The sequence below is a fragment of the Chromohalobacter nigrandesensis genome, assembly GCF_023061285.1.
GTDB classification, from domain to species: domain Bacteria; phylum Pseudomonadota; class Gammaproteobacteria; order Pseudomonadales; family Halomonadaceae; genus Chromohalobacter; species Chromohalobacter nigrandesensis.
The window spans coordinates 1-56,035 of sequence record NZ_JAKGAM010000009.1 but is presented as its reverse complement, the minus strand read 5'-3'; the positions used below and the strand labels follow the sequence as shown (position 1 = coordinate 56,035).

Sequence of the window (56,035 nt, the reverse complement as noted above, 5' to 3'; positions counted from 1 at the left end):
AGGCGAGGATATGGGTCGCGATACGGTCGAGGAACCAGCGGTCGTGCGAGATCACTAGCGCGCAGCCGGGGAAGGCGAGCAGCGCTTCTTCCAGGGCACGTAGCGTCTCGATATCGAGATCGTTGGAGGGTTCGTCGAGCAGCAGGACGTTGGCGCCTTGCTTGAGGGTCTGAGCCAGTTGCAAGCGACCGCGCTCGCCCCCGGAGAGCTCCGATAGACGTTTTTGCTGATCGTTGCCCTTGAAGTTGAAGCGTCCCACGTAGGCGCGCGACGACATCTCGTAGCCATTGATGCTGATCATGTCCTGGCCGTCGGACACCGCTTCCCAGACGGTCTGCTTGTCGTCGAGGTGATCGCGCAACTGCTCCACGTAGGCGATGTCCACGGTCTCGCCGGTAACGACTTCGCCGCTGTCGGGCTCTTCCATGCCGGCGATCAGCTTGAACAGCGTGGACTTGCCTGCGCCGTTGCCGCCGACGATGCCCACGATGGCACCCTTGGGTAGCTGGAACGAGAGGTTCTCGAACAGCAGCTTGTCGTCGAAGCGCTTGGCCACGTCGTGGAACTCGATGACCTTGTCGCCGAGACGCGGACCGGGCGGAATGTAGATCTCGTTGGTCTCGTTGCGCTTCTGGAAATCGCCGGATTGCATTTCCTCGAAGCGGTTCAGGCGCGCCTTGCTCTTGGTCTGACGACCCTTGGCGTTGCTGCGCACCCACTCGAGCTCCTGCTTGATCGCCTTGTTCTTGGAAGCCTCCTGCTTGGCTTCCTGCTCGAGGCGTTTCTCCTTCGATTCCAGCCACTGCGAGTAGTTGCCCTCGAAGGGAATACCTTGCCCGCGATCCAGCTCGAGAATCCAGCCGGCGACGTTGTCGAGGAAATAGCGGTCGTGGGTGATCGCCACCACGGTGCCGCTGTAGTCGTGCAGGTAGCGTTCCAGCCAGGCCACCGATTCGGCGTCGAGGTGGTTGGTCGGCTCGTCGAGCAATAGCATGTCCGGGCTCGAGAGCAACAAGCGGCACAATGCCACGCGGCGGCGCTCACCCCCGGAGAGGTTGCCGACCTTGGCATCCCAGGGCGGTAGACGCAGGGCCTCGGCGGCGACTTCCAGCTTGCGCTCGATGTTGTGCGCGTCGGCAGCCTCGATGAGGTCCTCGAGACGTGCTTGCTTGGCGGCCAAGGCATCGAAATCGGCATCCGGCTCGGCGTAAGCAACATATACCGCTTCGAGCTGTGCCTGTGCCTCGGTGATCTCGCTCAAGGCTTCTTCGACCGTCTCGCGGACGTTCTTGGCGTCGTCGAGCTCGGGCTCCTGCGGCAGATAGCCGATGTTGATGCCCGGCATGGGACGCGCTTCGCCGTTATATTCCTTGTCCACACCGGCCATGATCCGTAGCAGAGTGGACTTGCCCGCGCCGTTGAGGCCGAGCACGCCGATCTTTGCGCCAGGGAAGAAGGAAAGCGAAATATCTTTGAGGATTTCATGCTTGGGGGGGACGATCTTGCCCACCCGATTCATGGTATAGACGTATTGCGCCATGGAATTCCGGTTTGGTTGGGAAATGGATCACAAGTAACGATGATAGAGGGGGCGTCGCGTAAAGGCTAGCGCGATACGCGTCTGCTTCACGCAAGCCCCGTTGCTTGAAACGCCTCCTCAGGCCTGCCCGCGTTCGGCGCGTAGACGCTCGAGTTCCTGCATCGCTTCGACATGCGCGGTGACATCCTTCTGCACGCCGACGAAGTAGGTCAGCTGGTCTTCATCGTCGTAGACAGGCGTGATCGAGAGTTCGTTCCAGAACATCGAGCCGTCCTTGCGATAGTTTCGCAAGACCACCTGGCAGGGTTGTCCTGCGCGGATCGCCTGGCGAATGTTATCCAGTTGAGGCTGGTCGTGGTCGCCGTTCTGCAGGAAACGGCAGTCGCGATAGAGGATCTCGTCGGTACTGTAGCCGGTGAGCCGTTCGAAGCCTTGGTTGGCATAGATCAGGATGGTTTCGTCACCTTCCTGTTCGGCCACCACGATGCCATCATCTGACGCATTGACAATACGTTCAAGTAGCGCCGGGCTGATCATCGGAGGTCGTTTCATCGTCTCTGCGTTCCTTGGGACTGTCATGCACTCATCATGGCCATGCCGGGGGTGGATTTCAACGCGACGTATTACATCTCGACCTCTGGCAGACGCTGGCTGGAGGCGGCTGCACCCAAGGCGCACAGCGCCAGGACCAGCAACAGTCCAGCGCTGCCGGTGACGTGTGCGATGGCGCCCAGTAGCCCGCCTACCAGCAACATGAGAATGCCGGTGAAGGTATTGGAGAGTGCGACATACAGGGCACGCTTGTCGCTTCCCGCCATGTCGACCACGTAGGTCTTGCGGCCCAGGCGCACGCCGGCATGAGCGATGACGAGCAGCGCGTAGACCAGCGCGTACGGCCATACATTCTCGCTCCATGCGCCGGGAAGCCAGGCGATCAATGCCGCCGCCGCGCAACACAATGCGGCAATCACGGCGCTGTCGCGCATCACCTTGCGGCTGGAACGGTCTGCAAGCTTGCCCCAGATCGGGCTGGCGAGCATGCCCGCCAGGCCCGAGACCAGGATCATGATGCCCAGGCCGCCGAGGTTGGAGCCACTTTGTCGTTGCCCCAGCAGGGCGATATAGGGCAGTGCCAGCGCGCTGGAAAGCAGCAGTGCTCGCGCCATGTTGAAATGCAGGAAGTGGCGATCGGTACGCAGCAGATGCAGGCCTTCGCCGAGGCTGCTCCAGACATTCTGGCCGCCCTCGGTGGCGCCGGGTTCTTCCTGGATGCGTGATGCGCAGAGCGCATTGAGCGCCCAGCCGAGCGTGGCGATGAGCAACAGGATCGCCAGCGCCACCTGCCCCGGGCGGTCGCCGAACAGCATCAGTACAGCGCCCACGGCCAATGTGATGGCACCTGCGGCACTACCGCTCCAGCCCATGAGCGTGCCACGACGTTGCTTGGAAATCGTCTTGCCCAGCACGTCCTTGGTGGCAATCGACGAGAGTCCGCGGCCGAGTGACAGCACTACCAAGGCTGCGAGAACGATGGCGCCGCCCCAGGCGCCCTGGCCGAACAGCGCCATGATGGCCATGACCAGCGCCGCGAGCGCTTGCACGATGCCGCCGGTCACCCATACGCCCTTGCGAATCGCCTTGAGGCGAATGTAGCTGGCGACGAATACTTGCGGTAGCAGGGCACCGGCCTCGCGGATCGGCACCAGGAAGCCGATCATCCACACCGGCGCACCGAGGGCGCCCAGCAGCCACGGCAATACCAGGCGGGCACTGGAGAGCTCATCGGCGAGCTTGTTGCCCAGTGAAGCCAGTAAGTGGCGCAGGAAGTTGCCGGGCTGCTCATGGCAGGCGGCCTCGGGAATGTCCTTGCATAGCCGGCTGTCTTCGTCGCCGGTCAAGCGCTCGTAGAGTCGCGTCAAGGAGGAGGCACGATCACCCATGCGTTTTGTCCTTACGTTGTGTCTTCACGTTATGTCCTGGCTGACTGGCTGAGCACGATTGAAAGACTTGTTCGAGGGGAGCGGCCACCGCATCATGACCGCCCTATCCACCGACGGAGGCGCGCTCGCCATGTCCCGCATTCGCATCCATTATTGCACGCAATGTCACTGGTTGTTACGCGCCGGGTGGTATGCCCAGGAACTGCTGCAGACCTTCGGCGAAGACCTCGAGCAAGTGGCGTTGGCACCCAGCCACGGCGGCCATTTCGAGGTCGTTTACGATGACGACGATGTGATCTGGGAGCGCAAGCGCGACGGCGGCTTCCCGGATATCAAATGGCTCAAGCAGCAGGTGCGCGACCGGCTCGATCCGGCGCGCGACCTGGGGCATACCGATCGATAAAGCCTCACCACCAATGCTTACGCTTGAGTAGCCACATCACACCCAGCCCCATCACCAGGGTGATGGTGATGAAGACGGCAAAACCGTAGGGGCTGTCGGCGCCGGGGATGCCGCCTACGTTGATGCCCAATAGTCCAGTCAAGAAGCTCAAGGGCAGGAAAACGGTCGTGATGATGGCCAGCATGTACATGCGCTGGTTGAGCTGCTCGTTGTGCTCGCTCCAGATCTGCTCCTGGAGGATCAACGCGCGCTCCTGCATGGCGCTGAAATCCTCGACGTAGCGTGAGAGCTGATTGGCGTTCTCGCGCAATGCAACCTGGGTCGTCTCATCGAGCCACTGAGGGCTCTGGGCAAGCTGTGAAAGACAGTCGCGCTGCGGCCCCATGAAGCGCCGCAGGGTGATGAAGGGGCGGCGTAGCCGAGTGAGGTCATCGGCGTCGACAGCGCTCTTGGCGAGTTGCAATTCCTCGAGTTCGCCGAGGGCGTTATCGAGTTGGTGTGAATAGTCGCCGACCTGGTCCACCAGCGCCTCGACCAGCCAGGCGAGGAGGTCGGGCACCGACAACGCGCCTTCGCCGGCATCCAGGCGTTCACGCACATCGCTGGCGGCCTTCAGCGGCCGGCGACGCAGCGTAATCATGCGTTTGGGTGTCATCCACACCCGCAGCGAGATCATGTCGTCCATGGCAGCGCCGGGGTTGTGGTTGACGCCGCGCAGCGTGGTGACGATGCCGCGCCCGAACTTGGCAACGCGCGGACGCGTGTCTTCCTCGAGCAACGCCTCGACCACTGTCTCGTCGAGCTCGGCCAAGTCGTTGAGATAGGTCGCGATATCGTCGTGGCGAAAGTCGAGATGCATCCACATGGGCGCCTCATCACCGCCCCAGGCGGCCTGCAGGTCGCGTACGCTCAATAATTCGCCACCGCCTTGGCCGTTCAATCGGTAGGCGGCCACCAGCGCGGTGTCCATGTCACTCATCGGGATCTCCTCGTCGACGATTCACTCTGCACGGTAAATATGCGTTAAATAGTCATCGCTGATATGAGCAAAATCAACCGAGGAATGGGTGTTGCAACAATCGTTACAACAGTAGGAGAAGGCGGGGTCGCAGATGATGGAGCATTAGCTCAGCAGTTGATACTCGAACAACAACTGCTTGAAATCCTGCCGCTGGTGGGCGAAGAGGTAGATGGAGACTTGGTTTTCGTCGGGCCAGAAGCGATAGATGATCCGGTAGTCGTCGATCAATAGTTCACGATAATGGCTGACGCCCATCTCCAGGGCGAGGCGACAAATACGATAGGTACCGGGTCTTTGTGATAGCCGCTCGGATGTCATCGAGAGCAGTCGCAAGGAAAGCGCCTGGGCTTGGTCGATTGGCATCTCCAGCTTGTCGATCAGGAAATGCTCACAGGCTTCCAGCGTTGCATCAGCCGTCTGCTCGAAGCTGATCTCGATGGGGGCGTTCACATCGATTCGCCTCGTTCGGTTGCATGGCGTGCCTGCAGTTTCGCCATGAATTCCTCGGCGTTCATGGTTTTGCCTTCCTCGCGGCTCTTTTCGCCCAGGCCCAGCAACTTGAGCAGTGCGATGGCCTGCTCTCGGCGTTCATGGGCAGCGTAGGATTCAACCACGTAGGTCGGCTTGCCCTTCTGGGTAATCACCAGCGGTTCTTCCACATCCAGGGTAGCGGCATTTTGCTTCAAGTAGCTGATGGTTTCGGTGCGCATGGCGACCTTCCTCCAGGATCCAATGGTTCTATTTTGGTCCAATTATGGTCCGCAAACAACGTGATGATTACGGCTTATCGGCATCGTCGGATAGCAGGGCTTTCAGCTTGGGCCACACATTGTCGAGAATGATCGGCTGTGCCTCGGCGGTGGGATGAATGCCGTCGTCCTGCATCATGGCGTCTTGCAGGGCGATGCCGTCGAGAATGAAGGGCACCAAGGGAATGTCGTATTCTTCACTGAGCTGTCGGAAGACGCCGCGAAAGGCATCGGTGTAAGAAGCGCCGTAATTGGGTGGTATTTCGATACCCAGCAGCAGTACGCGTGCGTCGGCGGCCTGGCTTTTTTCGATCATGTCACGCAAATTGAGCTTCATCTGCTGCGGTGACAGCCCGCGCAGGCCGTCGTTACCGCCCAGTTCGAGCAGCACGATATCCGGAGCGTGACGCTCGAGCAGTTCCGGCAGGCGTGCTGCGCCGCTCGAGGTGGTGTCACCGCCGATGCTGGCGTTGATTACTTGGTGTTGACTGCCCAGGCGCTGTCGAAGCAAGTTGATCCAGCCGGCGTCGCGCTCGATACCGTGGGCCGCGCTCAGGCTATCACCGACTACCAGCAGGGTATTGGCGCGGGCATTCACGGCATGTCCTGCAGCGAAGCACAACATGGCGACCATCAGGACGCGCATGCCTCCGCGTATCCAGGAAAAGGAACTCTCACGCATGTCCGACGACTCCTTGAGTGAAGCGAAAGCACCCATTTTACACGCAAGTCACGTTACACAGCGCGTGCGCAGCGGTGAGCGTGTACTGACGATTCTCGACGACTTGGCGTTGGACGTCCATGGCGGCGAGAGCGTGGCCATTCTGGGGAGTTCCGGATCGGGCAAGTCGACCCTGCTGGGCTTACTGGCAGGGCTGGATACGCCCAGTGAAGGTGATATCCAGTTATTCGGTGAATCGCTGAGCACCCTGGACGAGGACGGCCGGGCGCGGCTACGTGCTGGGCAAGTGGGGTTCGTGTTTCAGAACTTCCAGCTCCTGCCTACGCTGACGGCGCTGGAAAATGTTCTGCTGCCCCAGGAGCTTTCGCCTTCGGGCGATGATGAGCAGCGAGCGCGCACCTGGTTGACGAGAGTCGGGCTCGGCGAACGGCTCGGCCATCTACCCAAGCAACTCTCCGGCGGTGAGCAGCAACGCGTGGCGGTGGCGCGTGCCTTCGTCAGCCATCCAAAGCTGGTCTTCGCTGATGAGCCCACCGGTAACCTCGATCGCACCACGGGGGCGCATATCATCGACTTGCTGTTCGAGCTCAATCGGGAAATGGGCACGACCCTGATATTGGTCACACACGATCATGCCCTGGCGCGCCGCTGCGGGCGTTGCCTGCGCCTTGAAGAAGGACGCCTGCAGGCCATGAGCCATGAAGAGGTGGCCTTGTGAAGGCTCTCTCGCTATCGCTCAAGGGGTTGTGGCGCGATCTTCGTGCCGCCGATGTGCGGGCGCTGTTCGTGGCGCTGGCGTTGGCGGTGGCGGCCTCGACGATGATCGGTTTCTTCCTGGATCGACTCGACCGGGGGCTGACTCGGCAGGCCGGACAACTGATGGGCGGCGATCTGGTGCTCGAGCAGAGCGATCCCTTCTCCGAAGAGCTTCGCCAGACGCTGCGCGATGCTGGGCTGGCGCTCTCGCAGCAGGTCGACCTGATCTCGATGGTCAGTCGCGACGATGCCTTTCAACCGGCCAACCTCAAGGTCGTTGACGCCGCTTACCCGCTGTATGGGCAAGTGCGCGTCGAGCGTGGTGAGGGCCTCGAGACACTGGCTCATGGTCCCGCACCCGGCAGCGTGTGGGTAGCGCCGCGTCTGGCGCGGCTGATGGAACTCGGCATCGGTGACTCGCTCGCGATAGGCGACAGCACGCTCACCGTGAGCGGCCTGATCGAGCGCGAGCCGGATCAGGGCGCGGGATTCTCGGCCTTTAATCCGCGCGTGATGATGCACCGCGACGATTTGGCGGCGACTGACCTGGTGCAGCCCGGCTCGCGGCTCGAATACGAGCTGTTGGCCAAGGGGCCGCCCGAGGCCGTGGCGCGCGTGCAGTCGCGCCTGGAGAGGCTGCGCGGCAACGGCGTCGAGGTGCGCGACGTGCGCGAAGACCGGCCCCGGCTGGGCGGTGCGCTGGATCGCGCCCAGCGTTACCTGAGTCTGTCGGGGCTGGCGGCGGTATTGCTGGCGGGAGTGGCAGTGGCCATGGCGACGCGCCGCTATGTCGATCGCCATTTGGATACGGCGGCGTTGCTGCGCTGTTTCGGCGCCTCGCAGCGACAGCTGGTGACATTGTTTGCCCTGCAGCTCGCCTGGCTGGCATTGGCGGCGGCGGTGGTAGGCGCGCTATTGGGCCTGCTGGGACAGGCGGGCTTGCTGGTGATTCTGACGAATTTTCTGCCGCTCGAGCTGCCGCCGCCGGGGCCATTGCCGTTATTGATGGGGGTACTCACGGCGTTGGCGGTGCTCATTGGCTTCGCCGGTCCCACCTTGTTGCGTCTCAAGCGGGTGAGCGCGCTCAAGGTACTGCGACGCGAGCTCGATCCCGTGCCCATGGCCGGCTGGGCCGTGGTGGTCATCGCCAGTGGGGTGTTCGGCGCCTTGCTGTGGTTGTATTCGGGCGATTTCACGCTCTCGCTGGGGCTTCTGATCGGCGGCGAACTGGCGCTGGCGGCGCTGTGGTTATTGGGTCACGGACTACTCTCGGGTCTGCTGCGACTGGTGCGAGGCGTCGCCGGGGAGCGCCGCCACGGCGCGCGGCATGCCTGGCGTCTTGGTGCGCGTCAACTGGCACGTCGCCGACATGCCAGCCTGGGGCAGTTGCTGGCCTTCTCGGTCACCTTTGCGGCCATGGCGATCATCGCCCTGGTGCGCGGCGATCTGGTGACCGCTTGGGAATCGCAGTTGCCCGAGGATACGCCCAACTACTTTGCCATCAATATCCAGCCGGCCGAGCGCGAAGGCTTCCGCGAGATCGTCAAGGGTGCCAGCGATACGCGTAGTGCCCTGTATCCCATCGTGCGTGGGCGGCTGGTCGCCATCGATGGTGACGCCGCCGAGGACTCAGTGCCGGCCGATCAACGTGACGCTAACGTGCTGCGCCGTGAGCTCAATCTGACGTGGCGCGAGACACTGCCTGAGGGCAATCGCATCGTCGCTGGCGAATGGTTCGATGCGGATGCGTCTGTCGAAGACGACCGCCCGGTACCCATCTCCATGGAGCAGGATCTGGCCGAGCGCCTGGGCGTGACATTGGGCGAGGTGCTGCGGTTCGATATCGGTGGTGAAGCGATCGAGGGACGCGTCACCAGCCTGCGCAGTCTCGACTGGGAAAGCTTTCGCCCCAACTTCTTCGTGATCTTTCCTCCGGGGACGCTCGAGCGCTTCAGCCACAGCTATATCACGGCGTTCCACCTGGAGGACGAGCGCCAGACGACCATCGGCAAGCTGGTCTCGCGCTATCCTGGCGTCTCGCTACTCAATGTCGACGCGATTCTCGAGCAAGTGCGCGAATTGCTGGTGCAAGTGACGCGTGCCATCGAACTGGTGCTGGTGTTCGTGTTGCTGGCGGGGATCAGCGTGCTCTACGCCGCGCTTACCGCGAGCCGCCCGATGCGTGCTCATGAAAGTGCCTTGCTGCGTGTGTTCGGTGCCGGCGACCGCATGATCGCACGGATTCAAGGGGCTGAATTCGCCCTGCTGGGTATTGCCAGCGGCCTGCTGGGCGCATTGCTGGCGGAAGCGGCGGCGCTGGGCGTCTACTTGATGTGGTTCGACCTGCCGCTGCGCCTGCATTGGCCACTATGGGTCGTGATGCCCATAGGCGGTGGGCTGCTCATTGGAGGCATCGGCCATCTATTGACGCGTCAGGTACGTCGTCAGGCACCCATGGAAAGCCTGCGGCTGTTGGGGGAGACCTGAAGTTTCGAGCCGAGAGCTAATATTATTTTGAGTATTAGTGGGGGCAGTCTTCAAAGCCAATTTTCGACGCTCAACCCCTCGACACGTCTAAATTCGCCGAGATTAGCGGTGACCAGAATACGCTGTTCCGATAGTGCTTGGGCGGCGATAAGCAGGTCGTTAGGACCTATCGGCGTCCCGGCGCGCTCCAATTGCCAGCGTATCTGCGCATAATAGCGATCGGCAGGCGACTCGAAAGGTAGAATTGTCAGCGCATCAAGCAGGATTTCCACCTGATGCGTCAGGCGTTTGGAGCCGCGTTTATGGGCGCCAAAGCGAAGTTCGGCAGCGACGATCGAACTGGTGGCGATGGCGCGCTCTCCCACATCGGCGATTCGTCGTGCCACTTGGCCCTGTGGGTCACGCACGAGTGCCGAGACGATATTGGTGTCCAACAGATAGCCGGTCGTTTTCATAGCTTGATATCGTCGAGTGGTAGTAACCCTTCGTCGCTTTCATCTAGCGTTTCATCCAAGGAACTGAGATGTCGCAACGTCTCCAGAAGACCGGGTTTTCTGATGGGTTCGATGATGAGTGTATCGCCCTCGCGGCGAATGAGGGCGTCGTCACCGCTTAGCTCGAACTCTCGAGGAATGCGTATAGCCTGATTGCGGCCGTTGCGAAAAAGGCGTACATGGCGTTCGGTATTCATGGGCTGGCTCCTGTGTCAGGCAGCATATGTCAAAGCCTATGCCTGCGGAGTGCCGGTGTCCAGAGCTAGGGAGGAGCGAATTTATTCGCGATAGTGAGGGGGTGTTAGACGCAAGAAGCCCCGCCGACGATTGATCGTTCGGCGGGGAGGGCCAAAGGTGCAGGGCATTGTCGGTAGGTGGGCATCCGTGCCCGGGCATTCCCTCGGCTCGTCGACCCTCGCCGACAAGCCAAGCCAGCGTAGCGTCGTATTGACTGGCCTAGAAGATGAATTTCCTCATCACTGGGCAGGCTTTTGATCATTGCCGGACGCGTTACGATCATCGCGCGTGCTTGAGTGCCTCTAAAGCGACCATGAGAAATCCTGTAGCGACCCATGCTCCCCTTTCATATGAAAGGCGCTGCGGGCTGCGCTATCATGGCGCTCTGGTAGCCCGACGAACTATCCGTCGACCCCATGCGGCTTGCCGCCGCGCAGACCTTCCGTGATTCGAGGACTCTCGCCGATGTTCACCCGTGACATGCAGATTGCCGGTTTCGATGATGCCCTGTGGGACGCCATGCAGCAGGAGGTGGGCCGTCAGGAAGCGCACATCGAGCTGATCGCTTCCGAAAACTATGCCAGCCCGCGCGTCATGCAGGCGCAGGGTACGCAACTGACCAACAAGTACGCGGAAGGCTATCCCGGCAAGCGCTATTATGGCGGCTGTGAGCACGTCGATGTCGTCGAGCAGATGGCCATCGATTACGCCAAGGAGCTGTTCGATGCGACCTATGCCAACGTTCAGCCGCACTCCGGCTCCCAGGCCAATGGCGCGGTGTTTCAGGCGCTGGTCAAGCCCGGTGACACCGTGCTGGGCATGAGCCTGGACGCGGGTGGCCACCTGACCCATGGTGCCAAGCCGAACTTCTCCGGCAAGCACTACAATGCCGTACAGTATGGCCTCGACGACAACGGCTTGATCGATTACGACCAGGTTGCCCGTCTGGCGCGCGAGCACCAGCCGAAGATGATCATCGCCGGTTTCTCCGCTTACTCGCAGATCATCGACTGGGCCAGGTTCCGTGAAATCGCCGACGAGGTGGGTGCTTACTTGCTGGTCGACATGGCCCACATCGCCGGATTGGTGGCGGCGGGCGTTTATCCCAGCCCCTTGCCCCATGCGCACGTGGTCACCACCACCACGCACAAGACCCTGCGCGGCCCGCGCGGTGGATTGATTCTCTCCGCCGAAAACGACGCCGAGATCGAGAAGAAATTCCAGTCCGCCGTCTTCCCCGGCGGGCAGGGCGGTCCATTGATGCATGTCATCGCCGCCAAAGCGATCTGCTTCAAGGAAGCCATGGAGTCTGACTTCAAGGCCTACCAGCAGCAGGTGGTCGTCAATGCCAAGGCCATGGCTAGCGTGTTCATCGAACGCGGCTATGACGTTGTGTCCGGCGGCACCGAGGATCATCTCTTCCTGCTCTCTCTGGTCAAGCAGGGCCTGACCGGCAAGGATGCCGATGCTGCATTGAGCCGTGCCCACATCACCGTCAACAAGAACGCCGTACCCGATGATCCGCAGAGCCCGTTCGTCACCTCCGGGCTGCGCATCGGCACGCCGGCAGTGACCACACGCGGCTTCGGTGAGCGTGAATGTGTCGATCTTGCTGGTTGGATCTGCGACATCCTCGACGCCATGCAGCAGGGCGACGCCAGCCAGGCCGAAGCCGACGTCAAGGCCAAGGTCGAGGCCATCTGCGCGCGGTTGCCGGTGTATCGTTAAAGCGTGATGGCCTTCTGATGGAGGGCAAGCCCTAATGAGATCCCCCGCTTTTCGTGTTGCTGCGAAGCGGGGGATTTTCTTTTCTCGCCACTAGTAAGTGGTATTCTCTTGCTAGGAAAACAAGCTGGTTTTCTTGCCATACAGGGCGCTGCCTCTAGGGGTGCATGTCGTTATTCCCCATTAGCACGAAGGTCTAAGAGCAATATGGCCGAAAATGCTGGAGTCTATGTCGGACATAAAGGTAAATTTGTCCAACAAGGCAGGCGGAGCCATTTATGCGCCCTTCTTCACTTTCCGGTACCACGGCCCGGCCCGATATCGCCGAGTCGTTGGCCGAGGCTATTTTCAGTGGCCGTTATGCCCCCGGTGACTTGATCCCCCGCGAGCTGGATCTTTGCGAGACGTATGGCGTCAGCCGTAGCACGGTACGTAGCGTCTTGCAGAATCTGGTCTCGGCGGGGCTCTTGGTGCGTATTTCCGGTCAGGGAACCCGGGTGCGCGAGCTGACCCAGTGGCATATGCTCGACCCGCGAGTGACCGAGTGGATGGCGCGCTACGCCGAGCCCAATCCGCGCTTCCAACGTGAAATCTATGCATTCCGCGTGGCCGTCGAACCGTTCGTGGCGTATCTGGCGGCAACCGCTGCCACGGCGACCGATTTGCTGGCGATCGAGCGGGCCTATGAAGGCATGGCGCGTAGTCTCGAGACCCCCGACCACTGTTGGGAAGGGCGCTCCCACGACGATTACGATGTGGCCTTTCACGAGGCGATTTTCGCCGCGACCCACAACGTGGTGTGGACGCAGCTCAGCCATGTGTTACGGCCTACGATTACGGTACTGGTCCAGCGTTCCAACCAGAGCGCCGATGAGCTCGCTGACAGCATGGAGCGCCACCGCAAGGTGATGGAGGCGATTCGCCTGCGTCAGCCGGAGCGGGCGCAAGCCTGTGCCTTGGCGGTTCTCGAGCGCACCGGACAAGACCTGGGCATCGCCGAAACCCCGGCGGATCTACCTTCGTTGCCTCCGCTCGGTGGCGACGTGTCCGAGAGACGTTGAGCGAGTCCCCACTTTTTCATCGACAAGGAGACCTTTCGTGAAGATTACCCAGCTCAAGACCTGGCAAGTACCGCCGCGCTGGCTGTTCCTCAAGATCGAGACCGACGAGGGATGCTATGGCTGGGGCGAGCCGGTCGTGGAAGGGCGCGCGGCCACCGTCGAGGCGGCGGTGCATGAACTCGCCGACTATCTGGTTGGCGAGGATCCGCACCGTATCGAATACTTGTGGGACACGATGTATCGCGCGGGTTTCTATCGCGGCGGCCCGATCCTGATGAGCGCCATCGCGGGGATCGACCAGGCGCTGTGGGACCTCAAGGGTCGCGATCTCGGCGTGCCCGTCTATCAACTGCTGGGTGGCAAGGTGCGCGACAAGATGCGCATGTACGCCTGGACCGGTGGCGATCGTCCCAGCGACGTGGGTACCGGCGCCAAGGCGCTGGTCGACAAGGGATTCACGGCGTTCAAGATGAACGGCACGCCGGAAATGCAGATCGTCGATTCGCACCGCAAGATCGACGAGGCGGTAGCACGCGTCGCCGAGGCGCGCGAGGTGGTCGGTCCGGACGTTGGCATCGCTATCGACTTTCACGGTCGCGTGCATCGTCCCATGGCCAAGGTGCTGATGCGCGAGCTGGAGCCTTATCACCCGATGTTCGTCGAGGAGCCGGTGCTGCCCGAGCATCTTCCCAGTCTCAAGCACATTGCGGGCGGGCTCGGCTATCCCATCGCCACCGGCGAGCGCTTGCATACCCGCTATCAGTTCCGCGATCTGCTCGCCGAGGGCATGGTCGACGTGATCCAGCCCGATCTCTCGCACTGTGGTGGCATCAGCGAGGGCATGAAGATCGCTTCGCTGGCATCCTGCTACGATGTCGCGCTGGCACCGCATTGCCCGCTGGGGCCGTTGACGCTGGCTGCTTCGCTGCATGTGGATGCGGTGAACCACAACGCATTCATCCAGGAGCAGAGCATGGGCATCCACTACAATCGTGATAACGATGTACTGGATTACCTGGTCGACAAGTCCGCGCTGGCCATTACCGATGGCTTCTGCGCGATTCCCGAAGGGCCTGGCTTGGGCGTCGAGATCGACGAGAAATTCGTCGAGGAGCGTGCCAAGGTGGGGCATCGCTGGCGTAACCCGGTGTGGACGCACGAGGATGGCTCGATAGCGGAGTGGTAAAGAGCCCAGAGGTAAAGGAGGTTCTATGAACGAGACTCAGCAGGCCGCACTCGACGCGGCACTCAAGGAATTGCCGCTGGTGGCGATTCTGCGCGGTATTCGTCCCGAGGAGATCGATAAGGTCTTCGACGTGCTGGTCGAGGCGGGGTTTCGTCTGATCGAGATTCCCCTCAACTCTCCCTTGCCGTGGAAGAGCATCGAGCGTGTCGCGTCACGTTGTCCTGAGCATGTGCTGGTGGGTGCCGGTACGGTGCTGGATGCCGCTGATACGGCTGAGCTGGCGCGTCTCGAGGCGCCGTTGATGGTCACTCCCAACAGCGACCCCGAGGTGATTCGCGCCGGTGTCGAGCAGGGCCTGGCGCCGCTGGTCGGCTGCATGACGCCGAGTGAGGCGTTAAGCGCGGCGCGTGCCGGGGCGACGGCGCTCAAGCTGTTCCCGGCCGGGCGTCTGGGCACCGGCTACTTCAAGGATATCAGCGCGATTCTGCCGCCCGAGCTGCCGGTGTTCGCGGTCGGTGGCATCGACAAGAGCAACATGTCCGAATGGCACGGGGTGGGCATTCGTGGCTTCGGCTTTGGCAGCAACCTTTATCGCCCCGGGCGCAGTGCCGCCGAGGTGGGCGAGGTCGCGCGCGAACTTGTCGCCGAGTGGAAGCGACTCGAGGAGCTCTACACCATGAGCGAGTTGTTCGAGCATGAGGGCGATCAATGAGCGCCGAGCAGCGGCTGATCGTCATCGACTGGGGCACCAGCAATTTCCGGGCGTTTCTCGTCGATCGGCAAAGTGGCACCTGTCTCGAGACGCGGCGTAGCGAGGCGGGGCTCAAGGCGCTGCAAACCGCCGAGTTCCCGCATTACTGCGAGGCCCAGGTTGGCGACTGGCGGGAAGGCGGGCAGGTTCCGGTCTATCTGGCGGGGATGGTCGGCTCCAAGCGCGGCTGGAGCGAGGCGCCGCAGCTCGATCTGCCCGTCTCGGGGCGCGATCTCGCCGCGCATGTCGTGGCCGCGCCAGGGCTGGAAAACGCCTGGATCGTGCCGGGCGTGAAGCACGTCGATGAGGCGCATTGCGATGTCATGCGCGGCGAGGAAGTCCAGGCCTTCGGCGCCTTGGCCCTGGCAGGAAACCCCGACGCCGACTGTTGCCTGCCCGGCACCCACAGCAAGTGGGCGCGCCTGCGTGACAACCACTTGACCGCCTTCACCACGTTGATGACCGGCGAGCTGTATCACGCGGTACGCTTTCACACCTTGCCAGGAGAGCCCGCCCGCGATGAGGCGCCGTTCGATGAAGATGGATTTCGCCAGGGACTGGCGCGGGCTCAGGGCGAGGAAGGCGTGCTGCATGCCCTGTTCGAGGCGCGCAGCCGGCATCTCTACCGCGGCTTGGCTGCCGAGCAGGTGGGTAGCTTCATCTCCGGCGTGCTGATCGGTGAGGAAGTGCGTGCCATGCGCGTTGCGCGCCCCGATCTCGAACGCCTGCTGTTGATTGGCGCCGAGGCTTTACGCCGCCCTTATACGCTGGCGCTGGAAACGGCCGGCCTCGAGGTCACGCCGCTGGATAGCGATGCGGCGACGCTCGCCGGGTTGGCAGTGATCGCCGAGCATCATCACACCCGATAACGCATTCAGCCCGCCAGGTGCTGTGATGGCATGCCCCGTTATGGTGCGCAAGATGCACCGTGACGGGGTATTTTTGTGTTTGTGTGGAAACCATGCACTGTAGCGGCGCGTACTCGATCCCCCGCAGTCGGGTTTCTGCGCGCTGCTTGTCAGGGTATGGCATGATCCGTGCTACCTTCATCTGAAGAGCACCTTGCATGACCGCTGACGGCGGTCATGCGGCGCATTCCATGACATGTGAGGCGGTGCCAAGGAGAGAAGACTCATGACGCAGTCTGTTTCGCATACGCCGTGGCTGGTGTTCACCGATCTGGATGGCACGCTACTCGATCACGACAGCTATACGTGGCAGCCCGCCGCCGCCTGGTTGGCGCGGCTCGCCGAAGCCGGTGTCGCGGTGATTCCTACCACCAGCAAGAGCCGCGAGGAACTGCTGGCCCTGCGCGACGAACTGGGTCTGGCGACGACGCCGTTCATTGCCGAGAACGGGGCGGTGATCGGCCTTCCCGCGCGTTGGCAACATGCCCGGCTGGACCGTGACCCTGCCGCGCCGCATGGTTTGATCGTCAAGACGCCGTCGCTGGATATCGGCTTTATTCGGCGGCGACTCGAGGTGCTGCGCGAGCGGTTGGGCGTGCGCTTTCGCGGCATGGGCGAGTTGTCCCTCGACACGCTGTGCGCGTTGACCTCGCTGACCCCCGACAAGGCGCGTCAGGCGCAGGCGCGCGAGGGGAGTGAGCCCTTGCTGTGGGATGATGACGAGGCGGCTCTGGCGCGCTTTCGTCACGCTCTGGAAAGCGATGGCTTGCGCCTCACCCGGGGCGGGCGTTTCTGGCATGTGATGGGCGCGGTCGACAAGGGCCAGGCGGTGCGCTGGTTGATTGAGCGTTATACGGCGCTGCGCGGTGTCAGGCCCGCTAGCGTGGGGCTGGGCGACGGTCCCAACGATGTCAGCCTGCTCGAGGCGGTCGATCATCCGATTCTGGTACATGGCAAGCACGAGGCAGTGGTGCACATCGCCGCAGGCATGACGCTCTATCGTACCCGGCAACCTGGCCCCGAAGGCTGGGCCGAGGGCATCGCCGGTTGGTGGCAGACCTACATGGATGCGACGCCCGGAGACAAGACTTCCCAGGAGGGCACGTCACGATGAGCGATTTTTACCAGAACGGTATCGTTACTACTTTCCATAACCTGACCCAACGCCCGGTGGAAGCATTGGAAGCCGACCTGGTGCGGTTTTCCAAACGCCGGCCGATGGGCTTGATCCTGCCGTCGCTGTTCTCCGAACTCGAGGGACCGGCGCTATCGAACATCGTCGACGAACTGGCCCAGGTACCGTATCTCTCGGAGGTCGTGATCGGGCTGGATCGTGCCGACCGTGACCAGTTCCTGCGTGCCCGCGAATTCTTCTCGCGCCTGCCGCAGCATCACCGCATCCTGTGGAACGATGGGCCACGTCTGTCGGCGCTGGATGCCGAGTTGAGTGCCCTCGACCTGTCACCGCAGGAGCCCGGCAAGGGGCGCAATGTGTGGTACTGCAGCGGTTATGTGCTGGCTTCCGCGCGCACGGAGGCGGTGGCGCTGCACGATTGCGATATCCTTACCTATGACCGTGGCATGCTGGCGCGGCTGCTGTATCCGGTCGCTAACCCGCAGTTCAATTACGAATTCTGCAAGGGCTATTACTCGCGGGTGGCCGATAACAAGCTCAATGGCCGCGTGGCCCGCCTGATGGTGACGCCCCTGATTCGTGCGCTGAAGATGGTCTTCGGACCGCTGCCGTATCTGGAGTATCTGGACAGTTATCGCTACCCGCTCTCGGGGGAATTTTCGATGCGCTCCGATGTGCTCGACGGCATTCGCATTCCCAGCGACTGGGGCCTGGAGATCGGCGTGCTCTCGGAGGTGCACCGCAACCACTCGACCAAGCGGCTATGCCAGGTGGATATCGCCGATGCTTACGATCACAAGCATCAGCCCGTTTCCCAGGACGATCCCAGTGGCGGGCTCAATCGCATGAGTCTGGATATCGCCAAGGCCATGTTCCGCAAGCTGGCGACGCTGGGCGTGCCCATCCACTCCGAGACCTTCCGCACCATCAAGGCGACCTATTACCGCACCGCGCTGGATCTGATCGAGGCCTACGATAACGATGCGCGCATGAACGGCCTGTCGCTCGACCGTCACAGCGAGGAGCAGGCGGTCGAGCTGTTCACCGCCAATATTCTCGAGGCAGGGACCTCGTTTTTGGAATCACCCCGTGACAAGCCGTTCATTCCCAGTTGGAACCGGGTCGGTGCGGCGATCCCCGATCTCAAGGAACGCATGTACGAGGCCGTGGAACTCGATAACCAGGGCCAGGTGTAACCCGTCCGGGCACCTGGCTGTGTGTCACAAATCAGACGACGGGGTTGTTGGCCAGCACCTTGCGCAAAAAGCGTTGGGTGCGTTTGTCCCGAGGATTGGTGAAAAGCTCGTCGGGCGGGCCTTGCTCGATGATCCGACCTTCATCCATGAACACCACGCGGTCGGCGACCTCGCGGGCGAATTGCATCTCGTGGCTGACCACGATCATGGTCTGGCGCTCGAGAGCGAGCTGTTTCATCAGTGACAGCACCTCGTCGACCCATTCGGGATCGAGCGCCGAGGTGGGTTCGTCGAAGAGGATGACCTCGGCCTTGGCGGCCATCGCTCGGCCGATTCCCACGCGTTGCTGCTGGCCGCCGGAGAGCGATGCCGGGTACGCATTCGCCTTGTCCGCGAGACCGATGCGTTCGAGAATCTCGCGCCCTCGGGCATGTGCCTCTGCCTTGGAGAGACCATCGACGACGATCATGCCTTCGCAGATATTGTCCAGCGCGGTCTTGTTGGCGAACAAGGCATAGCTCTGGAACACGAACGCCGTGCGCCGACGCAGGGCGAGGATCTCCTGACGGCTGGCGCGGGTCACATCGAGACTGAGGTCGCCCACTGTGAGCCGTCCGGCGTCGGGCGTTTCGAGATAATTGATGCAGCGCAGCAGGGTCGACTTGCCGGTGCCCGAGGGACCGATGATGACGATGATTTCGCCCTGCTCCAGGGTCAGGTCGATATCCTCGAAGACGCTATGCGTGCCGAAGCGTTTGGTGATGCCGTGGAGTGCGATCATCGTTGATAGGCCCGGTTGAGTCGCTTTTCCAGCCGCCGTTGCAGCCACGACAGAATTTCCACCACGATCCAATAGATGATCGCTGCCAACAAGAACGCCTCGAAGTAGAGAAAGCTACCTGCCGCCTCTTTCTGCGTCGCGCCCATAAGTTCGGTCACGCCCAGCGTGAAGGCCAGTGAGGTAGCCTTGATCATATCGATGAAGTAGTTCATCAGCGTGGGCGTGGCCACACGCGTCGCCTGAGGAAGCACGATGCGCTGCATGAGTTGTCCCTGGGTCATGCCGATGGACAGCGCCGCCTCGGTCTGGCTGCGGTCGACGCCGACGATGGCGGCGCGGATCGACTCCGCCATGTAGGCGGAAAAGTGCAGGGTCAGCCCCAGTATCGTGGCCGTAATGCCGTTGATGGCGACCAGAAAGGTCAGGATTTGCGGCAAGCCGTAATAGAACAGGAATAGCTGCACCAGCAGCGGTGTGCCGCGAAAGAAGGAGATGAACAGCATGGCCAGCGCATTGAGCCCCGGCGTTCGCTGCACTCTCACAACGGCCAACAGGCAGGCCAGCACCAGCGCCGCTAGCATGCCAGCGCCGGCCATTTCCAATGTCAGCGGTAGATAGCCGAGTAGGATCGGCAACAACCCCAGCATGTAGTCGAGATCGAGAACGTGCATGAACGAGTCGCCTGAAAGCAGACGGCCGAGGCAAGCCCCGGCCGTTCAAATGGAACGTGGGGTCACGGCGAGGTGATATCGGTGCCGAACCACTTTTCGGAGATTTGCTTGAGCGTGCCGTCTTCGCGCAGTGCCCTCAGTGCTTCATTGACGCGGTCACGCAAGGCATGCCCGGCCTCATCGTCGCGGAAAGGCAGGGCGTTCTCGATGCGCGAGAACGGCTGACCGGCGAGTTCGAGTGGCAGGGGCTTGTCCTTGATGACCTGGGTAGCGCTGATACGGTCCATGACGAAGGCATCGGCACGCCCTAGGGCCACATCTTGCTCGATGTTCGATTCGTAGGTCTTGATATCGATGTCATCGGCATAGGGCAGCTCACGCAACAGCTCCTCGTAGTTGGAGCCGAGATTGACCGCGACGGTCTTGCCCTTGAGATCCTCGACACCCTGGATGGCGTCGTTACCCTTGCGTACCACCACCTGGGCGCCGTCGTAGACGTACGGCTCGGTGAAGGCGTACTTTTCCTGACGTTCGGGGGTGATGGTGATCTGATTGGCGATGGTATCGACACGCTTGGCGTCGAGCATGCCGGCGAGTCCCGAGAAGCTGGCGGTAACGAACTCGACATCGTCGCCGGTTTGCTCGCCCACGGCATTCATGACATCGACCTCGAAGCCCTTGAGCTCGTCCTGCTCGACGAAGGTAAAGGGATAATAACCGCCAGACATTCCGACACGCAGGGTATCGGCATGCGCGGTGAGGGCGGTCGCGCTCAAGGCGAGTCCCGCCAGGGCATACTGCATGAAGTGGCGCAACGACATGATGGGCTCCTGCATGGTCTCGAAAACGATCGTTTGGGGATTGTCATAATGACGCTGCCCCGGTGTATAGCGCTAGTGTAGCCTAACTAGTGCAATTGAGAATAATGAATCAATTTTATATTCCTTTTAGTTTTTCTGAATCCCCGCCAGCGCTGCCATAGCCACTGCTATTCATTAAGTAGACGCCTTATGACGCGCCATCATGATGCGCCTCTTTATATGAATAAATAGTATAACGTTAGAACTAAAAATATATTAGACTGTGATGACCGTTCACATATTCATGGAGGCGACAGCAGACCAGATGAAAACCTTTGCCTTATCACGCGGCCAAGGCGCTGGCCAGCCGGATGTCGCCGGCTTCTTCGATCCTCGTACGTTCAGCATTCAGTATGTCGTCAGCGATCCCGCTACATGCCGTTGCGCGATCATCGATCCGGTACTCGACTTTGATGAGAAGGCCGGCGCCACCGCGACCCATCAGGCCGATGAGCTTTTGGCCTACATCGAGCGCGAAGGACTCGGCGTCGATTGGATTCTGGATACCCATCCGCACGCGGATCACTTTTCCGCAGCACGCTATCTGCATGAACAGACTGGCGCACCCACCGCCATCGGTCGACCGGTGACCCAGGTGCAGGCGCTGTGGAAGGAAATCTACAACTGGCCGGACCTGAAGGACGACGGCAGCCAGTGGGATCATCTGTTCGACGAAGGGGATACCTTCACGCTGGGCGAGGTCGATTGCCGCGTGATGCACTCGCCGGGCCATACGCTTGCTTCGATCACCTACGTGATCGGCGATGCCGCCTTCGTTCACGACACCCTGTTTCAGCCCGACTTCGGTACCGCCCGCGCCGACTTTCCCGGCGGCAGCGCACATCAGCTATGGCACTCGATCCAGGCGATCCTGGCCCTGCCTGACGAGACGCGCCTGTTCACTGGACACGACTACATGCCCGACGGCCGCGAACCGCAGTGGGAAAGCACCGTATGCGAGCAGCGTGACCACAACAAGCATCGGCTCGGCGAGAGCAGTGAAGCCGAGTACGTCGAGCTGCGCAACCGCCGCGACAGCGAGCTGCCCATGCCGAAGCTGATCCTGCACGCGTTGCAGGTCAATATTCTTGGTGGGCGTCTGCCGGAGCCGGAAGCCAACGGTACACGCTATCTCAAGCTGCCATTGAATGCGCTCGAGGGAACTGCCTGGGAGTGACGATGCCTCATGCCAGGGCATTGAACGAAGGAGTCTCCATGCACGTATTGCTCATCGAAGACGACGAACTGGTCGCCGCCGGTATCCGTGCGGGACTGGAAAGCCATGGCTGGGCGGTGAATCGCGTGGCGACAATGGCGGCGGCGCGTCATGCGCTGCATACCTTGAGCAGCGATATCGCGGTACTCGACCGTGGCCTTCAGGACGGCGATGGCCTGTCGTTGGTCGGCGAGCATGGTCGCGGGCCTGATGGCGCGATTGCCTGAGGGTACCTGGGCGGCCGACGAGACGCCGCGCGCTTGGCCACCACACTCGATCAATTGCTGGCCCTGGCACGTATCGAGGTAGCCAGGGCGCAGTACGAGACAAGCGGCGCGTCGGTGGCCGATATCGTCCGCAGTGCCGTGCGCGATACGCAAGCGTCTGCGCGCATCGACGTTCCGGCCACACTCCCGGATGCGTACGTGGGGGTGCCGCTGGAACTGGCTACGGATGATCAGGGGCGTGGCGAACCCATGACGGCCCGCATTTTTTCCTCGTCTGGCATCCCTTGTGCGACCTCCAGCTTGCCGTCCTGACGGTAGATGATCGCCGGTGTTCCACGCAGCCCCAACGAGCGCATGAGAGTATTGTTGTCCTGGACCTGCTGCTCGATGTCCGCCGGTTGCGCGGAAGGCGCGACCTCATCGCCGCGATTGTGTGCCGTGAAAGCCTCGGCGGGATTGTCGGCGCCCAGCAGGGTGGCCGCCTTGGCGGGGCTATCGGACTCGAGAACGCCGATCATGATGTGATGCAGCTTGACGTCACCGGCCTCCACCCAGGGGCGCGCGGCTTCCCAGAAGCGTTTGCAGTATGGGCAGTTGGGGTCGGTGAAGACATACACCGTGCGTTGGGCTTGGGCATCGCCGTCGAGAATCCAGTGACTGTCCTCGAGGCGCTGCCATAAAGCATCGTCTTGCGGGCCCTTGACCAACTCATCGAGCGACTCGCTGGAGAGATTGTTGCCCTCGGCATCGACGAGGTTGCCGACGATGGCGTGCTGGCCGTTCTGGGTCACATAGATCGCCACCGGCTGGCCTTGTGCGCTGGCAGCATAACCGGTGAGGCCATCGGGGGCCTCGAAGCGTTCATGTATCGTCAACCCTTGGTCGACGAGCGCTTCGACCGGCGCGGGAAGGTCGTCAGGCTGGGCCCAAACGGGAAAAGTGATCAGAGAGAGGGCGGTGACGAGCCCCAGGCGTGGACCGCAAGATGTCAGGGACATGCGCATTCTCCTACTGTGGTGAAGCCAGGCGTGACAAGGCGTGTGTCAGGGTGGCCTGCGAGAGTTCGCCGAAATGCGTGTCGGCCAGGTGGCCGTCGGCGTCATAGAACAAGGTGGTGGGCATTGCCTGGGCGCCGACGTACTCTCCGAGCGCCAGCGCCTCGTCGCGTAGTACGTTATCGAGATCGAGAGATTCGCTATCCAGGTAATGACGGACGGCCTGGCGGGACTCGCCCTGATTGACGAACATGAAGGTGACATCGTTGCGACGCTGTTGTGTGTCGGCGAGCAGCGGCATTTCGCGCCGGCAAGGTGGGCACCAGCTCGCCCAGAGATTGACGACCAAGGGTTGGGCGTCGTGCAGCGCAGGGAGGTCGGTGGTGGCGCCGTCGAGCGTGGCCAGCGGCGTCTCGGGCAAGGCGGCGCGGTTGCCATCATCGGACTGAACCAGGGCGTAGGCCGCCACTCCCCAGGTGAGGACGCCGGCCAGCAGTGCGGCACACAAGGCGTGGCGTTGGCGTGGCGCACGCCACAAACGCCAGCCGCTGTAGGCCAGTGCGGCGATGCCTGCGCCGAGCGGGTCGAAACCACGATCGCGGATGTCGAGCATCGCCCAGATAGAATCGTAAGCGTCCCAATAGCGCACGATGAACACTAGACGCGCGCCAACCAGGGCGACGAAAACCAGTGTAAAAAGGGTGTCGCTGACGCCGATGCGTCGTCGACGCCCGACCAGGGCACCGATGACGATGGCGACGACCAATGCGAAGACAAGCAGCAATTGGCCTAAGCTGACCGCCAGGGGGCCAAGGGCCAGACTGCGGTCGAGAGCCGTCATGCGTCGTCTCCTGCGCGGGTCGCGCCTTTCACCCGCTCAAGGCGTTCGAGAAAATCTTCTGCGCTCAATTCACCCACGATGCGGTTGTCTCGACGTTCGCGGCCATCGGCGCCGTAAAGCATCAGCGTCGGAGGACCGACCACGCTGAGGGCCTGCATGATGGCCTGATCGTCGGCGTCGTTATCGGTCACGTCGATGCGCAGGAGTTGCACGTCTTGCAGAGCCGCTTGCACGCGTGCATCGCCGAACACTTCTTCCTCGATGACCTCGCAACTGATGCACCAGTCAGCGGTGAATTCCACCAGTGTCCGACGTTGCTGTGCCGCTGCTTCTTCGAGGCGCGCGTTCAACGCGTCGCGGTTGTCGACGCTCTCGAAGCTGAGTGCCGAGGAGGTCTCGGTGGCTTGAGAGTCGCCGCCGCCGGTGAAACCCGCCAATGGCCGCAGCGGATCATGTTGGCCCCCCGCCGCGCCGACGAGCATGAGAGTTCCCCACACGCCGAAGAGCATGGCCAGACTACGCCCCAATACCCGCAACGCGTCGTGCAGTGCGTGTGCCGTCGTCCAACTGGCTTGAGCCAAACCGATGAGCAGGGCGCCCCAGGCGGCCATCTCCATTGCGGGGGGCAGAATGCGCGCCGCGAACCACACCGCCATGCCTAGCAAGACGAAACCGAATATCGCTCGGACCCGGTTCATCCACGGCCCCGGGCGGGGTAGAACGTGCGGGCCCAGCAGGCCGACCGCCAGCAAGGGCGCTCCCATGCCGAGTCCCAGGGCCCACAGTGCCAGGCCGCCTTGCCAGGCGTCGCCGCTTTCGGCGATGTACAACAATGCGCCGGCCAGAGGCGCCGTCATGCATGGTCCGACAAGCAATGCCGAGAGGACGCCCATGATCGCGGCCCCCTTGATTCGCCCGCTGCGTTGGCGTTCCAGGCGTGCATCGAGCCGTGTACGCAGGCCTTGGGGTAGCGTCAGACTGAACACGCCGAACATCGCCAGGGCCAGGAGCACGAAGAGCACGGCGAAGCTGGCAATGAAGGCGGGCGCCTGGAAGAGCATCTGCAGGTTGGCGCCGGCCAGCGCCGCCGCGACGCCCAGCACCGCATAGGTGGTGGCCATGGGCAGGATGTAGGCAAGCGAGAGCATGGCGCCGTCACGCATTCGCGGGCGGCCATCGCGCGTGGCGCCGACGATGAGACTGGAAAGGATCGGCACCATGGGCAGCACGCAGGGCGTGAAGGTCAGCAGCAAGCCCATGCCGAAGAAGGCCAGCAGAACCCAGCCCAAACGGGCATCGGCGAGCTGGGCCGCGAGGCGCTGATCGTCGGCTTGAGAGGTCTCGTCCGAAGAAGTGCCGTCTGAAGAAGAGGTGTCGCTTTTGCTTGCAGTATTATCGGTAGCGGCTCCGATTTGTGAAGCCGTGTCGCTCGCGCTGTCCGTATTGTTTGCGGTATCCGTCGCCTCGACGGGGGCGAGTGTTTCGGCATCGAAGGTCCGGTGTTGTGGGGGATAACACAGTCCGGCTTCGGCGCAGCCTTGCCAGGTCAGCGTCACCTGCTCGGCATCGCCTAGCGCGGCGCGCAATGCCACCTGGTGATGGTAGACCTCCGAGCGACCGAAATAGTCGTCCTCGATGATCTCGCCCTTGGGCAGATCGACCTCGACTGGGCCTTCGTCGGTCTCGACGCTGAAGCGATGCCGATAAAGATAGTATTCGGGAGCGATGTCCCACTCGGCGGTAAGCGTGTCGTCATCGCGGGATACCGACAGCGAGAAGGCTTGCTCGGCGGAGAGAAAATCGTCCTGGCTGGCAAATGGCGACTCGGCGAGGGCCGGCGTGGCGAAGACGAGCATGAGCGTGGCCAGACAGGCTGTGAGCCTGAGGCTGAAGGAGCGAAAATGGCATACTGGCCGGCGCGAGTCGTAAATCATGACAGTCCATACGGGTGACGAGATGGCGCCTAGCATAACGGCACGGGATTAGCTGAGCATTAATAGCAATGCAGGTCGGTATATCATGACGCTTGCCAAGCGAGCGGCAACGCGCTGAAGTGGTGTGATTACAATCTGTGGAGGGGGTGACATGACGAAAGGCTGGGACAATTGGATATCACGGCAGCCGCCGAGTGCCACGCCAGCGCCCATCGACGACGCGCCGCTCGCTGGGCAAGAAGAAGCCCAATGGTTGCCGCTGGCGCATGGCACCTACCGGGCGCTGTTCCAGTGGACGACGCCTAGTGCTCAGGGCGCCATGGCCAATGCCGGTCTGCTGCGCGCCGTGCGTGCGGTAAACCTGTTCGCGGCGGCCGACGTGCCCGTCGAGCGTCGTCATATGATCGTCCTCGTCTCCGGGGCGGCGACGCCGTGCCTTCTCGAGGATACCGCCTATGCGCGCCATTACGGACTGCCGGCCGACTCGAACAATCCCAACCGTGTGTTGATCGAGGCGCTCCAGCGCGAAGGCGTTGGCGTCATGGTGTGTCTACAGGCCTGGCACGGACAGGGATTCGCCCGCGACGCTCTGCTGGCCGATATCGAGCTGGCCCAGTCCAGCATGACGGTAGGCATTGCGCTGCAGAACGCTGGCTTCGCGCTGGTGGCAGTCTGACACTACCCGTATTGCCATTCGCTCATTTCAAGACTCCCGTGAGGTGTTTGATGGCACCGAAGGTGGCGATGCCTACACCGGTCATGGCCAACGAGCCGAGAACGTGCACGGCGATGCCCGACAATGCCATGAGGTAACGCCCGGCCTGCAGGTTGGTGAACATCTCGGCGGAAAAGGTCGAGAAGGTCGTCAGCGCCCCTAGAAAGCCGGTTACCACGAAAAGACGCCACTCCGGCGAGAGGTGCGGCAGTTGGGCGAAGACGGCAATGGCGATGCCGATCAGCCAGGCGCCCAGCCAGTTGGCGGCCAGGGTGCCGGGGGGAATCGCCGGGAACAGGGCGTTGAGCCACATCCCAAGCAGCCAGCGCAGGTTAGCGCCGAGCGCAGCACCGGCGCCGATCGCCACGATGGATAACCACATGCGTTCAATTCCTCGCAATTGAGAATCGTCATCGAGGTGCGCGTGCCGGGCGGCTTGCAAAAAAAGGGGAACCGCGATACCTGCGCACGACGCACCTCGGGTGCGTTGGCAGGCATCATTAGCGCTGGCGGGGATGCGTCGGCGGTGTAGTGCCGGACCAGGCGGTTTGTCGCGATGGGCGCTTTTTTCGAGCGCCGATGGCGACGGGAGGAATGCCATCTCCATGTTTACTGTAACCAGCGCCGGACCTATCGGCAAGCCTCAGGAGGTCGGTGTGCCAGGCCGTTGCACCAGCCACAGGCTGCGATACGGACGTAGCTCACGCGGGGCCTGCGCATCCCAGGGAGCATCGGCGAGCAGGTCGTACCAGCCGTCTTCGTCAAGATCGGGCAAGGACAGTGGCTGGCGTTTGTCGGTGACGTTGTAGACCGCGAGGAGGCGGCGCCCATCGGCCAGCGGACCTCGCTGTACGGCAAAGAGTGTTGGCGGGGTGTCGAGAATGCGCTGTTCTACCTCGGGGTGAAAGCAGGGCTCCTGGGCGCGCAGCTTGAGGCGCCGCCGCAAGGCCATGAACACCTCGCGCGTGGGCGTGTTGCGGCTATCGAGGAGTTCGTCCAGGGCTTCCTTCTGCCAACGCCGACGGTTGATGGTGCGCAATTGGCCGCTGCGCTCGACGCCTTCGTGGTCGTTAAGTGTGGCGGTCAGGCAGTGGAAATAGATGCCCGGTACGCCCTGCAACGCAAGCATCAAATGCTGGCTGCACAGAAAACGCTCCACCTGCCAGGGGTCGGCGCCGCGACGAGTGCCGCGTAGCGCATCGAAGTAGGTGATGTTGACCTCGTACGGCGTGTCCTTGCCATCGGCGTTGGCCTTCATGCTCACATACCCGCCGAAGCGGTGCATGAGCTCGAGCATGGCGTCGATCTCGTGGGGCGGCAGCAGTCCTTCCAGCGCGCGCACGCCGATCCCGTCGTGGCTGGCGGTAAAGTTGAAATAGGTGCAGCCGGGCGGCAGCGCGGGGAGGCTGCGTGCCCAGGCTTCCAGCGCCGTGGCATCGCCGCTGGTGAGTGTGTGCACCAGCAGTGGCGGCAGCGTGAACTGATAGATCATGTGCGCTTCGTCGGGCTGCGCGGGCGCGTCGGACGTGGCGTCGTCGAGGCGCTCGAGGCCGAAGTAGCTCATGTTCTCGCGGTGTGGCACGTTGGTTTCGGTGATCAGCAGCGTGCCGGGGGCGAGATAGTCGAGCACGGCGCGCAGCAGCCGTACCACGGCGTGAGTCTCCGGCAGGTGAATGCACGAGGTGCCGATTTCCTTCCACAGATAGGCGATGGCATCGAGACGGATGATGCGCGCGCCTTGCTCTACGTAGTAGAGCATGATGCCGATGAACTCGATGAGTACATCGGGATTGGCGAAGTTGAGGTCGATCTGGTCTTCGGAAAATGTCGCCCACAGATAGCGTGTCCCGCGGCGCGTGGAGACTGGCACCAATAGCGGCGAGCTGCGGGGCCGGGTGACCTGCGACAGGTCGGTGTTCGGGTCCATTTCGATGAAGTAGTCGCGTCCCGGCTGGGTGCCGGCCAGGTAGTCGACGAACCACAGTGACTCCCGCGAGACATGATTGATGACCAGGTCGACCATCAAATCCCCGTGGCGTGTCAGGCGACGGATGTCTTCCCAGTCGCCGAGTGCCGGATTGACCTCGCGATAATGGATCACCGAGAAGCCATCGTCGCTGCTCCAGGGGAAGAAGGGCAGCACGTGAACGCCGCTGAAGGTATCCGCGAGGCGTGCCTCGAGAAACTCGTCGAGCACTTGCAACGGTGGCCGCTCGCCGTCGAGCAGTAAATCGCCGTAAGTGATCAGTACCTGGTCGCGCTCGCTCCATAATGGACGCGAGCGTTCGGGGATGGCACCACGTTGGTGCGAGATCAGGCGCAGCAGGCGGCGTAGCACTTCATCGGCACGTGGCCCGTAGATATCGTTCAGGCGCGCCTTGGCGCGTGCGGTGAAAGCGGCTTCATCGAGCTCGGTCTGCGGGGTTGGGGAGATGGGGTGGGGCATCGAGGGTCCTCGTGAGAATCGGTGGCTCGCACGTCGACATTGTCGTTGCTGTTGCAGGAGTCGTGCCATGTGCGACACGCCGGCGATGGCCGGCGTGTACGGACGCGGCAAAGGTCACTTCTTCACGATGCGGTAAAGCCCCAGCAGGATGATGGCGCCGAGCACCGCAATGACGAAACTGCCGAGGTTGAAGCCATCCACCGAGCCGAATCCCAGCGCGGTGCCGACCCATCCTCCGACGATGGCCCCGAGGATCCCGATGATCATGGTGATGATCATGCCACCGGGGTCGCGCCCCGGCATGATCAGTTTGGCGACGATGCCGGCCAGTAGGCCGAAGACGATCCATGCGATGATGCCCATTGGTTTATCTCCTAGGCGATTCCTTGAAAGCATGCTCTTGGCGTGCGCGAGCGCGAAAACACAAGCAGCCCCATGAGCTTGGCCGGCTTGGCGGCCGTGCGCAAGCGAGTTTCCGCGCGGCGTGGGGAAAGGCTACAATGCCGGGCAATCTCGATGACCACGACTCATTCTCGATATTTAACTGCGGACGCGCCACGATGCACTGCCCCTTTTGTGGAAAGTACGACACCAAGGTGACCGATTCGCGCCTCGTGGCCGAGGGGGACCAGGTGCGTCGGCGCCGCCAGTGCAATGACTGCGGCGAGCGCTTTACCACCTACGAGACGGCGGAACTGGTCATGCCCCGCGTGATCAAGGGCGATGGTTCGCGGGAAACCTTCGACGAACGCAAGCTGCGTGCCGGCATGCTGCGGGCATTGGAGAAACGCCCGGTCAGCGCCGAATCCATCGAAGCGGCGGTCGAGCGTATCCGCCAGCGCCTGCGCGCCCGTGGCGAGCGTGAATTGGAAGCGCGCGAGGTTGGCGAGGAGGTCATGCGCTCGCTGAAACGACTCGATCAGGTCGCCTACATCCGTTTCGCTTCCGTTTATCGACGCTTCCAGGATCTCGACGAGTTTCGCGCCGAAATCGACCGATTGGCGCAAGAGCCCAGCTTTGTGCCCGACGATAACGATCAGCGCTGATCAAGACACGTACCGACTCGAACCGCTCACGGAATGACCATGACACAGGACACCGCAGCGTCGGCGCTATCTCACGAAGCATGCATGGCAAGCGCGCTCAAGCTCGCCCGGCGAGGGTGCTATACCACCGATCCCAATCCGCGCGTCGGCTGCGTGGTGGTGTGTGAGGGGTGCATTGTCGGAGAGGGCTATCACGCACGTGCCGGTGAATCTCACGCCGAGGTGCACGCCTTGCGCGCCGCTGGCGAGGCGGCGCGAGGCGCCACGGTCTACGTCACGCTGGAGCCTTGTTCGCACCACGGTCGCACGCCGCCGTGTGCCCAGGCGCTGATCGACGCCGGCGTGGGCCGTGTCGTGGTCGCCATGGTGGATCCCAACCCGCAGGTGGCCGGGCGCGGCGTGGCAATGCTGCGTGAGGCAGGTATCGAGGTCGAGGTGGGCTGCCTGGAGGCCGATGCCGAGGCGCTCAATGTCGGTTTCGTCAAGCGCATGCGCGAGGGGTTGCCATTCGTGCGCTTGAAGATGGCGATGAGCCTGGACGGTCGCACTGCCATGGCCAGCGGCGAGTCACAATGGATTACCGGCGAGCGGGCGCGTACCGAGGTGCAACGCTTGCGCGCACGCTCGAGCGCGGTGATGACCGGAGTCGACTCGGTGATTTTCGATAATTCGCGCCTCACGGTACGTCCCGCGCAGCTCGAGCTGGACGCTGCTGAAGTGATCGCCGAGCGCCAGCCTCTGCGCGTCGTGGTCGACTCGCGGCTGCGCTTGCCGGTGGCGGCGGCGTGTCTGCGCGAGCCGGGGCGCACCCTGGTGGCGACCGTCTCGCGGGATGAAGAGCGCCGCGCGACGCTTGAACAAGCCGGGGCGGAAGTGCTCGTGCTGCCCGAGGCGGCCGAGGGACGTGTCGATCTACGCGCACTGCTGGCGTATCTGGCCGCGCGCGAGCAATGCAACGAAGTGCTGCTCGAAACCGGCGCGACGCTGGCCGGTGCCATGCTCGATATCAACGCCATCGATGAGATGCATCTGTTCGTGGCGCCGACGTTACTGGGCGGTGAGGCGCGGCCGCTGTTCGCGTTGCCGGGGCTCGAGCGCATGGCCCAGCAGCGCCCCTTGCAAATCGACGACATCCGCGCTGTGGGGCGCGATTGGCGCATTATCGCGCGACCGCTCCCTCATGAGCGCGGCGTCTGACGACACCTGAATCGTCGTCCGCCTGGGCGTTGCCACTGGCGCGCAAGCGCGCTTGCAGGTACTCTGGGCGCCGACCTGGCTGGGTGTCGAAGAGCGACGACGCCCGCGTCGTGACACCACGACACATCTTATGACGGCGCCGATGACAGACTGCATCGGCGTACGAGACGAGCATCGGAGACTCCATGGCGCTTTCATCCACACAGGGCTTGGCCTCCATCGAAGCCATTGTCGAAGACATTCGTCAGGGCAAGATGGTCATACTCATGGACGATGAGGATCGCGAGAACGAAGGCGATATCATCATGGCCGCCGAGTGCGTCGAGGCCGAGCACATCAACTTCATGGCCCGCCATGCGCGGGGCCTGATTTGCCTGCCGATGACCCGTGAGCGCTGCGAGCGTCTCGAGTTGCCATTGATGGTGCGCGACAACGGCTCCGGCTTCGGCACCAAGTTCACCGTCTCCATCGAGGCCGCACGCGGTGTCTCTACGGGCATTTCCGCCTCCGATCGCGCGCGCACCGTGCGCGCTGCGGCGGCACGCGATGCCGTTGCAGCGGATATCGTCCAGCCCGGGCATATCTTTCCGCTGATGGCCGAGCCGGGTGGCGTGCTGCGCCGTGCCGGGCATACCGAAGCCGCCTGCGACCTGGCCGCCATGGCTGGTTTCGAGCCGAGCGGCGTGATCTGCGAAGTCATGAACGACGATGGCAGCATGGCGCGTCGTGACGAGCTGGAGCGCTTCGCCGTCGAGCACGGTATCAAGGTCGGCACGATCGCCGATCTGATCCACTACCGGATCCACCATGAGCGCACCGTCGAGGAAGTCGAACGCACGGTCGTCGACACGGCATTCGGTGAGTTGATGCTGCACGTCTTCCACGACAGCATTCAGAACGCTCATCATCTGGCGCTGGTGAAAGGCGCGCCGCATAGCGAGACACTGACGACCGTACGTGTGCATATCGCCGATACGCTGCGCGATCTGCTGATGCTGAGCAAGCCGGAGAGCCACAGTTGGACGGCGTCCAGTGCCTTGGCGCAGATCGCCGAAGCCGAGGCCGGGGTCTTCGTGCTGCTCGACGATGGTCGCCCGCGTCTCGATCTCAAGGATCAGCTCGATGTGTTGCTGGCGCGTAAACCCGCGCCGCGCTCGAGTGCCTCCGACGGTGCCGGCAATTACCTGACTATCGGCACTGGATCGCAGATTCTGCGCCAATTGGGCGTTGGACAAATGCGCCTTTTGAGCTCGCCGTGGAAGTTTTCCGCGTTGTCCGGCTTCGATCTCGAAGTCGTCGAACGCGTGGGTGGCGATACCCCCGAGAGCGACCAGCCGGTAGAATAAGTCTTTCATTCATTCGTATGCCGGGCCTATTGGGCGCCGGCAGCCGCGCGTGCCGGTGAAGAAAATCGCTTCTCGGCGGTAGGTAGTACCACGCGTCATAGGTAGGTAGTACCACGCGCCATGATGAAGTAAGTGATCGCTTCACTGGCATGCACTGACATAGCTGATATATCGTGCGCGAAGTATCGCGCATTCAGACCCGGGATTTGACAATGCAACCGATCTCTCAAGTCGAGGGTGGCTACACCGATGTCGATGGCCGTTATGTCATCGTCGTGGGCCGCTTCAATCATCATGTGGTCGATAGCTTGGTAGAAGGGGCAGTGGACAGCCTCGTTCGCCACGGTGTGGACGAAGAAAACGTTGACATCATCCATGTGCCCGGCGCCTGGGAACTGCCATTGGCCGTCAAGCGGGCCGTGCAGGTGCTCAAGCCTCACGCCGTCATCGCCCTAGGGGCGGTGATTCGCGGGGGGACGCCGCATTTCGACTACGTGGCGGGCAATTGCAACAGTGCCATGAGTAGTCTGCAGCTAGAGCTTGAGACTCCCATCGCCAACGGTGTGCTGACGGTCGATTCCATCGACCAGGCGATTGAACGTGCCGGCACCAAGGCAGGTAACAAGGGCGCCGAGGCGGCGATGGCAGCGATGGAAATGGTCTCGCTGTTCAAGCGCATGGGAGGCGAGGCATGAGTCAAACGCCGCGTGAGGCGACCCCGGGGCAGGAAGCGCGCCGTGCGGCGCGTGAGTTGGCGGTGCAGGGACTCTACCAATGGCAGATGACCGGCAAGTCGATCACGGCGGTGGAGTCGGAGTTTCGCGCGCAAATCGTCGATGAGGATCTCGAGGATCACGAAAATTGGCACAAGGTCATGGGCATCGCCGATCTAGCGCTGTTTCATGAACTGCTGCACAACGTGGCCGGCGACCGCGAAGCCATCGATAAGACCATCGCGCCGTTGCTCGACCGTCGCCTCGAGGATCTTGACCGCATCGAGCTGGCGATTCTGCGCCTGGGGGCCTATGAGCTCAAGTATCGCCTCGAAGTGCCGTATCGCGTGGTGATCAACGAAGGCATCGAACTGGCCAAGGGCTTCGGTGCCACCGATGGTCATAAGTACGTCAACGGTATTCTCGACAAGCTGGCGAGTCGCTTGCGGAGTACCGAGGTCGCTGCGCGCCGGCGTTGACATGTTGGCTGAATTCGACATCATCGCGCGTTATTTCTCGACGCCCGATCAGTCCTCGCCAAGCGCCGGCATTACGCTGGGGCCGGGTGACGACTGTGCGCTGCTAAGTCCTGCCGCGGGGACCGAGATTGCCATGAGCGTGGATACCTCGGTGGCCGAGGTGCATTTCCCCGGCGATGCGCCACCCGAGGCAATCGGGCATCGGGCACTGGCGGTGGCGCTTTCCGATCTGGCGGCGATGGGTGCGCGACCGCGCGGCTGCCTGATGGCCTTGACGCTGTCGCATGCCGAGCCCGCGTGGCTGGAGCGTTTCGCTCACGGGTTTCGCGATCTCGGCCGACATACGTCGACGCCCTTGATCGGCGGTGACGTCACGCGTGGCGCTCTGTCCATCGCTGTCACGGTGATCGGCGATGTGCCTGTCGGTCAGGCGCTGCGGCGCAGCGGCGCGATGCCGGGAGAGCGCTTGGCGGTGACCGGGGCGCTGGGTGGCGGCCACGGCGGCCTACGTATCTGGCAGGCCGGTGGCAGTGATCTAGAGGATCCGCTGCTGGCGGCCTACTTGACGCCAACGCCCCAGCTCGATGCAGGTCTTGCCTTGCGGGGGCTGGCCTCGGCGGCACTGGATGTTTCCGATGGCCTGCTGGCCGATCTCGGCCACCTTTGTCATGCCTCGGGGGTGGGCGCCAGCCTCGACCCGGCGCGGATTCCCCTGGCGCCGACGCTGGAAATGACGTTAGGCAGCGAAGGCGCCTTGCATGCCGCGCTCAGCGGTGGGGACGATTATCAGCTTCTGGTCAGCGTGCCCGATACGGCCTGGGAAGCTGCTCAGCGGCGCTGTACCGATTGTGATGTCACCCTGACGGAGATCGGACGCGTCGTCGCCGAGCCCGGTATCAGCGGGATACCCGAGACATTGAAGGGCGCAGGATGGCAGCATTTCACGGGAGGCGGGCCATGAATCGCTCACCGCGCAGTGTCTGGCGTAACCCGGCTCATTTCCTGGCGTTTGGCCTGGGGAGTGGGGCGATCCCTTTCGCGCCGGGTACCTTCGGTACATTGGCCGCCATTCCGTTCTATTGGCTGTTGTCGGCGCTGCCTCTCGATTGGTACCTGGGACTGATGGGCGTGGCCTCGATCCTGGGCATCTGGTTATGCGAAAAGACCTCGCGCGATCTGGGCGTTCACGATCATTCCGGCATTGTCTGGGACGAGTTCGTGGGATATTGGCTGACCATGGCGGCAGTGCCCTTTTCGTGGGAAGCGGCGTTATGGGGCTTCGTGGTGTTTCGCATGTTCGACATCATCAAGCCGTGGCCGATTCGCTGGGTGGACCGCCACGTGGCCGGGGGCTTTGGGATCATGTTCGATGACGTGCTTGCCGGCGTGTACGCTTGGAGCACTATGCATTTGTGGTTCTGGCTGCATTAGGCATTGTTCGAAAAGTGACTGTGCTCACGCTTGCTATTACGTATGTGGTGTCATGAAAAAGCGCCTCGATCCATCGGATCGAGGCGCTTTGCGTAGAATGTTGCGTATTTTATGCCACCGGCGCTGTGGCGGGCTGGGCATCGGCGAGCTTGAGTGTGGTGTGCGTGCGGTGACGCACGTCGCGCAGTAGCTGACCGTTGTCGGCTAAGGTGTCGGCGCGCGCGGGCACGAGCTCTTGCAGGCGCTGCTGCCAGGCATCGCTGGCAAACTTCTCGGGGAAGCACTGTTCGACGAGATTGATCATGATCGAGGCGGCGGTGGAGGCGCCTGGCGAGGCACCAAGCAGTGCCGCGAGCGAGCCGTCGCTGGCCGCCACGACCTCGGTGCCGAATTGCAGCACGCCACCTTTTTCGGGGTCTTTCTTGATGACCTGGACGCGTTGACCGGCGATCTCGAGACGCCAGTCCTCGCTTTTCGCCGTGGGGTAGAAAGCGCGTAACTCGTCGACGCGCTGCTCATGAGAGAGTCGAACCTGATCGATCAAGTACTTGACCAAGCTGAAGTTATCACGCGCCACCGAGAGCATGGGGCTCAGGTTGGAGGAGCGCACGGATCTCGCCAGGTCCATGATCGAACCGGTTTTCAGGAACTTGGTGGTGAAGCCGGCGAAGGGCCCGAACAACAACGAGGGCGTGCCGTCGACGTTGCGCGTATCCAGGTGGGGCACCGACATCGGCGGTGCGCCGATGGGGGCCTTGCTGTAGACCTTGGCATGATGCTGGGAGACGACCTCGGGTTTGTCGCAACGCAACCATTGGCCGCTGACCGGGAAACCCGCGTAGCCCTTGCCTTCAGGAATACCGCTTTTCTGCAGCAGATGCAGTGAGGCACCGCCGGCGCCCAGGAACACGAAGCGTGCACGCAGGGTACGCTTGGTGTTGTCGTTGCCTGCGACTTTTAGGGTCCAACTGCCATCGTCGTTACGGTCCAGGTCCTCGACCGTCTGGCCTGTGGTGATGCGTACCTGCTCGTCGGGCGCTTCCTCGAGTCGGTTGAGGAGCTGGCGCGTCAGGGCGCCGAAGTCGACATCGGTGCCGCCGGCGACGCGCGTTGCGGCCAACGGTTCGTCGCCCTCGCGCCCGTCCAGCAATAACGGCGCCCATTGGTCGATGACGCTGCGTTCCTCGGTGTATTCCATGCCTTCGAAACACGGGTGTTCGCGCATGGCATGGTAGCGATCACGCAGGAAGCGGACATCGTCTGCGCCGCGTACGAAGCTCATGTGCGGTACCGGATGGACGAAGCGTGCCGGGTCGCCAAGATTGCCCTTTTCGACCAAGTAGCTCCATAGCTGCTTGGATTCCTCGAACAAGGTGTTGGTGTGGATGGCCTTGTCGAGCACGATCGAGCCGTCCTCGGCGCGAGGCGTATAGTTGAGCTCGCACAAGCCAGCATGGCCGGTGCCGGCGTTGTTCCAGGCAAACGAGCTTTCGCTGGCAGTGGTGTCGAGGCGCTCGATGATCTCGATGCGCGCCTCCGGCTCCAGCTCGTGAAGCAGTGTCGCGAGCGTGGCGCTCATCACGCCTGCACCCACGAGTACGATGTCTACTGACTCATCCATATGCGTGCCAACCATTCACATAACCCTTGAAAAGGTGCGTCGGTCAGCCGGCGAACGGCGTCTCGAACTGCGACCGGCGCGATGGAATTATGAGCGCATTATAACGCTTTTGGCGTGAAAATACTGCCTCCCCAAGGCCGACATTATGACTAATGACAAGGCCATAAGGGATCCCTTTGGCGTCTTATAGATGCGCTGCTGGGTCGTGCGCTCTCAATTACGCAGGCTGATGATGCGCCAGCCGCGTTGTTCGGCGGCCTCGCGCAGGGCATCGTCGGGGTCGACGGCGACGGGATGGTCGACACGCTCGAGAAGCGGCAGGTCGTTGTGCGAGTCGCTGTAGAACCAGGCGCCGTCGAGGGTGACGTCTTCCTCGGCGAGCCAGGTTTCCAGGCGGGTTACCTTGCCTTCACGGAAACTCGGGGTGCCCACCACGCGCCCTGTGTACTGGCCGGCCTCGACCTCGGGTTCGACGGCGATCAAATCATCCACGCCCAGGCGCTCGGCGATGGGACCGGTGATGAAACGGTTGGTAGCGGTGATGATCAGTAGTCGGTTGCCTTTGGCGCGATGGCGTGCCAGCAGCTCTTCGCCGCGCGTCAGGATGTGCGGCTCGATCTTGCTGGCCATGAACTGTTGATGCCAGGCGGCCAACTGTTCCGGCGTGTTCTCGGCCAATGGCTGTAGTGCCAGGGCCAGGTACGCCATGATGTCGAGATCGCCGCTCTGATAATCTTGGTAGAAGCGTTCGTTGGCGTCGCGATAGGTCGTCGCGTCGACGGCGCCTTGCTCGATGAGGAACTCACCCCAAGCATAGTCGCTGTCGAGGTCCAGTAGGGTATTGTCGAGATCGAAGATCGCCAGGCTCAAGGAGGACTCCTTGCATCGTGCTGGGTGAACGGGAAGATTGCGGCGTAAAGGGAAGAGGATTATCGCAGAGTTACCGAATGTTGCCCACCACAAGGCGTATTGATGCGCTTTCTGGCTTTGTGGAAGAATGGCCTCAACGAAGATTCATTAAGGTGATGTCCGTGATCGACGCTGACGGCTTCAGGCCCAACGTTGGCATCATCATTGCCAACCGCAGTGGACAGCTGCTCTGGGCGCGTCGTGTGGGACAGAATGCGTGGCAATTTCCGCAAGGAGGAATCAAGGCGCATGAGACACCGGAACAGGCATTGTATCGGGAGCTCGAGGAAGAGATCGGCTTGACGCCGGAGGATGTCGAGATCCTGGCCTGTACGCGCGGATGGCTGCGCTACCGTCTCCCACGACGCATGGTGAGAACGCATTCGAGGCCGATATGTATCGGCCAGAAACAGAAGTGGTTCCTGCTCAAGATCCGGTGTCGGGATAGCCGGGTTTGCGTGGACTCCACTCCCAAACCGGAATTCGATGGCTGGCGCTGGGTCAGTTATTGGTATCCCTTGGGGCAGGTCGTGCCCTTCAAGCGCGAAGTCTACCGCCGTGCCCTGCGTGAATTGGCGCCACGCGTGCATCGTTTGGCGCTCGAAGAGGGAGCCTGCTGAGCGCCGCGTTAGATATCGCCACCGAGGGCCGACATCGCAAGGGCGTCAAGATGCCCTGCGTTCGCCTTGAGATCAACCGTCGCACGCATGTCGTGACGACAACAAGAAGAAATGCCAATGCTCGATGTTCTCCGACGCATCATCCAGGAAGTCAACGGCGCGCGCAGTCTAGAGGCCGCGCTGGCGACCATGGTGCGCCGAATTCGCAAGGCCATGCACACCGATGTGTGTTCCATCTATTTGTTCGACGCTGAGCGCGACAGTCTGGTGCTCATGGATACGCTGGGCTTGCGCAGCGAAGCGGTAGGGCAGGTGAGCATGGGGCTCGGCGAGGGGTTGGTCGGGTTGGTGGGGCAACGCGAAGAGCCGCTCAATCTCGAGGACGCGCCGTCGCATCCGTATTTCCGCTATTTCGCCGAGACGGGCGAAGAGCGTTTTTCGAGTTTCCTCGGGGTGCCGATCATTCATCAGCGCCGCATGCTGGGGGTGTTGGTCGTCCAGCAGCAGGCCATGCGGCGTTTCGATGAAGGCGATGAAGCGTTTCTGGTTACCATGGCCGCGCAGTTGGCCGGTGTGCTGGCCCATGCCATGGCGACGGGGACGTTGACCCGGCCGACCCAGGCCGATGGCCAGGCGATGTTTTCGGGGGTGGCGGCATCCCCCGGCATGGCGTCGGGAGAACTGGTGGTGCTGATGCCGCCGGCGGATCTCAATAGCGTGCCCGACCTGATTCCTACCGATATCGAAGCCGAAATCACCCACCTGCACGAAGCGATCGCCAATGTTCGCAAGGAAATCGGCGTTGCGGCGGCACGCTTGGTCAAGCGTATCTCGGCGCAGGAAGTGGCGCTGTTCGACGCCTACCAGCAGATGCTGGGCGACGCGGCACTGGGCCAAGAGGTCGAGAAGCGCATCCGCGAAGGCCAGTGGGCGCCCGGTGCCCTGGCCGATGTGGTCAAGCGCCATGTGCAGTATCTAGAGCGTGTCGACGACAACTACTTGCGCGAGCGAGCCGCCGACATTCGTGATCTGGGGCGCCGCGTGCTCGCCCATCTGCAGGAGGACAGTCCGCGCACCCCGGATACGTTCCCCGAACAGACCATCCTGATCGGCGATGAGTTGAGTGCCGCCTCGTTGGGCGAAGTGCCGCGCGACAAGCTGGTGGGATTGGTATCGATTCGCGGTTCGAGCACCTCGCATGTCGCCATTCTGGCGCGCGCGATGGGTATTCCCACCGTGCTGGGAATGGTCGATTTACCCCTGCCAAGGCTCAACGGCGCCCGGGCGATTCTCGACGGCCATCGCGGTCGGCTGTTCGTGCGCCCCGATGCCGAGCGTGAGCACCATTACGAGACGTTGATCGCCGAGGAGAAGGCGCTCAGCGAGGTGCTAGAGCATGAGCAGGATCGCCCCAGCGAAACCTCGGACGGTTACCACATGCCCTTGATGGTCAATACCGGCCTGGCGGTGGAAGCTGTGGCGTCTCTCAAGTCGCGAGTCAGTGGTGTGGGTCTTTATCGCACCGAAGTGCCGTTCATGATGAACGAGCGCTTCCCCAGCGAGCAGGAGCAGACGCGGCTCTACCACGATCAGCTCGAAAGTTTCGCGCCGTTACCGGTGGTGATGCGCACCTTGGACATCGGCGGCGACAAGGACCTGCCGTACTTTCCCATCGACGAAGCCAACCCCTTTTTGGGATGGCGCGGAATCCGCGTGACGCTCGATCATCCGGAAGTGCTGATGGTCCAGTTGCGCGCCATGCTGCGCGCCTCGGTGGGGCTCGACAATCTTTGCATCCTGTTACCGATGATCTCGAGCATCGAAGAAGTCGATACCGCGCTCAGACTCATCGACCGGGCCCAGCGGGAGCTGGCCGAGGAAGGCGTCAAGCTGGCGCGTCCCCGGGTTGGGGTAATGATCGAGGTGCCGGCGACGCTTTATCAGCTCGATGCGCTGGCCGCCCGCGTTGATTTCTTCTCGGTGGGCAGTAACGATCTTACTCAATACTTGCTGGCAGTGGATCGCAACAATCCGCGCGTGGCGAGCCTTTACGATGCCTGCCATCCGGCCGTGCTGGGCGCCTTGTCGCATCTTGCCATCGAGTCGCGGCGCTTGAAGGTGCCGGCCTCGGTATGCGGTGAGCTGGCCGGCGACCCCGCTGGTGCCTTGCTGCTGATGGGCATGGGCTTCGAGGCGCTCTCCATGAATGCGCCTAGTTTGTCCCGGGTGCGTGCGGCGATCCGGCGTGTTTCGCTCGAGGATGCGCAGGCGCTGCTCGACGAAACCCTGGCGTTATCCACCACTGCGGCGGTGCGGGCGCACCTGCGCCAGCGCATGGGGGAATGGAAACTGGCACATTTGCTGCCCCCCGACGATTGAGCCTCGACGGGTGCCATGCTCGATGAACGGCGCAGGTCAGGCCTGCGTGACGTCGGCCAGAGTGAGCGAATGTCGGCGACTGCCTTGCACGATGCCGTTCGGGCCGAAGCGCGATTCTTGCAGTTCGATATGACTGGGCCACCATTCCACGAGCGTCGTGGCACGGGTGCCGTAACGTTGCCCGCGAATGAAGATCGGTGCCAGGAAGCGCTCCATTTCCATGCCCACGCCGGTATCCGGTAGGTCTGGTGTCGGCGCCGTCTTGGTATCCTGCATCAACTCGAGCGCAGGCGCTTGCCAGGGTGTTTGCGCGAGTGTCCGTTCGAAGCCGTCTCGGGCGCGGATCACTTTTGGCCAGGGTGTATCCAGGGTGGCATTGGAGAGGCCATGCATGCCGGGTGCAATCTGGGTGAGCATTGTCCCCGTTGGGCCGTGATGAATATGCATCAGCGTGACGCCGTCGCAATAGAGCAGATTGAACCAGGCATAGGCGCGTGCCTCGCTCGACGCGAGGGCCTCGAGCCAGTCGAGCGGTGCTTCATGCGTCAGTGCCTGATAAGGCAGGGCGCCTCGGCTGGGGGGTGAAGTCGGCGCTGCAGTGTGCGCGTCGCGAACATTGGTCACTGCCGCAAGGCGCCCGCTTTGCGAGGCCGCCAACCAGGTGCCTCCGGCGCGCAGGTCACGACCGCCGACCAGGCTCGGGGCATCCGGCCACGGGGCCAGCGCCTGTGTCGGGCGATCGTGAATCTCATCGCGGTTGGCGGCCAGTCGCAGTGGCGTGTCGCTGCCCGGGCGCCAGTCGAAGACGATCAAGCACATGGCGTATTTCTCTCGCAAAGGGTTTTCGTGGACGTCGCTCTCGTGAAGATGATAGCGCCAGCGTAACGCGCCATGCCGAGCCCCGCACGTGCCATGACAGCCGGTAAGCGAGCGCGTACACTCGCTGCATCGTCACGAGCAGGGTAGGGCATGCACAAAGCCGCGACTCCTCCGAGCCCCCATCGTTCGCGCTGGAAAGCGTTGCTGTGGCCATTGTTGCTGGCCGAGATAGCCTTCACGTTGGTGTGTCTGGGCGCCGGGGCGTTGATCTGGCAGGCGAGCGACCGTCGTGAAGCGGAAAACGCGCTGGCGCGCTTGCAGGCTTCGCACAGTGTCTATGCGCGCCAGTTGGATGCTCGCTTGACCGCTCAGCAGCAGCATCTTGTGATGCTCTCACGTGGCTCGCGGCGCATTCTGCAGTCGATGGCCGAGAATGACGCGCCTTCTCCGAATGTGTCGCCGGTACTGCCGGCCGTGCTGTCGCAAGACGCTACTCAGCAGCTACTGATAAGGCTGCTCGATGACTACTACGGCATGGATGCCTTGGTCACTCGCCTCTTTGTCTTGCCTGTGGGCATGCGCGATTTTAGCGTGCCCGAGCAGCAGGATGATATTGATAGCGGCCTTCCCCCTTATCAGCGAGAACGCGCCCCCACCGATGCGGAGAATGTGACCTGGTGGACCGGGTCACAAGCGCCTTCGGGACGCTTGGTGGCCACCCGCGATGTGGTGTGGAACGAGCGCTATCTCGCGCGGGTGGGGATAGAAATCTCCCTGCCACGTCTGAAACGGTTGATTGGTGATGAAACCGGCAACACCGGGAAGCACTGGCTGGTCGATGGTACCGGGCATGACTTGATGCGCGATGATGCTTCTCGCGTGTTGCCGGACGCCGCGGGTCGTTATGGCATGAAGTGGTTGGAGGAGGGACGCCGGGCGTTGATCTGGGACACGCTTCCCGGTACTGGTTGGCGTCTGGTGAGTCGTCTGAGCCTGCCCGATGACAGTGCCTGGCAGAAGGCGCTGCCATGGTTGAGTATCGGCTTGATTCTGGGCAACGTGCTGATCTTCGCGGGCTTCGTGACCGTGCTCTACTGGCGATTGCAGCGCGAGGAGGATGCCTGGCAGGCCGCGCTGGGCAGACTCGTCGGTTGGCTGCCTCGTACGCAAGAGGATGCGCCGGACATTACCGATGTCTCGCCAGCGACCTTGAATGCATTGCTGAAGCGGCTCGAACCGCAATTGCATACTCGCGCCTCGAACGATGCATGGGATATGCCCGCCTGGCTCAATACCCTGCAGCTACCGGCCTTGCTGACCGAGGGCGATGCCATCGTCACCCTGAATTCCGCCTTGGCGCGATTGCTCGGCGAGCGCCCCGAGGCGTTGCGCGACATTCAATTGACTGAATGGTTGAAGCCGCGGCTCGTCGATGAACAACGGCGCCGGGTGCGGGTCACCGATGCGGCAGGGGGAACGCGCGAGTATCGCCTCGAATGCCTGGCCGTACGTGGTGAACACTCCGTCTGGGCGTTGATCGATCAGACCGAGGCCGGCGAAACCTTGTACCGCTTGCGCCTGGCCCGTGATCAGGCACGCGAGGATGCGCGCCTCAAGACGGGCTATCTATCGCATCTACGCCAAGAGCTCGAGGCCTCCGTTAACACGCTGGCCTCGCTTCCCGAGGTCGACACGCATCGCCAGCCTTCGCGCTGCGAGGCGCTGCGTCGACGGCTGGAAGATGCCATGCTGTTGCTCGATACCCTGACGGAGGACAAGCCGGCGTCCGATACGCGCCAAAGCGATGCGACCCCCCGGGTACTGATCGTCGATGACGGCCCCGTCAATACGCTGCTGGCATGCAGTGTGCTTGAGCGCCAGGGGTGTCATGTCGAGACCGCGACGAACGGCGAGGAGGCGCTGGCACTGGCCGAGCGACAAGCGTTCGATCTGGTGTTCATGGACATTTACATGCCGACCCTCGACGGTCTGGAAACCAGCCGTCGCTGGCGTCGGTTGGAGCGTCGTCTGGCGAGGCGGCATGCCAGCGTGCTGGTGGCGTTGACCGCCAATGTCACCCAAGCCAGTCGTGACGCCTTCCTGCAGGCGGGCATGGACGATTGTCTGGCCAAGCCTTACCGCCCCGGCGATCTGGTCGCGATGGTGCGCCGTTGGGTGGGTAAAGATGCGACACCCGAGACATAGACGATGACGTGCGTCGTTGCCGCCCGGCAGCGGCTGTCGTAAGGTGTCGGGCTCGCCGCCGACCAGAACGTATGCAAGGAGAACGCACGCATGCTGAGTTATCCCGAGATCGACCCCATCGCCATCGCCTTGGGACCCTTCAAGGTGCATTGGTACGGGCTGATGTATGTGATTGGTTTCGTGGGAGCCTGGTGGCTAGGGCGCAAGCGCGCTGCGCGCATCGGTCTCAAGGCGGATGATATCGGCGACTTGCTGTTCTATGGCGCGCTGGGCGTCGTGCTCGGCGGGCGCATAGGGTATGCGATCTTCTACGGTTTCGAGCGCCTGATGGATAATCCGTTATGGATTTTCCAGGTCTGGGATGGCGGCATGAGCTTCCATGGCGGCCTCGTCGGTGTCCTGATTGCCGCTGGCCTTTTCGCACGCAAGCATCGATTGGCGTTTTTTCAGCTCACCGATTTCGTGGCGCCGATGGTGCCGATCGGCCTGGGAGCCGGGCGCATCGGCAACTTCATCAATCATGAGTTACCCGGGCGCGTGACCGACGTGCCCTGGGCGCTGGTGTATCCCGGCCTCGGCCCTGAGGGACGTCATCCCTCGCCGCTTTATGAGTTCGCGTTGGAAGGCGTGGTGATGTTCGTCGTGCTGTGGTGGGTCTCTAGTCGGCCGCGTCGGCGTGGTATGATATCCGGCCTGTTCCTGCTGCTTTACGCGGTGTTCCGCTTCGCGGTCGAGTTCGTGCGTCAGCCCGATCCGCAACTCGGCTTCATCGCCTTCGGCTGGTTGACCATGGGCCAATTGTTGACCGTCCCCATGGTCCTGGCCGGTATCGCCTTGATCGCCTGGTCGCGTCGGCAACCGGTCGACGATGCGCGTGAAGCATCACCGGCGGCGTGAGCGGCCAGGCATCCAATTCCGGCGTGACATCGTCGTCGCGCCTTCATCGTTCAACGTTCGGATGACATGCAGCCTTATCTCGATTTGATGCGCCATGTACTCGACAATGGCGTGGAAAAAAGTGACCGCACCGGCACCGGGACGCTCAGCGTCTTCGGTCATCAGATGCGTTTCGACCTGGCCGACGGCTTCCCGCTGGTGACCACCAAGAAGCTCCACTTGCGCTCGATCATCCATGAGCTGCTGTGGTTCCTGCGCGGTGACACCAATATTGCCTACCTCAAGGAAAACCGGGTTCGCATCTGGGATGAGTGGGCCGACGAAAACGGCGACCTGGGGCCGGTTTACGGCTATCAGTGGCGCAGTTGGCCGCGCCCGGACGGCGGGCATGTCGATCAGATCGCCAATGTCGTCGAGCAGATCAAGCGCAACCCCGATTCGCGCCGGTTGATCGTCTCGGCCTGGAACCCGGCGCTGGTCGATGACATGGCGTTGCCGCCATGCCATGCCCTGTTTCAGTTCTATGTCGCCGATGGTCGGCTGTCGTGTCAGTTGTACCAGCGCAGTGCGGATATCTTCCTCGGCGTGCCGTTCAACATCGCAAGCTACGCGCTACTCACGCACATGATCGCGCAGGCCTGCGACCTGGCGCCGGGCGAGTTCATTCATACCCTGGGCGATGCGCACCTCTATCTCAATCATCTCGATCAGGCGCGCCTCCAGTTGAGCCGCGCGCCGCATGTGCGTCCACGGCTGGTGCTCAATCCCGAGATTACGGATGTGTTCGATTTCACCTTCGAGGATATCGCCATCGAAGACTATGATCCGCACCCGCATATCAAGGCGGAGGTCGCCGTATGAACGAGCCCACCAACGCCTGTGTCGATACGGTGGTGCCCATCGCCCTGGTGGCGGCGATGTCGCGAGAGCGTGTCATCGGTGTCGATAACAAAATGCCGTGGCACCTGCCGGAAGATCTCAAGTTCTTCAAGCGCGTGACCATGAACAAACCGTTGGTCATGGGGCGCAAGACGTTCGAGTCCATCGGTAAGCCGTTACCGGGACGCATGAATATCGTTGTCACGCGTGATCGTGGCTATTTCCATGACGGAATCAGCGTCTGCCATGATCTGGCCAGTGCTCTCGAGATGGCCGATGGCCAGGCCATTATCGAGGGTGTCGAGGATATCTGCGTGATCGGCGGTGGCGAGATCTTCGCCGCGGCCTTGCCCTGCGCCACGCGGCTCTATCTGACCGAAGTCGATGTCTCGGTGGACGGCGATGCCTGGTTTCCCGCCTTCGATGCCACGCATTGGCAGGAAACCCAGCGTGTGCCGGGCCAGGGCGGTGATGGCAAGCCCGACTACGCGTTCGTGCATTACGAGCGGCGTTGAGGTTGCCAGCGCGGCGAAGCTGGCACAGACTTACTTGGTAGCCCGCATGGGCCGGGCCTGTCTGCCGCGACGCTGCGTAGACGATTCGAGGCCCAGCGTTCGTTCAAGGCAATCAGGGAGTGCACGCCTTGCTGACCGACCACGCAGACGCCCTGTTCAGGGCATTGGAACATCAAGCCGAGGCTTGCCGGGCCGAACTCGAGGCGGCTCGTGGCCAGGTCTCGGCACTTGAGTTGGAAAACCGCGCCTTGCGTGAGCGCCTCCTGGCGCTTGCCGAGCTGGAGCCCGACGATACCCAGACGCCCGCCACTCAGGCGGAACTGCCTGACGCTGGCGCGAAAGCCAGAGGGCTTGGGCCTATCGCGTTTCGTGGCCCGCGTCGGCCGACGGGAGACGCCACCGAAGATCACGCGCCTTCCGCCCTTGCCTCCCCATCAGACGATCACAGCCAGCCCACTGGCGAGGCGGAGAGCGAGATTCCGCAGGCCAGTCTGGCACTGGGCGCGGAACATGAGCCGCCTTCTCCCCAGTCGTTGCTGGCGCAGTGGTACCAGCGCTATCCGGAAACCTTCTTCAAGGGGCACACTCAGCCGCTCAAGACGGGCATTCATCTCGACCTTGTCGCGCGCGAGCCCTGGCCGGAGAAACTCGTGCGCCGCGCCCTGGCGTGCTATGTACACTTGCCGCGCTATCTCAAGGCAGTGCGAGCCGACGCGATGCGGGTGGATCTCGACGGTCAGCCGGCAGGCGCCGTGACCGAAGGCGAGGCGCGTCACGCCCGCAAGCAGCTCGATGAACTCACCAAGAAGCAGAAAAAGCAGCAGAAGCAGCACAACGAGCGCAAGGAATCCGAGCAGCTAGAGCGTAAACTGAGCCAGTTGCTCGCCAAGCACGGTCGATGACAATCGGATCGAAGCATTGAAAAAGAGGGGCGCAAGCCCCTTTTTTATTGCTATATTTTTCAGCGCCGGATGGTGGTTATATCCGCGTTATGCGACTTTTGTAGTAAAACTTGCCTTCATTGCGGATTGCCCCTTGCCAGAGAGAGCCTTGAATCGTAAAGATGAACGTGTCGCTGACGTCACGCCAATGTCATATTGGCGGCGTAGAGTGGCTTCCAGGCCTCTTGAGGCCGGCTCGCGAGAGAGGTGATCTTGACCGAATCGACAGGAAGCGCGGAAGGAAAACAGTGTTTTTTTCTTGTTGCGTTCTCCAAAAGACCGGTATAAGGTTTCTCTGCGAGCATTGGATAACAACAAGGCTTTACGAACTCGTCGCGGTGTTGCCTTAGCAAGCCGCTGAAAAAACAGACCGGGTCGAAAGCCGACTGCATTTGCAGACACGATCGAACAGTAAGCTAGTTAAGGAATATATCGCGATGAAAAAGACACTCTTAGCGACTGCCGTTGCCGGTGCCTTGGGCGCCTCCGCAGGTGCTGCCCAGGCTGCCACCATCTACAACCAAGACGGCACTCAACTCGACCTGTACGGCAACGTTCAGTTGGTCTATTCGGATGTTGATAACGCAGACGGCGACTCCGAAGATCAGTTGGGCGACAACGGTTCGACCATCGGTTTCTCCGGCCAGCACATCATCAACCCGGGCCTGACCGGCTACTTCAAGGCCGAGTTGGAATACGACGCTGATTCCAAGACTAACGCTGAAGGCGGCGGTGGTCTGGATAGCACTGACCAAGCTTATATGGGCTTGAAGGGTAACTTCGGTGATGTGCGTGGCGGTACCTGGGATCCGTTGATCGACGACTGGATTCAGGACCCGATCTCCAACAACGAGTATTTCGACGTCACCGATTCCACAATCGATGTGGGTAACTTCTTCGAAGACGGCGACCGTGAAGGGGATAAACTCCGGTATCTCTCTCCCTCGCTGGGTGGTCTGCAATTCGCCGTTGGTACGCAATTCAAGGGCGATGGCGATGCTAACCGCGACGTAGGTTTGGGTGACCCTGACGAAGCCCTAGTACCTAACGCCAACGGCTACGAACAGGACGATGACTCCAACGCGTCCTTCTTCGGTGGCGTGAAGTACACTGCTGGTGCCTTTTCTCTCGCAGGCGTCTATGACGACCTCGATAACTACAAGCTGACCAACGGTTCCGACGAAGTCGAATTCAAGGCCTATGGCTTGAATGCGCAGTACACCATGGATGCGCTGCGTGTTTCTGCCAAGGTCGAGAATACCGACGTCAAAATGGGCAGTGACGATGGCGACATCATGCGCTATGCCCTCGGTGCCCGCTACGGCTACGGCTTCGGCGATGTCTACGGCTCCTATCAGCGCGTCGATGCCGATGAAGAAGTCGCTGGTGCAGCCAACCCGGCTGGCTATGACGGCCCGGGTGACTATAATGGCGATGACAGCTTCAACGAATTCGCCTTGGGCGCCACGTACAACCTTTCTCCGACGATGTACACCTTCGTTGAGTACGCGAAGTATGACCGTACCAACGACAAAGGCGACGGTGTTGCCGTGGGTGCTTACTACGGGTTCTAAGTTGTCGATGCCCCAGCGATCTTGAAGGTCGCGGCCAAAACGAAGCCGGCTCATTGCGAGCCGGCTTTTTTAATGTGCATCTGTAAGGTTTGATATTTTTTAGTAAGAATATGTATGGAAATGGCAGGATGCTACGTCTCGGTTTCCATGGTTGCTTCCCAGGATGATTGCGCCAGAATACGGCGGGCATCGTCGCGTATTTCCTCACGCCAGGCACAGGGTTCCAGCACCTCCACATTGGCGCCCATGCCTTTCAGCCACCAGAGTGTTTGCTGATCGTCGGGCAATTCGACGCTGAGTCGTTGCCACTGACTATGCGGCAGCGGCGTCAATTCTTGCTCACTCGCTAACGGTGTTTCGGTCAATAGCCAGGCGACTTGCGGGGCGACATTGGCAATCAGGTGGACATCATCGCGCGATTGTCGATAACCGAAAGCGCCATCGGCGATATATGCATCGAGATCGAATCCCGGGGTTTCGCGCCATGGTATTTGGCTGTTGGTCGCTTGGTGTATGCGGTGTAGTGCGAACTGTCGCAGATCGCTGTAGTTATCCACGGTCGCCACGATATAGGTAACACTGTGACGGCTGACGAGCCCCTGCGGGTGGAGAGTCAGTATCTTGTACTCCTCACGACTCCGTGAAAGGTAGCGTACCTCGATGGCCTTGTTTTCCAGCAAGGCCTGCGTCACGCCTTGCCATATGGAGGCGTCGACGGAGGCAGGAAGAAGCGCTTTGCCGTTGGGAATGGCGCGGACACGTTTTCGCCATTGACTCAAGCTGTTGCCTTCCAGATCGTCGAGTAGCCGGTGTGCATCGGCGAATTGGGGAGATAGTTGCCCCAGGACGACGGGGGGTAGAATGCCCTTGAGATATTCTTCGGCGAGCACGAGCGTGAGGGCGCTGGGTAAATCCAGGGCCGGGAGGTTGCTTTGAAACTGACGGTCGAAATACCAGCGAAAGGGCTTTTGTGTATCGTCGCAGATCAGGGGGAAGTGCAGCGCCAATTTGTCGCGAAGGTCGCGTTGCAGCGAGCGAGTATCGACCATGAAACCGCGTTCGCGAAGCTTCTCCAGCAGCACGGGGGTCGCGATGCGGCCCGGGCTGCGGGGAATTAGCTGCAACAGTGTGAGGTAACGAAAGAGCGTATCGCGGACGTGGGGCATGGCATCCTCGGGGAATAGTTACGTTTTATTACATAAAGGTTATCGGCCTTGGCCTAAGTTTCTTTAGAAAATTCGGGTATTCGGTCCGCCATGTCGTGCTATGACAAATGCTTCAGGCGTGTCGCGATGGGCAGGGGGAGGTGATGCGTCCACTGGTAGTCATTGGCGAGCATCCGAGTGTGGGAGCGCCATGTCTCGACGAGCCTGCTGTCGGGTGGCGTTGGCATGAAATCCGGGTCGAGGCTTGCCTGTGAGGAAAGAAGTGGCACGACGCACTCTTCATACAGGCGGTCGGTCGTGGCTTCCTGTTCAAGCGCAGGGTGAGAGAGTAGCCAATCATGCACTTCGTGAGCGGGATACGGGACTTTCGAGAAGAACAATACGGCCGAAGTCGGCAGCATATAACCCTGCTGCAATAGCAAGCTGTTGATCTCATGGTCCCATGCCAGGTGCCACATATCGGAGGACGATGAAACAGGAAGTAGATAGCCCAAGGCACAGTGCCAGGTCAGGTGCGCCTGTAGATAACGGCGATGCTCTGCTTCGAGCGTCGCACTGAAACGTGCATCGAAATAGATACTGCGTCCATCGGTGGTAGCCGTCGCCACGCGATCGTCGATGACAGGGACGAGCGTGAGGCCATCGGCGAGATCGGCATTCAACGGACAGCTATCCCGCCAGTGATCGCGATCCGACACCCACAACGCGAGCTGCTCATCCTTTAATGCTCGTGCTGCTGCGTTCTCGGTATTACCTTTCTTGCGTGCGATATACGACGCTAACTGCGTCACCACTCCCTTGCTCATACCGAACTCCATTGCACGTTGAGGTAGGCAAGGAGTATCGAGGAAGGTAGCGACAATGGGTGTCGCAGTATTCAGTATCGAGGAAATTAGGTTTATCTGGGAAAGAGAGGGCTATTGGGGCCGCGAAGGCGCGACCCCAATGGGCAGTTTAGATTTTCCCCAGGAGCTGCATATCGTTGCGCAAGTTGTCGGGAACGTCCTTGAGAAGTACCAGGTTCAGCTCTTGAGAGCCTTCATGCTGGGCGACGCTCTCTCCCAAGTTGCCGTTGATCTCATCGGGGCTAAGCGTATACATGGCGCCTGTCAGTGGATCCACGATCAACCAGCCGATGAGGCCGCCGAAGAGAATGTTCCCCCCGATGTACCAGCCATTGGGTGAGCTGGAAATAGAGATGGCCCGTGATTCATAGCCGTCTTTACTGAGGGTGACGTTATACTCCTTGCCTCCGAAGTAGGAGCCATCCGCTTTCTTTAGCGTGACGGTGGTCGGCGTTTCTCCCTGAAAAATTTCCTGATTGGTTTCGTCCGTGATCACTAGGTCTGCCTGAGATGGCGTACTGTTGATCGTGATTTGCTGATCCTTGTCACCGACGATGCTGGCGCAACCGGATAGCGATAGCATTCCTGCTGCGCAGATGGCTGCCGCAGTCATTTTTAGATTCATGAGATTCCCTTGCGTAAATCGAATTTTAATTAGCCTTAGAAGGCGTGGAGATATTACGCAATTATCGTAATGTTAACAAACTTTATAATAAAAATTCGGATGAATAACGCTTTGAAGGGACTATCACGAGACAAAAACCAAGACGTCTCTAGAAGGTGTCTTGGCGTCGGCGCTTGAGGCACGATGGCGCCCCCGATAGGGTTCGAACCTATGACCTATCCCTTAGGAGGGGATTGCTCTATCCAGCTGAGCTACGGGGGCGTGGCGGGGTTGATATTATAAGCGTACCGGGGCTCGGGATAAACCCGTGGCAGGCTTTGGTAAGCCTTTATTGCGTCTGTAACGCCAGTGGATAGAGAAGTTGGGACGTGCCGGCAAGGTAGTGCGCTTCGAGCTCATTGCTTGGCAGAGGATGGCCGATAAGAAAGCCTTGCGCCATGTCGCAGCCCATTTGACGCAGGACCTCGAGCTGCTCGGGGGTTTCGACGCCTTCGGCAAGTACGATGCGCTGCATGGCATGCGCCATGTCGATGATACCGCTGACGAAACGACGTTGTTGCGGCTGCTCGACGAGGTGGCGAATGGCCGCCTGATCGATCTTGACGATATCGATGGGAAGCTGGCTGGCGTATGTCAGCGATGAGACGCCAGAGCCGAAGTCGTCGAGGGCGATTTGGGCGCCGAGTTGGCGTGCGTGCTGGAGCTGATTGTAGGCCAGGTCGATGTCATGGAATTGGGCGGTTTCCACGACCTCTACATTGAGGAACGGCGAGGCGAGGGCATGACGCTTGCGTGCTTGCGCCATGTCTTCCGCGAGCTGGCCGGACTCGACCTGATCGCGCGTGACGTTAATGCTCACGGTGACCGCCATGTGGAAAGCCTGAAAGCGTTGGGCGGTGCGCGCGGCCTGATGGACGAGCCAGGTACTGTAGGCACACTCCAGCGAGGAGTGATTGACGATATCGATGAAATGGTGCGGTGCGAGCAAGCCCTGCTCGGGGTGATACCAGCGTACCAGCGCTTCGAAGCTGACGATGCGCTCGTCTGCCAGCGACAGGATGGGCTGATAGAACAGCGCCAATTCCTCTTGCTCCAGGGCACTTTGCAGGCGCGTGTAGAGATCGTCACCATCGCTTGAGTGGCGCTGGCTCATCGCGACGCGGTTCTTGCCTTGGCTCTTGGCTTCGTACATGGCGCTATCGGCGGCTGCGATCAACGCGTTCGCGGTGAATTGGCTGTCTTCGGTATAGGCGACCCCTATGGATGCGGAGAGCGTGATGCTGTGTTCGTTGCGCAGGTGGATGGGACTGATCAAGTCGTCGAGGATCTTGAAGGCGACCTTCTCGGCTTTTTCCGCGCTGCGCATGCCCGCCAGGGCAATGACGAACTCGTCGCCCCCTAGCCGCGCGACCAGGTCGGTGCTGCGTGTCTGCTGCTTGAGCCGCTGGGCGATGATCACCAGGGCTTCATCGCCTGCCGCGTGGCCGTATGTATCGTTGATCGGTTTGAAGTCGTCGAGATCGATGAATAGTACGGCGATCCCGATGCCGGTGTAGGAAAGCCCGGAGAGCAGATTTTCCAGCGCACCGCCAAAATGATCACGGTTGAACAGGCTGGTGAGCGGGTCATAGGTGGCGCGCCGCTCCAGGCGTGCTTGTTTCAGATGCTTCTGGGTGATATCGCGGAATACGGCGATGTAATGCGTGATGGCGCCCTGAGCATCGTGGATCGCCGAGATGGTGACGCTCTCGATGAGCTGACTACCATCCTTGCGAACGTTCCAGATATCGCCTGTCCAGTATCCGTGCTGGTGTACGGTAGTGAACAGGCTGGTATAGAACTGTGCATTGTGCTTGCCCGAGGACAGTAAGTGGGGCGTGCGCCCTAAGGCTTCCTCGGCACTGTATCCGGTCAACTGCGTGAAGGCGGGATTGACATCGATGATGCGTTTGTCGGCATCGGTCACGAGGATGCCGTCATGGGTACTGTCGAAAACCGTCTCTGCCAGCGCCATGCGCTCGGTAGCAAGCTTACGCGCGGTGACATCGGTCAAATAGCCATGCCACAGGGTGCCACCGTTGGCGAGACGTGTGGGCATGGCGACGCATTCCAGCCAGCGCAGCCCCCGAGTGGGATGATGGTAACGAAAGGCCTTTTGCCATAGCCTGAGTGACGCAGCGGAGCATGTAAGGGCGCTGCGCAGCTGCTGTCGATCCTCCGGGGCGATCCGGGCCAGTAACGTCTCGGCATCTTGTTGCAGAGGGTCTCGGTCGATGCCGCAATAATCGGTCAGTCGGGGGCTGATGTAGGGAAAGCAGCCTTGTCCGTTGGGCCACTGCCGATATTGAAACAGCACGCCGGGCACCTGGGCACTGAGCTGTTCGAGCAGATGGCCTTGGGCGCGCCAGCGGGTGCGCGACCGGTGCTGTTCATCGATGTCGCGCTGCACGCTGATCAGGTAGCAATGTCCTTCCTGACTATATAACGGTGCCAGCATCAGTTCGCTGTCGAAACCTGTGCCGTCCTTGCGACGGTTTTCGAGGGTCAGTGTCAGCGGTGTGCGCTCATCGATGGCGCGTTGCAGGCGGTGATTGGCCTCCGCATCGCCTGTCTGTAGCAGATGGCAGGAGCGCCCCAGCACTTCCTCGCGAGTATAGCCGGTAAGCTGCTCGAAGCCCTTGTTGACGAATATCAAGGGGCAGCCGGGTTGATCGCCATCGGCAATCGTGAGTGCAATGCCTGATACTTCCAGCAACTCGGTCAGCGACGGAGGCAAGGTATGTGGAGCCAAGGTCTCGTGTCCTCTACGACAGCCACGCGGGCGTGGGAATGGCACTATTTCGCCGGCCACCGGCCGGAACGCGATCAAGTGACGTCATGCGTATCGTGCCGACGCCATGCACTGTGATTGAAAGCCCCGTGTGGTCTGGGCTGGAGGCATACGTCCAGCAACGCTAGACTACTCCTTTTTTACATTCCAGTGCCAGGCTTGAGTAGAAAAGTGTCTTCAATTGCCGACATTTAAGAAAACGCTGTATAGCGAGGGGATGTCATTGGTCACTCATGACCGCATATTCGACGGCTTGGCCGACAAGTTTGAGCATGGCCTCTACGGGACGCCGCGAGGTGCGATTCGTCTGGCGGTGCTGGAGCACGTGTTACCCAATGAATTGCCCGCCGACGGTCGTCCCGCCCTGGACGTGGGCGCCGGCCTGGGCCAAATGAGTATATGGCTGGCGCAACGTGGCCATGCGGTCACCATGGTCGAACCCTCGCGGGACATGCGCGAACGTGCCATCGCGGGGATGGATGATCTAACCGTCACACCCGTCGATGCCACCTGGCAGACGTTGCCCGAACGCACGCCGGGACCGTGGGAACTGATCGTGTGCCACGCGGTACTGGAATGGCTCGCCGAGCCGCATGCCGCCTTCAAACAGCTCGCCACGTTGCTGGCGCCGGGCGGGTATCTGTCGCTGATGGTCTTCAACCGCGATGCACTGCGCTTCTCCAACGTGATCAAGGGTAACCTGGACAAGGCGCTCGATGATCGCTTGGAAGGACTGGGGAGGGGCCGACGCTTGACGCCGATCTCTCCGCTCACTGATGCAGACGTGCGCGAATGGATCGCGGCGGCGGGATTGTCACTGAAGGCGGTAACAGGCGTGCGAATTTTTTACGATTATCTCGCCGAGCGCGATCCTCCCGCGGAGCAACTCGAGAAGGTGATCGAACTCGAGCGTGGTTATTGCCAGCAGGAACCGCACTGGCGCCTGGGACGTTATCTGCATTACACCCTGTACAAACCGGAGACCGCGTCATGAGCGCCGAGACGCCGCCTTGCCAGTTGCTTGCCCGTCAGTCCCACGATTATCGCGATTGGCTGTGGGTTGCGCCGCCTCGCGATGCTTGGCTGGAAGCGGTCGGCGGTAGTGTATGGAGCGCAGATGCAGCAATTTGCCAGGCCTGGAGAGGGCTAGGGCGTGGGCAGCGAGTTTATGACGACCTCGCACCGGCGCTGGAGGCACCGGTCGCAGGCGCCGTGTTGTTCTGGCCCAAGACGCATGCGCTCGGCGAGTGGTGGCTGCTGGCGCTGTGTGCGGTGTTGCCCGAAGGCACGCCGCTTCAGGTCGTCGGCGAGCATCAAGGGGGCGTCAAGCGGGTGCTCAAATCGCTGGCCGCGCTGGGGCTCGGATGTCGCAAGGTGGATAGCGCGCGGCGGTGCACGTTGTATGCCACGCGCACGGCGTCGCTGTCACTGTCGCCGGAGGCAGCCTGGACCACGTTCGAGGCCGAGGGGCTCAGCGTGGCGAGCCATCCCGGCGTATTCGGTCACGGCAAGCTCGATGACGGCACGCGCTTGCTGCTCGAGACGCTGCCCGATGCTCTGGGTGATCCTGCCGGGCGTCATCTGCTTGACATGGGATGTGGTGACGGCATCCTCGCCGCCTGGCTCGGCGTTAGAGGCGCAAGCGTCTCGGCGGTGGATCTCAACGCTTTTGCGGTGGCCGCGACACGTCGCACGCTCGAGGCCAATCGGGTAATGGGGGAGGCGTGGCAGAGCGATGTCTACAGCGCAGTGACTGGAAAATTCGACGCTATCGTCAGTAACCCGCCTTTTCATCAGGAGCGTGCCATCGATTACGACCCGGCGGCGCGCTTGATACGCGAGGCACCTGAAAAATTGGCACGGGGTGGCAGCCTGATTTTGGTGGCCAACGCCTTCCTGCCGTATCCCCGCTTGTTGGAAGAGGCCTTCGGTGATTTCACGATCCTCGCCGATGATCGGCGGTTTCGGGTTTATCAAGCAATGAAGATTGCGCGCTGAAATTGACCGGGCCGCGCGCTCAATCATCCTCCGTACTGACTGT

55 protein-coding genes, 1 tRNA gene and 1 riboswitch (1 of these 57 cut by a window edge) are annotated in these 56,035 nt (G+C 61.6%); of the genes, 30 read left to right on the top strand and 26 right to left on the bottom strand.

Annotated elements, in window-relative coordinates:
- From ettA to L1073_RS11685, 3 genes are all read right to left on the bottom strand, one after another.
- Nucleotides 1–1,540: the 5' portion of an energy-dependent translational throttle protein EttA gene (gene ettA / locus L1073_RS11695; RefSeq protein ID WP_246899480.1), read on the bottom strand. Its footprint begins 122 nt before the window's first position; the window shows 1,540 of its 1,662 coding nt (coding positions 1–1,540); it begins with the start codon at nt 1,538–1,540; the stop codon falls past the left edge of the window.
- A 117-nt stretch (nt 1,541–1,657) separates the two neighbouring features.
- Nucleotides 1,658–2,092, bottom strand: a complete 435-nt coding sequence (locus L1073_RS11690) for a PAS domain-containing protein (protein ID WP_246899478.1) — start codon at nt 2,090–2,092, stop codon at nt 1,658–1,660.
- A 71-nt stretch (nt 2,093–2,163) separates the two neighbouring features.
- Complete coding sequence (locus L1073_RS11685) at nt 2,164–3,480, bottom strand: MFS transporter (RefSeq protein WP_246899476.1); 1,317 nt, start codon at nt 3,478–3,480, stop codon at nt 2,164–2,166.
- A gap of 130 nt (nt 3,481–3,610) precedes the next feature.
- On the opposite strand from L1073_RS11685, the gene L1073_RS11680 reads away from it, so the two are divergent.
- On the top strand, nt 3,611–3,883 hold the full coding sequence (locus L1073_RS11680; protein ID WP_246899596.1) for an Rdx family protein: 273 nt from the start codon (nt 3,611–3,613) through the stop codon (nt 3,881–3,883).
- A gap of 4 nt (nt 3,884–3,887) precedes the next feature.
- Here L1073_RS11680 and L1073_RS11675 read toward each other — a convergent pair whose 3' ends face one another.
- The 4 genes from L1073_RS11675 to L1073_RS11660 form a co-directional block, all read right to left on the bottom strand.
- On the bottom strand, nt 3,888–4,862 hold the full coding sequence (locus tag L1073_RS11675) for a zinc transporter ZntB (protein WP_246899474.1): 975 nt from the start codon (nt 4,860–4,862) through the stop codon (nt 3,888–3,890).
- A 144-nt stretch (nt 4,863–5,006) separates the two neighbouring features.
- Nucleotides 5,007–5,354 carry a type II toxin-antitoxin system RelE/ParE family toxin gene (locus L1073_RS11670; RefSeq protein ID WP_246899472.1) on the bottom strand — a complete coding sequence of 116 codons (348 nt, stop codon included), beginning with the start codon at nt 5,352–5,354 and terminating at the stop codon, nt 5,007–5,009.
- Nucleotides 5,351–5,614 (bottom strand): type II toxin-antitoxin system Phd/YefM family antitoxin, encoded by a 264-nt coding sequence (locus L1073_RS11665; protein WP_246899470.1) that lies wholly within the window; start codon nt 5,612–5,614, stop codon nt 5,351–5,353. Before L1073_RS11665 ends, L1073_RS11670 begins: the two co-directional genes overlap by 4 nt.
- A gap of 67 nt (nt 5,615–5,681) precedes the next feature.
- Entirely contained in the window at nt 5,682–6,335 is a 654-nt protein-coding gene (locus tag L1073_RS11660; RefSeq protein WP_425531581.1) for an arylesterase, read from the bottom strand.
- Between L1073_RS11660 and L1073_RS11655 the strand changes: the two genes are divergently transcribed.
- Together L1073_RS11655 and L1073_RS11650 are read left to right on the top strand one after the other, a co-directional pair.
- The gene (locus L1073_RS11655) at nt 6,334–7,053 is read left to right on the top strand and encodes an ABC transporter ATP-binding protein (RefSeq protein WP_246899469.1); all 720 of its coding nucleotides are present in this window, start codon (nt 6,334–6,336) and stop codon (nt 7,051–7,053) included. The genes L1073_RS11660 and L1073_RS11655 overlap by 2 nt on opposite strands.
- Nucleotides 7,050–9,578: an ABC transporter permease gene (locus tag L1073_RS11650; protein ID WP_246899467.1), complete on the top strand. Its 2,529-nt coding sequence runs from the start codon at nt 7,050–7,052 to the stop codon at nt 9,576–9,578. Before L1073_RS11655 ends, L1073_RS11650 begins: the two co-directional genes overlap by 4 nt.
- 50 nt (nt 9,579–9,628) lie before the next feature.
- Here L1073_RS11650 and L1073_RS11645 read toward each other — a convergent pair whose 3' ends face one another.
- Both L1073_RS11645 and L1073_RS11640 read right to left on the bottom strand, forming a co-directional pair.
- Entirely contained in the window at nt 9,629–10,033 is a 405-nt protein-coding gene (locus L1073_RS11645) for a type II toxin-antitoxin system VapC family toxin (protein WP_246899466.1), read from the bottom strand.
- On the bottom strand, nt 10,030–10,269 hold the full coding sequence (locus L1073_RS11640; RefSeq protein ID WP_246899464.1) for an antitoxin: 240 nt from the start codon (nt 10,267–10,269) through the stop codon (nt 10,030–10,032). The genes L1073_RS11645 and L1073_RS11640 overlap by 4 nt, the downstream gene beginning before the upstream one ends.
- A gap of 505 nt (nt 10,270–10,774) precedes the next feature.
- On the opposite strand from L1073_RS11640, the gene glyA reads away from it, so the two are divergent.
- The 7 genes from glyA (at nt 10,775) to L1073_RS11605 (ending at nt 18,271) form a co-directional block, all read left to right on the top strand.
- Nucleotides 10,775–12,037: a serine hydroxymethyltransferase gene (gene glyA / locus L1073_RS11635; protein WP_246899462.1), complete on the top strand. Its 1,263-nt coding sequence runs from the start codon at nt 10,775–10,777 to the stop codon at nt 12,035–12,037.
- A gap of 275 nt (nt 12,038–12,312) precedes the next feature.
- Nucleotides 12,313–13,095: a FadR/GntR family transcriptional regulator gene (locus tag L1073_RS11630; protein WP_246899460.1), complete on the top strand. Its 783-nt coding sequence runs from the start codon at nt 12,313–12,315 to the stop codon at nt 13,093–13,095.
- 37 nt (nt 13,096–13,132) lie between these two features.
- Entirely contained in the window at nt 13,133–14,281 is a 1,149-nt protein-coding gene (gene dgoD / locus L1073_RS11625) for a galactonate dehydratase (protein WP_246899458.1), read from the top strand.
- Nucleotides 14,282–14,306: 25 nt separating this feature from the next.
- Entirely contained in the window at nt 14,307–14,993 is a 687-nt protein-coding gene (locus L1073_RS11620; RefSeq protein WP_246899456.1) for a 2-dehydro-3-deoxy-6-phosphogalactonate aldolase, read from the top strand.
- A complete protein-coding gene (locus tag L1073_RS11615) occupies nt 14,990–15,901 on the top strand; it encodes a 2-dehydro-3-deoxygalactonokinase (RefSeq protein WP_246899454.1) in 912 nt (303 codons plus the stop codon). The genes L1073_RS11620 and L1073_RS11615 overlap by 4 nt, the downstream gene beginning before the upstream one ends.
- 265 nt (nt 15,902–16,166) lie before the next feature.
- Nucleotides 16,167–17,054, top strand: coding sequence for an HAD-IIB family hydrolase (locus L1073_RS11610; RefSeq protein ID WP_246899452.1), 888 nt, complete (start codon nt 16,167–16,169; stop codon nt 17,052–17,054).
- Complete coding sequence (locus L1073_RS11605) at nt 17,051–18,271, top strand: glycosyltransferase family protein (RefSeq protein ID WP_246899450.1); 1,221 nt, start codon at nt 17,051–17,053, stop codon at nt 18,269–18,271. Before L1073_RS11610 ends, L1073_RS11605 begins: the two co-directional genes overlap by 4 nt.
- A gap of 31 nt (nt 18,272–18,302) precedes the next feature.
- Here the strand turns inward: L1073_RS11605 and L1073_RS11600 are convergent, their stop codons facing one another.
- The 3 genes from L1073_RS11600 to L1073_RS11590 all read right to left on the bottom strand — a co-directional run bounded on the left by L1073_RS11600 (nt 18,303) and on the right by L1073_RS11590 (nt 20,544).
- Nucleotides 18,303–19,052 carry an amino acid ABC transporter ATP-binding protein gene (locus tag L1073_RS11600; RefSeq protein ID WP_246899448.1) on the bottom strand — a complete coding sequence of 250 codons (750 nt, stop codon included), beginning with the start codon at nt 19,050–19,052 and terminating at the stop codon, nt 18,303–18,305.
- A complete protein-coding gene (locus L1073_RS11595; protein ID WP_246899446.1) occupies nt 19,049–19,723 on the bottom strand; it encodes an amino acid ABC transporter permease in 675 nt (224 codons plus the stop codon). Before L1073_RS11595 ends, L1073_RS11600 begins: the two co-directional genes overlap by 4 nt.
- A gap of 62 nt (nt 19,724–19,785) precedes the next feature.
- A complete protein-coding gene (locus tag L1073_RS11590; RefSeq protein WP_425531580.1) occupies nt 19,786–20,544 on the bottom strand; it encodes an amino acid ABC transporter substrate-binding protein in 759 nt (252 codons plus the stop codon).
- Nucleotides 20,545–20,848: 304 nt separating this feature from the next.
- Here L1073_RS11590 and L1073_RS11585 point away from each other — a divergent pair, with 304 nt between their 5' ends.
- Together L1073_RS11585 and L1073_RS11580 are read left to right on the top strand one after the other, a co-directional pair.
- A complete protein-coding gene (locus L1073_RS11585) occupies nt 20,849–21,760 on the top strand; it encodes an MBL fold metallo-hydrolase (RefSeq protein WP_246899444.1) in 912 nt (303 codons plus the stop codon).
- Between the two features lie 38 nt (nt 21,761–21,798).
- Entirely contained in the window at nt 21,799–22,026 is a 228-nt protein-coding gene (locus tag L1073_RS11580) for a response regulator (RefSeq protein WP_246899443.1), read from the top strand.
- A gap of 230 nt (nt 22,027–22,256) precedes the next feature.
- Here the strand turns inward: L1073_RS11580 and dsbG are convergent, their stop codons facing one another.
- From dsbG to dsbD, 3 genes are read right to left on the bottom strand one after another with little or no spacing between them, the layout of a single operon-like run.
- Nucleotides 22,257–23,024, bottom strand: a complete 768-nt coding sequence (dsbG, locus tag L1073_RS11575; protein ID WP_246899441.1) for a thiol:disulfide interchange protein DsbG — start codon at nt 23,022–23,024, stop codon at nt 22,257–22,259.
- Nucleotides 23,025–23,034: 10 nt separating this feature from the next.
- The gene (locus tag L1073_RS11570; RefSeq protein ID WP_246899439.1) at nt 23,035–23,862 is read right to left on the bottom strand and encodes a TlpA family protein disulfide reductase; all 828 of its coding nucleotides are present in this window, start codon (nt 23,860–23,862) and stop codon (nt 23,035–23,037) included.
- The gene (gene dsbD / locus L1073_RS11565) at nt 23,859–25,718 is read right to left on the bottom strand and encodes a protein-disulfide reductase DsbD (protein ID WP_246899438.1); all 1,860 of its coding nucleotides are present in this window, start codon (nt 25,716–25,718) and stop codon (nt 23,859–23,861) included. Before dsbD ends, L1073_RS11570 begins: the two co-directional genes overlap by 4 nt.
- A 229-nt stretch (nt 25,719–25,947) precedes the next feature.
- On the opposite strand from dsbD, the gene L1073_RS11560 reads away from it, so the two are divergent.
- Nucleotides 25,948–26,472, top strand: a complete 525-nt coding sequence (locus L1073_RS11560) for a DsrE family protein (RefSeq protein WP_246899436.1) — start codon at nt 25,948–25,950, stop codon at nt 26,470–26,472.
- A 22-nt stretch (nt 26,473–26,494) separates the two neighbouring features.
- Here the strand turns inward: L1073_RS11560 and crcB are convergent, their stop codons facing one another.
- The 3 genes from crcB to L1073_RS11545 all read right to left on the bottom strand — a co-directional run bounded on the left by crcB (nt 26,495) and on the right by L1073_RS11545 (nt 29,320).
- Nucleotides 26,495–26,893, bottom strand: coding sequence for a fluoride efflux transporter CrcB (gene crcB / locus L1073_RS11555; protein WP_246899434.1), 399 nt, complete (start codon nt 26,891–26,893; stop codon nt 26,495–26,497).
- Nucleotides 26,894–26,995: 102 nt separating this feature from the next.
- A riboswitch (Fluoride riboswitch) is annotated at nt 26,996–27,125 on the bottom strand.
- A gap of 29 nt (nt 27,126–27,154) precedes the next feature.
- A complete protein-coding gene (locus L1073_RS11550) occupies nt 27,155–28,957 on the bottom strand; it encodes a sugar phosphorylase (RefSeq protein WP_246899432.1) in 1,803 nt (600 codons plus the stop codon).
- Nucleotides 28,958–29,071: 114 nt separating this feature from the next.
- Nucleotides 29,072–29,320, bottom strand: a complete 249-nt coding sequence (locus tag L1073_RS11545) for a GlsB/YeaQ/YmgE family stress response membrane protein (RefSeq protein WP_075369582.1) — start codon at nt 29,318–29,320, stop codon at nt 29,072–29,074.
- Nucleotides 29,321–29,517: 197 nt separating this feature from the next.
- Between L1073_RS11545 and nrdR the strand changes: the two genes are divergently transcribed.
- From nrdR to L1073_RS11510, 7 genes are all read left to right on the top strand, one after another.
- Nucleotides 29,518–30,003, top strand: coding sequence for a transcriptional regulator NrdR (gene nrdR / locus L1073_RS11540; protein ID WP_246899431.1), 486 nt, complete (start codon nt 29,518–29,520; stop codon nt 30,001–30,003).
- 39 nt (nt 30,004–30,042) lie between these two features.
- Nucleotides 30,043–31,200 carry a bifunctional diaminohydroxyphosphoribosylaminopyrimidine deaminase/5-amino-6-(5-phosphoribosylamino)uracil reductase RibD gene (gene ribD, locus L1073_RS11535; protein WP_246899429.1) on the top strand — a complete coding sequence of 386 codons (1,158 nt, stop codon included), beginning with the start codon at nt 30,043–30,045 and terminating at the stop codon, nt 31,198–31,200.
- Between the two features lie 185 nt (nt 31,201–31,385).
- Entirely contained in the window at nt 31,386–32,546 is a 1,161-nt protein-coding gene (gene ribBA, locus L1073_RS11530) for a bifunctional 3,4-dihydroxy-2-butanone-4-phosphate synthase/GTP cyclohydrolase II (RefSeq protein ID WP_246899427.1), read from the top strand.
- Nucleotides 32,547–32,758: 212 nt separating this feature from the next.
- Entirely contained in the window at nt 32,759–33,241 is a 483-nt protein-coding gene (gene ribH, locus L1073_RS11525) for a 6,7-dimethyl-8-ribityllumazine synthase (protein ID WP_246899425.1), read from the top strand.
- Nucleotides 33,238–33,738, top strand: a complete 501-nt coding sequence (gene nusB, locus L1073_RS11520) for a transcription antitermination factor NusB (RefSeq protein ID WP_246899423.1) — start codon at nt 33,238–33,240, stop codon at nt 33,736–33,738. The genes ribH and nusB overlap by 4 nt, the downstream gene beginning before the upstream one ends.
- Before the next feature lies 1 nt (nt 33,739).
- Entirely contained in the window at nt 33,740–34,699 is a 960-nt protein-coding gene (thiL, locus tag L1073_RS11515) for a thiamine-phosphate kinase (RefSeq protein WP_246899421.1), read from the top strand.
- Nucleotides 34,696–35,169 (top strand): phosphatidylglycerophosphatase A family protein, encoded by a 474-nt coding sequence (locus L1073_RS11510; RefSeq protein ID WP_246899419.1) that lies wholly within the window; start codon nt 34,696–34,698, stop codon nt 35,167–35,169. Before thiL ends, L1073_RS11510 begins: the two co-directional genes overlap by 4 nt.
- 109 nt (nt 35,170–35,278) lie before the next feature.
- On the opposite strand, the gene mqo is transcribed toward L1073_RS11510, so the two are convergent.
- Together mqo and L1073_RS11500 are read right to left on the bottom strand one after the other, a co-directional pair.
- A complete protein-coding gene (gene mqo, locus L1073_RS11505) occupies nt 35,279–36,790 on the bottom strand; it encodes a malate dehydrogenase (quinone) (protein WP_246899417.1) in 1,512 nt (503 codons plus the stop codon).
- Between the two features lie 213 nt (nt 36,791–37,003).
- A complete protein-coding gene (locus tag L1073_RS11500; RefSeq protein ID WP_246899415.1) occupies nt 37,004–37,660 on the bottom strand; it encodes a histidinol-phosphatase in 657 nt (218 codons plus the stop codon).
- A 161-nt stretch (nt 37,661–37,821) separates the two neighbouring features.
- On the opposite strand from L1073_RS11500, the gene L1073_RS11495 reads away from it, so the two are divergent.
- Both L1073_RS11495 and ptsP read left to right on the top strand, forming a co-directional pair.
- Nucleotides 37,822–38,319 carry an RNA pyrophosphohydrolase gene (locus L1073_RS11495; protein WP_246899413.1) on the top strand — a complete coding sequence of 166 codons (498 nt, stop codon included), beginning with the start codon at nt 37,822–37,824 and terminating at the stop codon, nt 38,317–38,319.
- A gap of 117 nt (nt 38,320–38,436) precedes the next feature.
- On the top strand, nt 38,437–40,698 hold the full coding sequence (ptsP, locus tag L1073_RS11490; protein ID WP_246899411.1) for a phosphoenolpyruvate--protein phosphotransferase: 2,262 nt from the start codon (nt 38,437–38,439) through the stop codon (nt 40,696–40,698).
- Nucleotides 40,699–40,734: 36 nt separating this feature from the next.
- Here the strand turns inward: ptsP and L1073_RS11485 are convergent, their stop codons facing one another.
- Nucleotides 40,735–41,517, bottom strand: coding sequence for an NRDE family protein (locus tag L1073_RS11485; RefSeq protein ID WP_246899409.1), 783 nt, complete (start codon nt 41,515–41,517; stop codon nt 40,735–40,737).
- A 150-nt stretch (nt 41,518–41,667) separates the two neighbouring features.
- Between L1073_RS11485 and L1073_RS11480 the strand changes: the two genes are divergently transcribed.
- From L1073_RS11480 to L1073_RS11455, 6 genes are all read left to right on the top strand, one after another.
- Complete coding sequence (locus tag L1073_RS11480) at nt 41,668–43,722, top strand: response regulator (RefSeq protein ID WP_246899407.1); 2,055 nt, start codon at nt 41,668–41,670, stop codon at nt 43,720–43,722.
- 90 nt (nt 43,723–43,812) lie between these two features.
- Complete coding sequence (lgt, locus tag L1073_RS11475) at nt 43,813–44,619, top strand: prolipoprotein diacylglyceryl transferase (protein WP_246899405.1); 807 nt, start codon at nt 43,813–43,815, stop codon at nt 44,617–44,619.
- A gap of 66 nt (nt 44,620–44,685) precedes the next feature.
- On the top strand, nt 44,686–45,480 hold the full coding sequence (locus L1073_RS11470; protein ID WP_246899403.1) for a thymidylate synthase: 795 nt from the start codon (nt 44,686–44,688) through the stop codon (nt 45,478–45,480).
- Nucleotides 45,477–46,013 (top strand): dihydrofolate reductase, encoded by a 537-nt coding sequence (locus L1073_RS11465; RefSeq protein ID WP_246899401.1) that lies wholly within the window; start codon nt 45,477–45,479, stop codon nt 46,011–46,013. Before L1073_RS11470 ends, L1073_RS11465 begins: the two co-directional genes overlap by 4 nt.
- A gap of 128 nt (nt 46,014–46,141) precedes the next feature.
- Nucleotides 46,142–46,915 carry a ProQ/FINO family protein gene (locus tag L1073_RS11460; RefSeq protein WP_246899399.1) on the top strand — a complete coding sequence of 258 codons (774 nt, stop codon included), beginning with the start codon at nt 46,142–46,144 and terminating at the stop codon, nt 46,913–46,915.
- 476 nt (nt 46,916–47,391) lie between these two features.
- The gene (locus L1073_RS11455; protein WP_246899397.1) at nt 47,392–48,528 is read left to right on the top strand and encodes a porin; all 1,137 of its coding nucleotides are present in this window, start codon (nt 47,392–47,394) and stop codon (nt 48,526–48,528) included.
- Nucleotides 48,529–48,659: 131 nt separating this feature from the next.
- Here L1073_RS11455 and L1073_RS11450 read toward each other — a convergent pair whose 3' ends face one another.
- The 5 genes from L1073_RS11450 to L1073_RS11430 all read right to left on the bottom strand — a co-directional run bounded on the left by L1073_RS11450 (nt 48,660) and on the right by L1073_RS11430 (nt 53,955).
- The gene (locus L1073_RS11450) at nt 48,660–49,694 is read right to left on the bottom strand and encodes a helix-turn-helix transcriptional regulator (protein WP_246899395.1); all 1,035 of its coding nucleotides are present in this window, start codon (nt 49,692–49,694) and stop codon (nt 48,660–48,662) included.
- Nucleotides 49,695–49,792: 98 nt separating this feature from the next.
- Nucleotides 49,793–50,500, bottom strand: a complete 708-nt coding sequence (locus tag L1073_RS11445) for a DUF2201 family putative metallopeptidase (protein WP_246899393.1) — start codon at nt 50,498–50,500, stop codon at nt 49,793–49,795.
- Between the two features lie 148 nt (nt 50,501–50,648).
- Nucleotides 50,649–51,164, bottom strand: a complete 516-nt coding sequence (locus tag L1073_RS11440) for a hypothetical protein (protein WP_246899391.1) — start codon at nt 51,162–51,164, stop codon at nt 50,649–50,651.
- Nucleotides 51,165–51,348: 184 nt separating this feature from the next.
- Nucleotides 51,349–51,425, bottom strand: a tRNA-Arg gene (locus L1073_RS11435).
- A 67-nt stretch (nt 51,426–51,492) separates the two neighbouring features.
- Nucleotides 51,493–53,955: a sensor domain-containing protein gene (locus tag L1073_RS11430; RefSeq protein ID WP_246899389.1), complete on the bottom strand. Its 2,463-nt coding sequence runs from the start codon at nt 53,953–53,955 to the stop codon at nt 51,493–51,495.
- Nucleotides 53,956–54,211: 256 nt separating this feature from the next.
- On the opposite strand from L1073_RS11430, the gene L1073_RS11425 reads away from it, so the two are divergent.
- A complete protein-coding gene (locus L1073_RS11425; RefSeq protein WP_246899387.1) occupies nt 54,212–54,988 on the top strand; it encodes a methyltransferase domain-containing protein in 777 nt (258 codons plus the stop codon).
- A complete protein-coding gene (locus L1073_RS11420; protein WP_246899385.1) occupies nt 54,985–55,992 on the top strand; it encodes a methyltransferase in 1,008 nt (335 codons plus the stop codon). Before L1073_RS11425 ends, L1073_RS11420 begins: the two co-directional genes overlap by 4 nt.
- The last annotated feature ends 43 nt before the right edge of the window (nt 55,993–56,035 follow it).

Excerpts from the sequence above, each read along its gene's own strand:
- L1073_RS11690 (WP_246899478.1), bottom strand. The coding sequence starts at position 2,092 with ATGAAACGACCTCCGATGATCAGCCCGGCGCTACTTGAACGTATTGTC.
- L1073_RS11685 (WP_246899476.1), bottom strand. The coding sequence starts at position 3,480 with ATGGGTGATCGTGCCTCCTCCTTGACGCGACTCTACGAGCGCTTGACC.
- L1073_RS11680 (WP_246899596.1), top strand. The coding sequence starts at position 3,611 with ATGTCCCGCATTCGCATCCATTATTGCACGCAATGTCACTGGTTGTTA.
- L1073_RS11675 (WP_246899474.1), bottom strand. The coding sequence starts at position 4,862 with ATGAGTGACATGGACACCGCGCTGGTGGCCGCCTACCGATTGAACGGC.
- L1073_RS11665 (WP_246899470.1), bottom strand. The coding sequence starts at position 5,614 with ATGCGCACCGAAACCATCAGCTACTTGAAGCAAAATGCCGCTACCCTG.
- L1073_RS11655 (WP_246899469.1), top strand. The coding sequence starts at position 6,334 with ATGTCCGACGACTCCTTGAGTGAAGCGAAAGCACCCATTTTACACGCA.
- L1073_RS11660 (WP_425531581.1), bottom strand. The coding sequence starts at position 6,335 with ATGCGTGAGAGTTCCTTTTCCTGGATACGCGGAGGCATGCGCGTCCTG.
- L1073_RS11645 (WP_246899466.1), bottom strand. The coding sequence starts at position 10,033 with ATGAAAACGACCGGCTATCTGTTGGACACCAATATCGTCTCGGCACTC.
- L1073_RS11640 (WP_246899464.1), bottom strand. The coding sequence starts at position 10,269 with ATGAATACCGAACGCCATGTACGCCTTTTTCGCAACGGCCGCAATCAG.
- glyA (WP_246899462.1), top strand. The coding sequence starts at position 10,775 with ATGTTCACCCGTGACATGCAGATTGCCGGTTTCGATGATGCCCTGTGG.
- L1073_RS11630 (WP_246899460.1), top strand. The coding sequence starts at position 12,313 with ATGCGCCCTTCTTCACTTTCCGGTACCACGGCCCGGCCCGATATCGCC.
- L1073_RS11620 (WP_246899456.1), top strand. The coding sequence starts at position 14,307 with ATGAACGAGACTCAGCAGGCCGCACTCGACGCGGCACTCAAGGAATTG.
- L1073_RS11615 (WP_246899454.1), top strand. The coding sequence starts at position 14,990 with ATGAGCGCCGAGCAGCGGCTGATCGTCATCGACTGGGGCACCAGCAAT.
- L1073_RS11610 (WP_246899452.1), top strand. The coding sequence starts at position 16,167 with ATGACGCAGTCTGTTTCGCATACGCCGTGGCTGGTGTTCACCGATCTG.
- L1073_RS11605 (WP_246899450.1), top strand. The coding sequence starts at position 17,051 with ATGAGCGATTTTTACCAGAACGGTATCGTTACTACTTTCCATAACCTG.
- L1073_RS11600 (WP_246899448.1), bottom strand. The coding sequence starts at position 19,052 with ATGATCGCACTCCACGGCATCACCAAACGCTTCGGCACGCATAGCGTC.
- L1073_RS11595 (WP_246899446.1), bottom strand. The coding sequence starts at position 19,723 with ATGCACGTTCTCGATCTCGACTACATGCTGGGGTTGTTGCCGATCCTA.
- L1073_RS11590 (WP_425531580.1), bottom strand. The coding sequence starts at position 20,544 with ATGTCGTTGCGCCACTTCATGCAGTATGCCCTGGCGGGACTCGCCTTG.
- L1073_RS11585 (WP_246899444.1), top strand. The coding sequence starts at position 20,849 with ATGAAAACCTTTGCCTTATCACGCGGCCAAGGCGCTGGCCAGCCGGAT.
- L1073_RS11580 (WP_246899443.1), top strand. The coding sequence starts at position 21,799 with ATGCACGTATTGCTCATCGAAGACGACGAACTGGTCGCCGCCGGTATC.
- dsbG (WP_246899441.1), bottom strand. The coding sequence starts at position 23,024 with ATGTCCCTGACATCTTGCGGTCCACGCCTGGGGCTCGTCACCGCCCTC.
- L1073_RS11570 (WP_246899439.1), bottom strand. The coding sequence starts at position 23,862 with ATGACGGCTCTCGACCGCAGTCTGGCCCTTGGCCCCCTGGCGGTCAGC.
- dsbD (WP_246899438.1), bottom strand. The coding sequence starts at position 25,718 with ATGCTCGTCTTCGCCACGCCGGCCCTCGCCGAGTCGCCATTTGCCAGC.
- L1073_RS11560 (WP_246899436.1), top strand. The coding sequence starts at position 25,948 with ATGACGAAAGGCTGGGACAATTGGATATCACGGCAGCCGCCGAGTGCC.
- crcB (WP_246899434.1), bottom strand. The coding sequence starts at position 26,893 with ATGTGGTTATCCATCGTGGCGATCGGCGCCGGTGCTGCGCTCGGCGCT.
- L1073_RS11550 (WP_246899432.1), bottom strand. The coding sequence starts at position 28,957 with ATGCCCCACCCCATCTCCCCAACCCCGCAGACCGAGCTCGATGAAGCC.
- L1073_RS11545 (WP_075369582.1), bottom strand. The coding sequence starts at position 29,320 with ATGGGCATCATCGCATGGATCGTCTTCGGCCTACTGGCCGGCATCGTC.
- nrdR (WP_246899431.1), top strand. The coding sequence starts at position 29,518 with ATGCACTGCCCCTTTTGTGGAAAGTACGACACCAAGGTGACCGATTCG.
- ribD (WP_246899429.1), top strand. The coding sequence starts at position 30,043 with ATGACACAGGACACCGCAGCGTCGGCGCTATCTCACGAAGCATGCATG.
- ribBA (WP_246899427.1), top strand. The coding sequence starts at position 31,386 with ATGGCGCTTTCATCCACACAGGGCTTGGCCTCCATCGAAGCCATTGTC.
- ribH (WP_246899425.1), top strand. The coding sequence starts at position 32,759 with ATGCAACCGATCTCTCAAGTCGAGGGTGGCTACACCGATGTCGATGGC.
- nusB (WP_246899423.1), top strand. The coding sequence starts at position 33,238 with ATGAGTCAAACGCCGCGTGAGGCGACCCCGGGGCAGGAAGCGCGCCGT.
- thiL (WP_246899421.1), top strand. The coding sequence starts at position 33,740 with ATGTTGGCTGAATTCGACATCATCGCGCGTTATTTCTCGACGCCCGAT.
- L1073_RS11510 (WP_246899419.1), top strand. The coding sequence starts at position 34,696 with ATGAATCGCTCACCGCGCAGTGTCTGGCGTAACCCGGCTCATTTCCTG.
- mqo (WP_246899417.1), bottom strand. The coding sequence starts at position 36,790 with ATGGATGAGTCAGTAGACATCGTACTCGTGGGTGCAGGCGTGATGAGC.
- ptsP (WP_246899411.1), top strand. The coding sequence starts at position 38,437 with ATGCTCGATGTTCTCCGACGCATCATCCAGGAAGTCAACGGCGCGCGC.
- L1073_RS11485 (WP_246899409.1), bottom strand. The coding sequence starts at position 41,517 with ATGTGCTTGATCGTCTTCGACTGGCGCCCGGGCAGCGACACGCCACTG.
- L1073_RS11480 (WP_246899407.1), top strand. The coding sequence starts at position 41,668 with ATGCACAAAGCCGCGACTCCTCCGAGCCCCCATCGTTCGCGCTGGAAA.
- lgt (WP_246899405.1), top strand. The coding sequence starts at position 43,813 with ATGCTGAGTTATCCCGAGATCGACCCCATCGCCATCGCCTTGGGACCC.
- L1073_RS11470 (WP_246899403.1), top strand. The coding sequence starts at position 44,686 with ATGCAGCCTTATCTCGATTTGATGCGCCATGTACTCGACAATGGCGTG.
- L1073_RS11465 (WP_246899401.1), top strand. The coding sequence starts at position 45,477 with ATGAACGAGCCCACCAACGCCTGTGTCGATACGGTGGTGCCCATCGCC.
- L1073_RS11455 (WP_246899397.1), top strand. The coding sequence starts at position 47,392 with ATGAAAAAGACACTCTTAGCGACTGCCGTTGCCGGTGCCTTGGGCGCC.
- L1073_RS11450 (WP_246899395.1), bottom strand. The coding sequence starts at position 49,694 with ATGCCCCACGTCCGCGATACGCTCTTTCGTTACCTCACACTGTTGCAG.
- L1073_RS11445 (WP_246899393.1), bottom strand. The coding sequence starts at position 50,500 with ATGAGCAAGGGAGTGGTGACGCAGTTAGCGTCGTATATCGCACGCAAG.
- L1073_RS11440 (WP_246899391.1), bottom strand. The coding sequence starts at position 51,164 with ATGAATCTAAAAATGACTGCGGCAGCCATCTGCGCAGCAGGAATGCTA.
- L1073_RS11425 (WP_246899387.1), top strand. The coding sequence starts at position 54,212 with ATGTCATTGGTCACTCATGACCGCATATTCGACGGCTTGGCCGACAAG.
- L1073_RS11420 (WP_246899385.1), top strand. The coding sequence starts at position 54,985 with ATGAGCGCCGAGACGCCGCCTTGCCAGTTGCTTGCCCGTCAGTCCCAC.